This window comes from Caulobacter sp. RHG1, from assembly GCF_013181195.1.
Taxonomy (GTDB): Bacteria; Pseudomonadota; Alphaproteobacteria; order Caulobacterales; family Caulobacteraceae; genus Caulobacter.
Window position 1 is genome coordinate 514,185 of the sequence record NZ_SMZP01000002.1, and the last position, 54,540, is coordinate 568,724.

At 67.1% G+C, this 54,540-nt stretch carries 59 protein-coding genes and 1 tRNA gene (1 of these 60 cut by a window edge); 18 read left to right on the top strand and 42 right to left on the bottom strand.

What is annotated here, in order from left to right; all coding sequences use genetic code 11:
* Nucleotides 1-248, top strand: the 3' end of a protein-coding gene (locus E1H18_RS06150; RefSeq protein WP_172264767.1) for a DUF1287 domain-containing protein. The gene continues 382 nt to the left of window position 1, outside the view; the window shows 248 of its 630 coding nt (coding positions 383-630); its start codon lies off the left edge, out of view; the stop codon is at nt 246-248.
* 7 nt (nt 249-255) lie between these two features.
* On the opposite strand, the gene argC is transcribed toward E1H18_RS06150, so the two are convergent.
* The 3 genes from argC to rplM all read right to left on the bottom strand — a co-directional run bounded on the left by argC (nt 256) and on the right by rplM (nt 2,267).
* On the bottom strand, nt 256-1,209 hold the full coding sequence (gene argC, locus E1H18_RS06155; RefSeq protein ID WP_172264770.1) for an N-acetyl-gamma-glutamyl-phosphate reductase: 954 nt from the start codon (nt 1,207-1,209) through the stop codon (nt 256-258).
* Nucleotides 1,210-1,316: 107 nt separating this feature from the next.
* Nucleotides 1,317-1,790, bottom strand: a complete 474-nt coding sequence (gene rpsI, locus E1H18_RS06160; RefSeq protein ID WP_172264773.1) for a 30S ribosomal protein S9 — start codon at nt 1,788-1,790, stop codon at nt 1,317-1,319.
* A gap of 3 nt (nt 1,791-1,793) precedes the next feature.
* Nucleotides 1,794-2,267: a 50S ribosomal protein L13 gene (gene rplM, locus E1H18_RS06165; RefSeq protein WP_172264776.1), complete on the bottom strand. Its 474-nt coding sequence runs from the start codon at nt 2,265-2,267 to the stop codon at nt 1,794-1,796.
* A gap of 237 nt (nt 2,268-2,504) precedes the next feature.
* Here rplM and E1H18_RS06170 point away from each other — a divergent pair, with 237 nt between their 5' ends.
* Nucleotides 2,505-3,884 (top strand): alkaline phosphatase PhoX, encoded by a 1,380-nt coding sequence (locus tag E1H18_RS06170; RefSeq protein WP_172264779.1) that lies wholly within the window; start codon nt 2,505-2,507, stop codon nt 3,882-3,884.
* 3 nt (nt 3,885-3,887) lie between these two features.
* On the opposite strand, the gene E1H18_RS06175 is transcribed toward E1H18_RS06170, so the two are convergent.
* Nucleotides 3,888-4,919, bottom strand: a complete 1,032-nt coding sequence (locus tag E1H18_RS06175) for a COX15/CtaA family protein (RefSeq protein ID WP_172264812.1) — start codon at nt 4,917-4,919, stop codon at nt 3,888-3,890.
* Between the two features lie 141 nt (nt 4,920-5,060).
* On the opposite strand from E1H18_RS06175, the gene E1H18_RS06180 reads away from it, so the two are divergent.
* Entirely contained in the window at nt 5,061-5,312 is a 252-nt protein-coding gene (locus E1H18_RS06180; RefSeq protein ID WP_172264815.1) for a GlsB/YeaQ/YmgE family stress response membrane protein, read from the top strand.
* Nucleotides 5,309-5,545 carry a DUF2842 domain-containing protein gene (locus E1H18_RS06185; protein ID WP_172264818.1) on the top strand — a complete coding sequence of 79 codons (237 nt, stop codon included), beginning with the start codon at nt 5,309-5,311 and terminating at the stop codon, nt 5,543-5,545. Before E1H18_RS06180 ends, E1H18_RS06185 begins: the two co-directional genes overlap by 4 nt.
* A 65-nt stretch (nt 5,546-5,610) precedes the next feature.
* Here E1H18_RS06185 and E1H18_RS06190 read toward each other — a convergent pair.
* The 7 genes from E1H18_RS06190 to E1H18_RS06220 all read right to left on the bottom strand — a co-directional run bounded on the left by E1H18_RS06190 (nt 5,611) and on the right by E1H18_RS06220 (nt 9,886).
* Nucleotides 5,611-5,687, bottom strand: a tRNA-Pro gene (locus E1H18_RS06190).
* 63 nt (nt 5,688-5,750) lie between these two features.
* Nucleotides 5,751-6,179, bottom strand: a complete 429-nt coding sequence (locus tag E1H18_RS06195) for a MerR family transcriptional regulator (RefSeq protein WP_172264821.1) — start codon at nt 6,177-6,179, stop codon at nt 5,751-5,753.
* Nucleotides 6,180-6,192: 13 nt separating this feature from the next.
* Nucleotides 6,193-6,513, bottom strand: a complete 321-nt coding sequence (locus E1H18_RS06200) for an integration host factor subunit alpha (protein ID WP_370526453.1) — start codon at nt 6,511-6,513, stop codon at nt 6,193-6,195.
* A 180-nt stretch (nt 6,514-6,693) separates the two neighbouring features.
* A complete protein-coding gene (locus E1H18_RS06205) occupies nt 6,694-7,671 on the bottom strand; it encodes a beta-ketoacyl-ACP synthase 3 (protein WP_172264824.1) in 978 nt (325 codons plus the stop codon).
* Entirely contained in the window at nt 7,668-8,732 is a 1,065-nt protein-coding gene (gene plsX / locus E1H18_RS06210) for a phosphate acyltransferase PlsX (protein ID WP_172264827.1), read from the bottom strand. The genes E1H18_RS06205 and plsX overlap by 4 nt, the downstream gene beginning before the upstream one ends.
* A gap of 96 nt (nt 8,733-8,828) precedes the next feature.
* The gene (locus E1H18_RS06215) at nt 8,829-9,371 is read right to left on the bottom strand and encodes a YceD family protein (protein WP_172264830.1); all 543 of its coding nucleotides are present in this window, start codon (nt 9,369-9,371) and stop codon (nt 8,829-8,831) included.
* Entirely contained in the window at nt 9,356-9,886 is a 531-nt protein-coding gene (locus tag E1H18_RS06220; RefSeq protein ID WP_172264833.1) for a ubiquinol-cytochrome C chaperone family protein, read from the bottom strand. Before E1H18_RS06220 ends, E1H18_RS06215 begins: the two co-directional genes overlap by 16 nt.
* Nucleotides 9,887-10,005: 119 nt before the next feature.
* Here E1H18_RS06220 and E1H18_RS06225 point away from each other — a divergent pair, with 119 nt between their 5' ends.
* Both E1H18_RS06225 and E1H18_RS06230 read left to right on the top strand, forming a co-directional pair.
* Nucleotides 10,006-10,488: an outer membrane protein assembly factor BamE gene (locus E1H18_RS06225; RefSeq protein ID WP_172264836.1), complete on the top strand. Its 483-nt coding sequence runs from the start codon at nt 10,006-10,008 to the stop codon at nt 10,486-10,488.
* Between the two features lie 268 nt (nt 10,489-10,756).
* A complete protein-coding gene (locus E1H18_RS06230; RefSeq protein ID WP_172264839.1) occupies nt 10,757-11,296 on the top strand; it encodes a response regulator in 540 nt (179 codons plus the stop codon).
* 92 nt (nt 11,297-11,388) lie between these two features.
* Here the strand turns inward: E1H18_RS06230 and E1H18_RS06235 are convergent, their stop codons facing one another.
* From E1H18_RS06235 to glyA, 7 genes are all read right to left on the bottom strand, one after another.
* Nucleotides 11,389-13,527 (bottom strand): sodium-translocating pyrophosphatase, encoded by a 2,139-nt coding sequence (locus E1H18_RS06235; protein ID WP_172264842.1) that lies wholly within the window; start codon nt 13,525-13,527, stop codon nt 11,389-11,391.
* A gap of 257 nt (nt 13,528-13,784) precedes the next feature.
* Nucleotides 13,785-14,288: a hypothetical protein gene (locus tag E1H18_RS06240; RefSeq protein WP_172264845.1), complete on the bottom strand. Its 504-nt coding sequence runs from the start codon at nt 14,286-14,288 to the stop codon at nt 13,785-13,787.
* 44 nt (nt 14,289-14,332) lie between these two features.
* The gene (gene thiL / locus E1H18_RS06245; protein ID WP_172264848.1) at nt 14,333-15,391 is read right to left on the bottom strand and encodes a thiamine-phosphate kinase; all 1,059 of its coding nucleotides are present in this window, start codon (nt 15,389-15,391) and stop codon (nt 14,333-14,335) included.
* Nucleotides 15,351-15,800, bottom strand: coding sequence for a transcription antitermination factor NusB (nusB, locus tag E1H18_RS06250; RefSeq protein ID WP_172264851.1), 450 nt, complete (start codon nt 15,798-15,800; stop codon nt 15,351-15,353). Before nusB ends, thiL begins: the two co-directional genes overlap by 41 nt.
* Nucleotides 15,797-16,261 (bottom strand): 6,7-dimethyl-8-ribityllumazine synthase, encoded by a 465-nt coding sequence (ribH, locus tag E1H18_RS06255; RefSeq protein ID WP_172264854.1) that lies wholly within the window; start codon nt 16,259-16,261, stop codon nt 15,797-15,799. The genes nusB and ribH overlap by 4 nt, the downstream gene beginning before the upstream one ends.
* 64 nt (nt 16,262-16,325) lie before the next feature.
* Nucleotides 16,326-16,799 (bottom strand): transcriptional regulator NrdR, encoded by a 474-nt coding sequence (nrdR, locus tag E1H18_RS06260; protein WP_172264857.1) that lies wholly within the window; start codon nt 16,797-16,799, stop codon nt 16,326-16,328.
* A 32-nt stretch (nt 16,800-16,831) separates the two neighbouring features.
* On the bottom strand, nt 16,832-18,118 hold the full coding sequence (glyA, locus tag E1H18_RS06265; protein ID WP_172264860.1) for a serine hydroxymethyltransferase: 1,287 nt from the start codon (nt 18,116-18,118) through the stop codon (nt 16,832-16,834).
* Between the two features lie 164 nt (nt 18,119-18,282).
* Between glyA and E1H18_RS06270 the strand changes: the two genes are divergently transcribed.
* A complete protein-coding gene (locus E1H18_RS06270) occupies nt 18,283-18,726 on the top strand; it encodes a MucR family transcriptional regulator (RefSeq protein ID WP_172264863.1) in 444 nt (147 codons plus the stop codon).
* 101 nt (nt 18,727-18,827) lie between these two features.
* Here the strand turns inward: E1H18_RS06270 and hemA are convergent, their stop codons facing one another.
* From hemA to E1H18_RS06300, 6 genes are all read right to left on the bottom strand, one after another.
* The gene (hemA, locus tag E1H18_RS06275) at nt 18,828-20,054 is read right to left on the bottom strand and encodes a 5-aminolevulinate synthase (protein WP_172264866.1); all 1,227 of its coding nucleotides are present in this window, start codon (nt 20,052-20,054) and stop codon (nt 18,828-18,830) included.
* A 149-nt stretch (nt 20,055-20,203) separates the two neighbouring features.
* A complete protein-coding gene (gene mmsB / locus E1H18_RS06280; protein WP_172264870.1) occupies nt 20,204-21,100 on the bottom strand; it encodes a 3-hydroxyisobutyrate dehydrogenase in 897 nt (298 codons plus the stop codon).
* Nucleotides 21,101-21,174: 74 nt separating this feature from the next.
* Entirely contained in the window at nt 21,175-21,981 is an 807-nt protein-coding gene (locus tag E1H18_RS06285) for a class I SAM-dependent methyltransferase (protein WP_172264873.1), read from the bottom strand.
* Between the two features lie 60 nt (nt 21,982-22,041).
* Nucleotides 22,042-23,094, bottom strand: a complete 1,053-nt coding sequence (locus E1H18_RS06290; protein ID WP_172264876.1) for an enoyl-CoA hydratase/isomerase family protein — start codon at nt 23,092-23,094, stop codon at nt 22,042-22,044.
* 7 nt (nt 23,095-23,101) lie between these two features.
* Complete coding sequence (locus tag E1H18_RS06295; protein ID WP_172264879.1) at nt 23,102-23,695, bottom strand: histidine phosphatase family protein; 594 nt, start codon at nt 23,693-23,695, stop codon at nt 23,102-23,104.
* Between the two features lie 7 nt (nt 23,696-23,702).
* Entirely contained in the window at nt 23,703-24,848 is a 1,146-nt protein-coding gene (locus E1H18_RS06300; protein ID WP_172264882.1) for an acyl-CoA dehydrogenase family protein, read from the bottom strand.
* Nucleotides 24,849-25,111: 263 nt separating this feature from the next.
* Between E1H18_RS06300 and E1H18_RS06305 the strand changes: the two genes are divergently transcribed.
* The 6 genes from E1H18_RS06305 to E1H18_RS06330 all read left to right on the top strand — a co-directional run bounded on the left by E1H18_RS06305 (nt 25,112) and on the right by E1H18_RS06330 (nt 30,650).
* Nucleotides 25,112-25,570 (top strand): DUF2147 domain-containing protein, encoded by a 459-nt coding sequence (locus E1H18_RS06305; protein WP_172264885.1) that lies wholly within the window; start codon nt 25,112-25,114, stop codon nt 25,568-25,570.
* A 145-nt stretch (nt 25,571-25,715) separates the two neighbouring features.
* Complete coding sequence (locus E1H18_RS06310; protein ID WP_172264888.1) at nt 25,716-27,215, top strand: NAD(P)/FAD-dependent oxidoreductase; 1,500 nt, start codon at nt 25,716-25,718, stop codon at nt 27,213-27,215.
* 58 nt (nt 27,216-27,273) lie between these two features.
* On the top strand, nt 27,274-28,275 hold the full coding sequence (hemB, locus tag E1H18_RS06315) for a porphobilinogen synthase (RefSeq protein WP_172264891.1): 1,002 nt from the start codon (nt 27,274-27,276) through the stop codon (nt 28,273-28,275).
* A gap of 1 nt (nt 28,276) precedes the next feature.
* On the top strand, nt 28,277-29,137 hold the full coding sequence (locus E1H18_RS06320; protein WP_172264894.1) for an AraC family transcriptional regulator: 861 nt from the start codon (nt 28,277-28,279) through the stop codon (nt 29,135-29,137).
* 30 nt (nt 29,138-29,167) lie between these two features.
* Nucleotides 29,168-30,211, top strand: coding sequence for a serine hydrolase (locus tag E1H18_RS06325; RefSeq protein WP_241735907.1), 1,044 nt, complete (start codon nt 29,168-29,170; stop codon nt 30,209-30,211).
* A gap of 22 nt (nt 30,212-30,233) precedes the next feature.
* Nucleotides 30,234-30,650: an NUDIX domain-containing protein gene (locus E1H18_RS06330; RefSeq protein WP_172264897.1), complete on the top strand. Its 417-nt coding sequence runs from the start codon at nt 30,234-30,236 to the stop codon at nt 30,648-30,650.
* Here the strand turns inward: E1H18_RS06330 and E1H18_RS06335 are convergent.
* On the bottom strand, nt 30,603-31,211 hold the full coding sequence (locus E1H18_RS06335; RefSeq protein ID WP_172264900.1) for a TetR/AcrR family transcriptional regulator: 609 nt from the start codon (nt 31,209-31,211) through the stop codon (nt 30,603-30,605). The genes E1H18_RS06330 and E1H18_RS06335 overlap by 48 nt on opposite strands.
* Before the next feature lie 72 nt (nt 31,212-31,283).
* Between E1H18_RS06335 and E1H18_RS06340 the strand changes: the two genes are divergently transcribed.
* Nucleotides 31,284-32,120 (top strand): metal-dependent hydrolase, encoded by an 837-nt coding sequence (locus tag E1H18_RS06340; protein ID WP_172264903.1) that lies wholly within the window; start codon nt 31,284-31,286, stop codon nt 32,118-32,120.
* A 140-nt stretch (nt 32,121-32,260) separates the two neighbouring features.
* Here E1H18_RS06340 and glyS read toward each other — a convergent pair whose 3' ends face one another.
* The 4 genes from glyS to E1H18_RS06360 all read right to left on the bottom strand — a co-directional run bounded on the left by glyS (nt 32,261) and on the right by E1H18_RS06360 (nt 36,611).
* Entirely contained in the window at nt 32,261-34,255 is a 1,995-nt protein-coding gene (glyS, locus tag E1H18_RS06345; protein WP_172264906.1) for a glycine--tRNA ligase subunit beta, read from the bottom strand.
* Nucleotides 34,256-34,261: 6 nt separating this feature from the next.
* Entirely contained in the window at nt 34,262-35,161 is a 900-nt protein-coding gene (locus tag E1H18_RS06350) for a glycine--tRNA ligase subunit alpha (RefSeq protein WP_172264909.1), read from the bottom strand.
* An 85-nt stretch (nt 35,162-35,246) separates the two neighbouring features.
* Entirely contained in the window at nt 35,247-36,176 is a 930-nt protein-coding gene (locus tag E1H18_RS26475) for a fasciclin domain-containing protein (protein ID WP_206679030.1), read from the bottom strand.
* An 84-nt stretch (nt 36,177-36,260) separates the two neighbouring features.
* Nucleotides 36,261-36,611 carry a DMT family protein gene (locus tag E1H18_RS06360; protein ID WP_172264912.1) on the bottom strand — a complete coding sequence of 117 codons (351 nt, stop codon included), beginning with the start codon at nt 36,609-36,611 and terminating at the stop codon, nt 36,261-36,263.
* A 320-nt stretch (nt 36,612-36,931) separates the two neighbouring features.
* Between E1H18_RS06360 and E1H18_RS06365 the strand changes: the two genes are divergently transcribed.
* Entirely contained in the window at nt 36,932-37,270 is a 339-nt protein-coding gene (locus tag E1H18_RS06365; protein WP_172264915.1) for a P-II family nitrogen regulator, read from the top strand.
* A 25-nt stretch (nt 37,271-37,295) separates the two neighbouring features.
* Nucleotides 37,296-38,825, top strand: a complete 1,530-nt coding sequence (locus tag E1H18_RS06370) for an ammonium transporter (protein WP_172264918.1) — start codon at nt 37,296-37,298, stop codon at nt 38,823-38,825.
* A gap of 62 nt (nt 38,826-38,887) precedes the next feature.
* Here E1H18_RS06370 and E1H18_RS06375 read toward each other — a convergent pair whose 3' ends face one another.
* From E1H18_RS06375 to E1H18_RS06390, 4 genes are all read right to left on the bottom strand, one after another.
* Nucleotides 38,888-39,517, bottom strand: a complete 630-nt coding sequence (locus tag E1H18_RS06375) for a peptidylprolyl isomerase (protein WP_172264921.1) — start codon at nt 39,515-39,517, stop codon at nt 38,888-38,890.
* Nucleotides 39,518-39,526: 9 nt separating this feature from the next.
* Entirely contained in the window at nt 39,527-40,399 is an 873-nt protein-coding gene (locus E1H18_RS06380; RefSeq protein WP_172264924.1) for a 4-(cytidine 5'-diphospho)-2-C-methyl-D-erythritol kinase, read from the bottom strand.
* A 40-nt stretch (nt 40,400-40,439) separates the two neighbouring features.
* Entirely contained in the window at nt 40,440-42,173 is a 1,734-nt protein-coding gene (locus tag E1H18_RS06385) for a lipopolysaccharide assembly protein LapB (protein WP_172264927.1), read from the bottom strand.
* A 75-nt stretch (nt 42,174-42,248) separates the two neighbouring features.
* A complete protein-coding gene (locus tag E1H18_RS06390) occupies nt 42,249-43,922 on the bottom strand; it encodes an electron transfer flavoprotein-ubiquinone oxidoreductase (RefSeq protein WP_172264931.1) in 1,674 nt (557 codons plus the stop codon).
* Nucleotides 43,923-44,073: 151 nt separating this feature from the next.
* On the opposite strand from E1H18_RS06390, the gene E1H18_RS06395 reads away from it, so the two are divergent.
* Together E1H18_RS06395 and E1H18_RS06400 are read left to right on the top strand one after the other, a co-directional pair.
* Nucleotides 44,074-44,889 carry a uracil-DNA glycosylase gene (locus E1H18_RS06395; protein ID WP_172264934.1) on the top strand — a complete coding sequence of 272 codons (816 nt, stop codon included), beginning with the start codon at nt 44,074-44,076 and terminating at the stop codon, nt 44,887-44,889.
* Between the two features lie 60 nt (nt 44,890-44,949).
* Nucleotides 44,950-46,551: a lytic transglycosylase domain-containing protein gene (locus E1H18_RS06400; RefSeq protein WP_172264937.1), complete on the top strand. Its 1,602-nt coding sequence runs from the start codon at nt 44,950-44,952 to the stop codon at nt 46,549-46,551.
* Nucleotides 46,552-46,662: 111 nt separating this feature from the next.
* Here E1H18_RS06400 and E1H18_RS06405 read toward each other — a convergent pair whose 3' ends face one another.
* The 9 genes from E1H18_RS06405 to E1H18_RS06445 form a co-directional block, all read right to left on the bottom strand.
* Nucleotides 46,663-47,127, bottom strand: a complete 465-nt coding sequence (locus E1H18_RS06405; RefSeq protein WP_172264940.1) for a cell wall biosynthesis glycosyltransferase — start codon at nt 47,125-47,127, stop codon at nt 46,663-46,665.
* 197 nt (nt 47,128-47,324) lie between these two features.
* Nucleotides 47,325-48,407 carry a PA0069 family radical SAM protein gene (locus E1H18_RS06410; RefSeq protein WP_172264943.1) on the bottom strand — a complete coding sequence of 361 codons (1,083 nt, stop codon included), beginning with the start codon at nt 48,405-48,407 and terminating at the stop codon, nt 47,325-47,327.
* A 53-nt stretch (nt 48,408-48,460) separates the two neighbouring features.
* Entirely contained in the window at nt 48,461-48,991 is a 531-nt protein-coding gene (locus tag E1H18_RS06415) for an SRPBCC family protein (RefSeq protein WP_172264946.1), read from the bottom strand.
* A 29-nt stretch (nt 48,992-49,020) separates the two neighbouring features.
* Nucleotides 49,021-49,425, bottom strand: a complete 405-nt coding sequence (locus E1H18_RS06420; RefSeq protein ID WP_172264949.1) for a VOC family protein — start codon at nt 49,423-49,425, stop codon at nt 49,021-49,023.
* 57 nt (nt 49,426-49,482) lie between these two features.
* A complete protein-coding gene (locus E1H18_RS06425) occupies nt 49,483-50,742 on the bottom strand; it encodes an RNA polymerase sigma factor (protein ID WP_172264952.1) in 1,260 nt (419 codons plus the stop codon).
* Nucleotides 50,739-51,110, bottom strand: coding sequence for a YciI family protein (locus tag E1H18_RS06430; RefSeq protein ID WP_172264955.1), 372 nt, complete (start codon nt 51,108-51,110; stop codon nt 50,739-50,741). Before E1H18_RS06430 ends, E1H18_RS06425 begins: the two co-directional genes overlap by 4 nt.
* Nucleotides 51,111-51,175: 65 nt before the next feature.
* Nucleotides 51,176-52,171 (bottom strand): acyltransferase, encoded by a 996-nt coding sequence (locus E1H18_RS06435; protein WP_172264958.1) that lies wholly within the window; start codon nt 52,169-52,171, stop codon nt 51,176-51,178.
* A 22-nt stretch (nt 52,172-52,193) separates the two neighbouring features.
* Complete coding sequence (locus E1H18_RS06440; protein ID WP_172264961.1) at nt 52,194-53,252, bottom strand: class I SAM-dependent methyltransferase; 1,059 nt, start codon at nt 53,250-53,252, stop codon at nt 52,194-52,196.
* A gap of 8 nt (nt 53,253-53,260) precedes the next feature.
* Nucleotides 53,261-54,502, bottom strand: a complete 1,242-nt coding sequence (locus tag E1H18_RS06445; RefSeq protein ID WP_172264964.1) for a class I SAM-dependent RNA methyltransferase — start codon at nt 54,500-54,502, stop codon at nt 53,261-53,263.
* Nucleotides 54,503-54,540 lie beyond the last annotated feature (38 nt).

Below are 54,540 nucleotides of genomic sequence, written 5' to 3' on the forward strand. Positions count from 1 at the left end.
CGCGCCAGAACGCCAAGCTGCCCCTGCCCGGCTCAGGCCCGCTGGGCGGCGACGCATTCACCGCGCCGCAGCCGGGCGATATCCTGACCTGGCGGCTGGCCGGCGGCGGTCGTCCGCACCTGGGGGTCGTGGTCAGCGGCCCGCAGAACGTGCGCGTCGCCCACAACATCGGCGGCGGGGTCCACGAAGAACCGCTGTGGCGCTTCAAGCTGCACAAGCCCGCGGGCCACTACCGCTGGCGGGTGTGACGCAGGCCTAAAGGCCCGCGTCTTCCTTCAGGCCCAGGGCGATGTTCATGTTCTGCACGGCCGCGCCCGAGGCGCCCTTGCCCAGGTTGTCGAGCAGGGCCACCAGGCGCGCCTGACCGCTGGTGTCCGAGCCGAACACGAACAGCTTCAGCCGGTTGGTGCCGTTCAGGCCTTCCGGATCCAGCGTCGACAGGCTCTTGGCCTCGTCCAGCGAGGCGACCTCGACGAACCGCTCGCCCTTGTAGTGGTCGGCCAGCGCCGCGTGGATGTCGCGCAGCGAGGTCGCGTCGGCCAGGCAGGCGAAGTGCAGCGGCAGCTCGACGATCATGCCCTGGGCGTAGCGGCCCACGGCCGGCGAAAAGAGCGGACGGCTCAGCAGGCCGCCGTGCTTCTGCATCTCCGGCACGTGCTTGTGGTTCAGCGATAGGCCGTAGATGAAATAGGGCTCGCGCGTGAAGTTCGGGGCGCTCTCGTCCTCGAACTGGGCGATCATCGCCTTGCCGCCGCCGGTGTAGCCCGAGACGGCGTTGTACGAGAGCGGCAGTTCCGGCGGGATGATGCCGGCGCTGACCAGCGGCCGCGTCAAGGCGATGGCGCCGGTCGGATAGCAGCCCGGATTGGAGATTCGCTTGGACGCGGCGATCTTGCCGCGCTGCTCGCCGTCCAGCTCGGCAAAGCCGTAGGCCCAGCCCTCGGCGGTGCGATAGGCGGTCGAAGCGTCGATGATGACGGTGTCGGGATTGGTCACCAGCGACACGGCTTCCTTGGCCGCGTCGTCGGGCAGGCACAGGATCACCGCGTCGGCGTCGTTCAGCATCGCCGCGCGAGCGTCCGCGTCCTTGCGCTTGTCCGGATCGATCGAGATCAGCTGCAGATCGGTGCGGCCGATCAGGCGCTCGCGAATCTGCAGACCGGTGGTGCCGGCTTCGCCGTCGATGAAGACCTTGGGGGCGTTCGCCATGGCGCGCTCCAATCCAGACTAGAAAAGAACTTGGGGAGACAAATGACCAAGAAAAAGGGCGCTTCGGATGACCGAAGCGCCCTCTTCCAAACGCGTACGAACCGCGTTTAGCGCTTCGAGAACTGGAAGCTGCGGCGGGCCTTGGCCTTACCGTACTTCTTACGCTCGACCACGCGGCTGTCGCGGGTCAGGAAGCCGTGCGGCTTCAGGACCGGGCGCAGGCCGGGCTCATAATAGGTCAGAGCCTTCGACAGGCCGTGGCGGATCGCGCCGGCTTGGCCCGACAGGCCCGAGCCTTGCACGGTCACGACGACGTCGAATTGACCGAGGCGCTCGGTCACTTCCAGCGGCTGGGCGATCATCATGCGCAGCACCGGACGCGCGAAGTAAACTTCCTGATCGCGGCCGTTGATGGTGATCGAACCCTTGCCCGGCTTGATCCAGACGCGAGCGATCGCGTTCTTGCGCTTGCCGGTCGCGTAGGCGCGGCCTTGGGCGTCGATCTTGGGCTCGGCCGGAGCGGCGGCGACCGGGTTGCTGGACAGGCTGGCCAGCGCGTCAAAGCCTTGTGCGTCGGTCATGGCTTAGATGCTCCGGGTGTTCTTGGCGTTGCGGCCCGCGAAGTCGACGACTTCGGGGTTTTGCGCTTGGTGCGGGTGCTCGCCGTTGTTGTAGATGAGCAGGTGGGTCAGCTGCTTGCGAGCAAGCGGGCTTTCCTTCGGCAGCATGCGCTCGACGGCCTTTTCCAGGACGCGTTCCGGGAACTTGCCGCCCAGCACCTTGCGGGGGGTGGTTTCCTTGACGCCGCCCGGGTGACCGGTGTGACGGTAATAGACCTTGTCGTCGAGCTTCTTGCCCGTGAACTTCACCTTGTCGGCGTTGATGACGACGACGAAGTCGCCGCAATCGACGTGCGGGGTGTAGTCAGGACGGTGCTTGCCGCGAAGACGCATGGCGATGAACGTCGCCAGACGACCGACAACGGCGTCCTGGGCGTCGACCACGATCCACTTCTTTTCGACCTCGGCCGGCTTCAACGAAGCCGTGATCTTCTGCATGGGATTGATCCGTATTTCTTGGGCGTTCGAACCCGAAAAATCCGGCTTCGTCCGTGTGAGGCGCGGCATGTACGGGACGTGCAGCGCGCTGTCAACAACGACAGCGTCAAAAACATGCAAAGAGCAATAAATACAATTAGATAAAGAATAGGGTATTATAATACCGCATCCCTATCACCGAACCGTCATGAAAGCCGGGCATAGCCACAAAGCGTTACACAATAACAGGAACGTTTTATGGCCTTTTCCCGCAGGCGCTTCCTCGGCGCAGCCGCCACGAGCATGGCGTTCGCCGCCTTTTCCGCCCGCGCGCAAGGCGCCGAGACCTATTTAAACGAGGTCGAAGGCTATGGCCCGCTGGTCGCCGATCCCAAGCGGATGCTCGACCTGCCCAAGGGCTTCAGCTACCGCGTGATCGCCCAGGCGGGCCAGACCATGAGCGATGGCCTGCTGATCCCTGGCAAGTTCGACGGCATGGGCTGCTTTGCGGCGGGCGAGGACAAGGTCCTGCTGGTCCGCAACCACGAACTCTCCCCCGGCGACGACAGCGCCTTCGGCCCCGGCGCCCGCCTGCTGGACAAAATCGACCGCAGCAAGGTCTGGGACTTCGGCCAGGGCGCGCCCCTGCCCGGCGGCACGACCACCCAGCTCTACAATCTCAAGACCGGCCAGACCGAGCGCCAGCACCTGAGCCTGGCCGGCACGCTGGTGAACTGCGCTGGCGGCATCACGCCGTGGGGTTCGTGGCTGACCTGCGAGGAGACGACGATCGCGGCAGGCGACAAGGCCGGCAAGAGCCACGGATATGTGTTCGAAGTCCCCAGCGCGCATGTCGGTCTGGTCCAGCCGGTCGCCCTGACGGGCCTGGGCCGCTTCAAGCATGAGGCGGCCTGCATCGATCCTCGCACCGGCGTGGTCTATTTGACCGAAGACGTCGGCGACGGGCTCTTCTATCGCTTCCTGCCCAACGACCGGCGCGACCTGGCCAAGGGCGGTCGCCTGCAGGCCCTGGGCCTGGCCGACGCCCCCGAGGGCGGCGACACCCGCAACCAGGCGGAAAAGTCGTTCCCGGCCAGCGGCTGGAAAGCCGCGCGCTGGATCGACCTGGACGGCGTCGACAACCCGCACGACGACCTGCGCCGGCGCGGCCACAAGGCCGGCGCAGCGGTCTTCATGCGCGGCGAAGGCGTGTTCTTTGGCAAGGGCGACCTTTATTTCACCTGCACGTCCGGCGGCGCGGCAGGTGCGGGCCAAATCTTCCGCTACGTCCCCAGCGAACACGAAGGCCAGGCGGGCGAAACGGACCAGCCGGGCCGCCTGCAGCTGTTCGTCGAGAGCGGGAACAAGACCGTCCTGGACTATGCCGACAACCTGGTGGTCGCGCCGTGGGGCCACATCGTGGTCTGCGAGGACCGCTATTCCGACATGCTGCGCAACCACCTGCGGGGGATCACCCCCGACGGCAAGGTCTACACGCTGGGCCGCAACGTCCACACCGACAACGCCGAGTTCTGCGGCGCGTGCTTCTCGCCGGACGGCGGCACGCTGTTTGTGAACCTGCAGAGCCCGGGCTTCACCCTGGCCATCACCGGCCCTTGGGCCAGCGTGAAGGCCTGACGACTAGGGGCGTCGCACCCGCCACGCGAAGACGGTGGCGACGCCCAGCAGCACAGCTGCACCGGCCTGGTGCAGAATGCCCAGGCTGATCGGCACGGCGGCCATCAGCGTCCAGATTCCCAGGCCCGCCTGCAGGGCCACGACGATGGCCACGGCCAAGGCGGCCTGCTTGCTGCCGCCGGCCAGCGGCCGGTCACGAGAAGCAAGAAAAGCCATCACGATCCCGCCCACGAAGAGGGCGTAGGCCATCAGCCGGTGGTGCAGCTGCACCGCGCCCTGACTGTGCGCCAAGGTGCCCCACAGGCCCTTGCCCGCGTATTCGGCCGGGAAGAAGCCGCCGTTCATCAGCGGCCAGTCGTTATAGACCATGCCCGCATCGTTGCCGGCCACCAGCGCGCCCAGCAGGCTCTGGAAGAACACCGCGCCCAGGAAGGCCAGAGACCAGTTGCGCCAGGCCGAGCGCTCCTCGACCCGCGGCGAGCCGCTCCAGGCGTCCAGGGCGGTCCAGATCAGGACGACGAACAGAGCGAGCGCCAGGCCCAGGTGGATCATCAGTCGCTCGGGCGCGACCGAAACGCGCTCGGACAGGCCGCTGGACACCATCCACCAGCCGACCAGGCCCTGCAGGCCGCCCAGGCCCAACATGATGGCGCAGCGGGCGATCAGGCGGCGCGGAATGTCGCGGCGGATCAGGAAGACCACGAACGGGATGGCGAACACCACGCCCACGGTGCGGCCCAGCAGGCGGTGCGCCCACTCCCACCAGAAGATGCCCTTGTAGCCCTCGACGGTCATGTCGGGGTTCACCAGCTGGAACTGGGGGATCTTCTTGTAGAGCTCGAAACTCTCGCGCCAGGCCTGCTCGGACATCGGCGGCAGGGCGCCCATGATCGGCTTCCACTGGGTGATCGAGAGGCCGGAGTCGGTCAGGCGGGTCGCCCCGCCGACGATCACCATGGCGAAGACCATGGCGGCGACGATGAAGAGCCAGATCGCGACGGGACGCGAACGGTCGGAACGCAGGAAAGACGTCATGGGGTCGGAAAAGCGTCACTTCTGGGCCGAAATGCGGCGCCCCCTCCCTACGCCCGCCGCTTGCGCGCATCAATGTTTCTATGGCTCAGCATGACGGCGCTTCTGCTTCGGGCTAGAACGCCTGCCTCGGGGGAGAGAACGATGAGCGGCATGGGGGTTTTCGCGGCGGCGGTCATCGGCATCCTGGCCGGCTGGATCGCCGACCTGGTGCTGGGTCGCCGGCACTCACTGTTCATCAAGCTCTTGATCGGCGTCATCGGCTCGTTCATCGGAGCGTTCATCGCCTCGCGCATCGACCTGAACCTGCCGGGCTTCCTCGGCGAGCTCGTGGTGTCCAGCGTCGGCGCGATTCTGTTCCTGGCCGTGCTCGGCCTCTTCCGGAGAACCGCGTGAGCGCTCCCCTCATCCCGGCCCGCCTTCGCAAGCTGATCGGCTCGATCGGCGTGATGGTGATTCTGTTCGGCTGGATCTGGGCCTTCACCAGCCTCTACGACCACCTGCCGCAGAACCGCTTCATCCACCTCGTCTACTTCGTGGCGCTGGGCATGGGCTGGGTCGCGCCGGTGATCCCGCTGATCACCTGGATGGGCAAGGCCGACAAGCCGCTCGACGTCGGCCAGCGCTAGAACCGGAAATGAAAAAGGCCGCCCCGAAGGGCGGCCTTTCGTCTTCCGCTATTTCCCGCAGGAAATGGTCGGAGCGACAGGATTCGAACCTGCGACCCCTTGACCCCCAGTCAAGTGCGCTACCAGGCTGCGCCACGCTCCGACACGGAAGAGGCGCTCTTATAGGCGCCGCTCCCTGGGAGGGCAACAGCGATTTCGGACGAATTTAGCCGCGCGTCAGAAGGCCGTCCAAACGGGACTTGATGGCCGTCAGATCGTCCAGCGCAAAGGCCAGGCGATCGCGCGCTTCGCCGTCCAGACGCTGCACGCGCGCGGCGGGCGCTTCGTAGTCGATGTCGAGATCCAGGCTGGCCGAACCGTTCGAGCCCAGCCCCGCGGCGATCACCTGGGCCAGGCCCTGATCGCGGTGCAGCTTCTGCACGCCCTTGATGGTCAGGCCTTCGCTGTGCAGCAGGGTGCGGACGCCGTTCAGCACGGCGACGTCCTGCGGACGATAGAAGCGTCGCCCGCCGGCTCGTTTCATCGGGCGGATGAAGGAGAACTTGGTTTCCCAGAAGCGCAGCACGTGCTGCGGCACGCCCAGCTCGTCGGCGGCCTCTGAAATCGTGCGGAAGGCGTTCGGCCCCTTCGCCACCGCATCGATTCCCTTAGTCGCCGAGGGCGCGGTCGATTCGCGCCTTCATGACCTGCGAGGCGCGGAAACCGATCACCCGACGGGGCTCGATCTCGGCTGGCTCGCCGGTCTTGGGATTACGGCCCATGCGGGCCCGCTTGGCGCGGACCTGGAAGACGCCAAAGCCGGAAAGCTTGACCGTCTCGCCCTCTTCCAGAGCCTCGGCGACGAGGTCGAGGGTGCGCTCGACAAGGCCTGCGCAGTCCTGACGAGTCAGGCCGACCTCCTCGTGAACCGCCTCGCACAGGTCGGCCCGGGTCAAAGTAGCGCCCTTCATGCAACCCCTCACGCGTATCTTGGCGGCCTCATCGACCACCTCTGATGGAGTACTCGCGGTGAACGCGGGCGTGTTGCGACCGCCCTCAACTGGCCGCACCCTCGTTCATCGAAGACCACATGCCGCGAATATCGCATGAAGTCAAAGACTCAAGGTCATCAGTTCATGCCCAGCGCGAAGGCCGGGCAATTACTGCACCTAAAGACGCACCACGCAGGCGCCCCAGGTCAGACCGCCGCCCATGGCTTCCAGAAGCAGCAGGTCGCCCTTCTTGATTCGACCGTCCTTGACCCCGTGCGCGAAGGCCAGCGGGATCGAGGCAGCCGAGGTGTTGGCGTGGATGGCGACCGTCGAGATCACCTTGTCCTCGTCGATACCGCAGCGATTGGCGACGCCGGCCAGGATGCGCTGGTTGGCCTGGTGCGGGATGAACCAGTCGACCTCGGCCACCGCCACGCCGGCCTTGTCGGCGGCGGCGTGGATGGCTTCGGAGATATTGATCACGGCGTGCTTGAAGACCTGGTTGCCCAGCATCCGCAGCTTGCCGACCGTGCCGGTGGTCGACGGGCCGCCATCGACATAGAGCAGGTCCTGCTTGGTCCCGTCGGCGCGCAGGGCGAAGCCCAGCAGGCCTTGGTCTTCGGTGGTCCCCTGCCCTTCGCCCGGCTCCAGCACGACCGCGCCGGCGCCGTCGCCGAACAGCACGCAGGTGCCGCGGTCGCTCCAGTCCATCAGGCGGGTCATGGTCTCGGCCCCGATGACCAGCGCGCACTTGGCGTGGCCGCGTGCCACGAAGCCGTCGGCCACGCTCATGGCGTAGACGAAGCCCGAGCAGACGGCCTGGACGTCGAAGGCGATGCCGACCGGAGCGCCCAGCTTGCGCTGAACCATGGTCGCCACCGCCGGGAAGGTCAGGTCGGCGGTCGTGGTGGCCACGATGATCAGGTCGACGTCGGCGGCGGTCTTGCCGGCCGCGGCCAGGGCGTCCTTGGCGGCCTCGACGGCGAGGTCCGAGACCGGCTGGTCGTCGGCGGCCTGGTGGCGCTGGCGGATGCCCGTGCGCTCGACGATCCATTCGTCGCTGGTGTCGACGAACTTGGCCAGATCGTCATTGGTCACGACCTTGGGCGGCAGATACGCGCCGACGCCGGTCACTACGCTGCGGATCACGCTCACTCGGCCGCTCCCTGCCCCTCCTCGGGGGCTGCGTCCTTGGCCGCGACGGCGGTCAGGCGCTTCAGATTCCTGTCGATCTCGGCGCGGAAATCACTGCGCGCGAGGTTGGTGGCCACCCGGATGGCCGAGGCGAAGCCGTTGGCGTCCGCGCCGCCGTGGCTCTTGACCACGATGCCGTTCAGGCCCAGCAGCGGGCCACCATTGACCCGGCCCGGATCCAGGCGCGCGCGCATCTTCTTCAGCGCGCCCGAGGCGATCACCGCGCCCAGCATGGCCAGAGGCCCCGAGGTCAGGGTCGTCTTGATCTCGTGCGAGAAGAACCTGGCCAGGCCCTCGGCGGTCTTCAGGGCGACATTGCCGGTGAAGCCGTCGGTGACCACCACGTCTACGGTGCCGTAGGCGATGTCGGTGCCCTCGACGAAGCCGTGATAGTCGAAGTCCAGCTTGGTCTCGCGCAGGATGGCGTGCGCTTCACGCACTTCCTCGTGGCCCTTCTGGTCTTCCGAGCCGACGTTCAGCAGGCCCACGGTCGGACGCTTGGAGCCGTGCACCGCGTGGTGGAAGGCCGCACCCATGATCGCGAATTCGACCAACTGCTCGGCGTCGCTCTCAACATTGGCGCCGACGTCCAGCACGGCGGTGACGCCCTTCAGGGTCGGCCAGTTGGCGACGATGGCCGGACGCTCCAGGTCCGCGCCCATGCGCAGGATCAGCTTGGAAATGGCCATCAGCGCGCCGGTGTTGCCGGCCGAGACGCAGGCCTGAGCCTCGCCGGTCTTCAGCGCCTCGACGGCGTTCCACATCGACGAGCCCTTGCCCCGGCGCATGGCCTGGGCAGGCTTTTCGTCCATGGCGATGGCCTTGTCGGAGTGCCGGACTTCGCTGACGGCCTTGGCGGCGGGGCAGCGAGCCAGCTCGGCCTCCAGCTTGGCGCCATCCCCGTGCAGCAGGAACCGCACGCCAGGCAGAGCTTCGGCGGCCTTGGCGACGCCAGGCACGACGATGGAGGGGCCATGGTCGCCGCCCATGGCGTCGACCGAGATGACTACGGATTGGGGCACGTGGCGCTTAGAGCTCCGGCAGGCGGACTCGCCGCCCTCAAGGCGGCGGACGATACATCCGCGTGAATATCACGCAAGCGGTGGAAGTTTAGCCGCTTAGCTGTCTTCGCCCTTCGCTTTCAAACCCTTCAAAGCCGCAAACGGGGAGATTTCCACCGGCTCCGGCGGCTGCACGAACACCGCACCCGGCTTGCGCGGGAACGGGTCCAGTTCCAGCGCCAGATGCTCGATGACATAGCCCGAGACGTCGATCGTCTGGCCCTCCAGTACGTCCGGCGGATCATCGCCTTCGGCGTCGGCCGCCAAATCACCGGACTCTTCCTGCTGCGGCGCGTTCTGGCTGTTGGCCGGCAGCACCTTCAGCGCGAAGCGTGCGTCGATGGGCGTCTCGAAGTCGTCAGCGGTCGCGCTGCAGGTCTGCACCACGCGGGCGCGAAGAACGCCCGACACCTCGGCCCCGTCCAGCCACGAAGACAGGAAGACTTCGGCGCTCAGAGCTTCCAGGCTGACGAGATCCAACTGCTTGGCGATGGCCTTGCGTTGCTCCTCCGACGGCTCCAGGCGCAGCTTCACCGCGCCGCGGTCGACCTGGGCCAGCGGAATTTCACACGGCCAAGCGGCGGTCACGGGTTCGGCCACGTCACGTCTCCTTGCAGCACGGCGTCCAGCGGCTGTTCCGCCAGCGCCGCGCGCGTCTTGATCACATAGGCGGTCAAGGCCGCCACGTCGCCCTCGCCGCGCTCCTCGAACGCGTTGCGGGCCAGGAATTCGCTCGTCGCCGCTGCATCCGGCAAGCTGGCGACGGCATCGTCATAGGCCTTGAGGCGGCCATAGAAGGCGCCGGCCAGCTTCTTCATCTTCTTGCCGACGGCGGTGTCGGACACGCCGATCTCGCGGAAAGCGTCGTCCAGGCCCTTCACATACGAATCGAACACCGCCTGCGAGGTCTCGGCGGCGGCTTCGCCCTGCCCCTTCAACCGTTCGATCAAAAGGATGACGTGCAGGCTGAACAGCTCGAAGCGGCCTTCCATCGAGTCGCGGACGCCCATGTCGCGATAAAAAGCCGCGGAACGGGCCTGCGCCACCGCAGACGCATACAGCTTTGCCCCCGCCGCCTTTGCGGGCCTGGGCTTCAGCCATCTGTCCAGAAACATCAAACGCCTCGATTTCGCCGCGACATCCCGCTAGACGCGGGGCCTGTTCTCACGCGGGCATTGAACTAAGCCCGCGCGGGCGATAGGTCAAAGTCTGCATTTTCCGGTTCGGAGCCTAGATGTCTCGCCCCGCCGTCCTCGCCGCCGCTGTTCTGGCCCTGGCGTTCGCTACCTCGGCCTGTACGCCGCTGACGAGCTATTCCGGCTTCCAGGCCATCGAGGCCAAGCCCGCCGACATGAAGGTCGGTGAAGACAGCAAGTCCACCCTCATGGAGAAGCTGGGTTCGCCGTCGACGGTTTCGACCTTCGACAACAACACCTGGTACTACATCTCGCAAACTACCGACCGCGTGGCCTTCTACATGCCGCGCGTGATCAAGCGCGACGTCGTGGCCATCAAGTTCAACCCGGCCGACGAAAAGGTCGCGTCGGTGAACACCTACACCCTCAAGGACGGCAAGGTGATCGCCTACAACGGCCGCGAGACGCCGACCCGCGGTCGCGAGATGACCATCCTGGAACAACTGCTGGGCAACGTCGGCCGCGGCGGCATGCTCCCGCGCGACGACGAGGCTCCAGGCCAGCGTCCGGGCGGCCGCTAGAACCAAATTCGTCGACAATCCGACACTTCGGAAGCCGCTCATCGCAAGATGGGCGGCTTTTTCGCGCGCTCGAGTTGTGGGGCAAGGAGCCCACCCATCGACGGTCGCAAGTATAGCGCTTCCGTTTACTGTGAATGCGAGATTGACCGCATTTAGGGCGACAGATTGCCGCACTTTAAACATTTCATAAACCCAAATCGGGTCACCTTAGAGCTGTGATCGTCCAAGCAATTGCATGACGAATTCACGGCGGCGGTGGAGGCGCACTGTGGAGGCGATGAATCTACGTGCCGTGTCGTTCCTGCTGGTGGACGACAACGCCAACATGCGCAAGGTCATCGCCGCGATCCTCAAGGCAGGCGGCGCGCGCAGGATCTTCGAGGCCGACGACGGCCTGCAGGCGCTGAAGATATTTCAGTCGCAGGAGATCGACATCATCTTCACAGATCTGGTCATGCATCCGGTCGATGGCCTGGCGTTCGTGCGCTGGGTGCGCACATCCAGCGCCAGCCCCAATCCCTACGCGCCGATCATCATGATGACGGGGCACGCCACCCAGCGCACCCTGACCGACGCCCGGATGGCCGGGGTCACCGAGTTCCTGGCCAAGCCGCTGACGGCGCGCGGGGTCATGCACCGTATCAACGAGATCATCAACAACCCCCGCCCCTTCGTGCGCGTGAACGGCTATTTCGGCCCGTGCCGCCGCCGGCGGATCGACCATGACTTCCAGGGGACAGACCGTCGGGCCGCGGAGACTGAAGTCCAGGACGCGCTGGCCGAGATGGCCATGGAAGACGTCTACTAGTTTCGCGCCATCCCCCGAAAACAGGATGACCGCAGAAAGAACGCCCCGGAGTCTCCTCCGGGGCGTTCCAGTTTCAGGCCTGCTGCGAAGACCTAACCGCCGTGGGCCAGGACCGCCAGCAGCAGCAGGGCCACGATGTTGGTGATCTTGATCATCGGGTTCACGGCCGGACCCGAAGTGTCCTTGTAGGGGTCGCCGACGGTGTCGCCGGTGACGGCCGCCTTATGGGTGTCGCCGCCCTTGGTGTGCAGGACGCCGTTCTTGTCGGTGAAGCCTTCCTCGATCACCTTCTTGGCGTTGTCCCAGGCGCCGCCGCCACTGGTCATCGAGATGGCGACGAACAGGCCGGTGACGATCACGCCCATCAGCATGGCGCCCAGCGCGGCGAACGCATCGACCTTGCCGGCGATGGCGTTGATCACGAAGAACAGCACGATCGGGGAGACGACCGGCAGCAGGCTGGGCACGATCATCTCGCGGATGGCGGCCTTGGTCAGGATGTCCACGGCCTTGCCGTACTCGGGCTTGACCTCGCCAGTCATGATGCCCGGGTTCTCGCGGAACTGACGACGCACCTCGGCGACCACCGACTCGGCTGCGCGGCCTACGGCGGTCATCGACATGCCGCTGAACAGGAACGGCAGCAGGCCGCCGAACAGCAGACCGACCACGACATACGGATTGGACAGGTCGAAGGTCACCGGGCCCATGCCGTCGAAGAAGCTGCCCGGGGCCGCATTGGCCGAGAAGAACTTCAGGTCTTCGGTATAGGCGGCGAACAGGACCAGCGCGCCCAGGCCCGCCGAGCCGATGGCGTAGCCCTTGGTGACGGCCTTGGTGGTGTTGCCCACGGCGTCCAGGGCGTCGGTGGTGACGCGGACTTCCGGCGGCAGGCCCGCCATCTCGGCGATGCCGCCAGCGTTGTCGGTGACCGGACCGAAGGCGTCCAGGGCGACGATGAAGCCGGCCAGAGACAGCATGGTCGTGGTGGCGATGGCGATGCCGAAGAGGCCCGCCAGATTATAGGTCACCACGATGCCGACGATGATGGTCAGGGCCGGCAGGGCCGTGGCTTCCAGCGACATGGCCAGCCCCTGGATCACATTGGTGCCGTGACCCGAGACGGACGCCTGGGCCACCGATTTCACCGGGCGGAAGTTGGTGCCGGTGTAGTACTCGGTGATCATCACGATCGCCGCGGTGACCACCAGACCGGCCAGGCCACAATAGAACAGGTTGTCGGCGGTGTAGGTGCGCGAGCCGATCTCGATGGCGGTCGGCACCAGTTCGTGGATCACATACCAGACGGCCGGGATCGACAGCACGCCAGTCACGATCAGGCCCTTGTAGAGGGCCCCCATGATGTTGTTGCTCTTGCCCAGGCGAACGAAGAACGCGCCGATGATCGAGGTGACGATGCAGACCGCGCAGATGGCCAGCGGCAGCAGCATCATCGCGCTGACGGCCTCGGTGCCACGGAAGAAGATCGCCGCCAGGACCATGGTGGCGACCGTGGTCACTGCATAGGTCTCGAACAGGTCGGCGGCCATGCCGGCGCAGTCGCCGACATTGTCACCCACGTTGTCGGCGATGGTCGCAGCATTGCGCGGGTCATCTTCCGGGATGCCGGCTTCCACCTTGCCCACCAGGTCGCCGCCCACGTCGGCGCCCTTGGTGAAGATGCCACCGCCCAGGCGGGCGAAGATCGAGATCAAGCTGGCGCCGAAGCCCAGAGCCACCAAGGCGTCGACGACGCCGCGGCTGGTCGGCTCCATGCCCAGCACCTCGGTCAGCACCCAGTAGTAGCCCGCTACGCCCAGCAGGGCGAAGCCAGCCACCAGCATGCCGGTGACGGCGCCGGAGGTGAAGGCCAGCGACAGGCCCTTGGCCAGCCCCTCTGACGCGGCCTGGGCCGTGCGGACATTGGCGCGGACCGAGATCAGCATGCCTGCGAAACCGGCCGCGCCCGAAAGCACCGCGCCGACCAGGAAACCGCCGGCGGCCCATTGTCCGATCAGCAGATAGACCACGACGAGGATGACCACGCCGACGATGGAAATGGTGAGGTATTGCCGACGCAGATAGGCCTGGGCCCCTTCCTGGATCGCCGCGGCGATCTCCTGCATCCGCGCATTGCCGGCCGAAGCCCGCATCAGACTAGCCGTCTGCACAGCGCCGTACAGCACTGCCAGCAGCCCGGCCCCGATGGCCAGATAAAGCCAAAGACTCATAAGATTGATCGCCCCTTCGCGCTTCCTTGTCACGAGGGGACGCCGATCCTTCGGCGGCGACCTTGAGCCAGCGCAAAACGCAGGCTCTCGACGCCGTAGAGGTCGACTGGCGGGCCTTTGGCCTCGTGCCCCCTCGATGCTCCCTGAACAGACGCTCGAACGGCGTCATGCGAAAGAGACTGTCAGAGGACCGAGAGGCGCGCAACCCGCGTCACGGCAAGCGATTCCGCAGCGTCAAGGACGCCGCGGGCTCGGAATCAGGGGTTCATCTCGGCCGGGCGCGACGACGCCGTCGTCCGGGGCTTGGGCGGCATCAACTGCTGGCGGGGGATCTGCTTGACGATCTCGACCGAGGAAACCTTGCCCTTGCCGAACAGCACGCCGCACTGGGTCTTCACGAAGCCGGTCAGCTTCGGACCGTCGACTTCCTTCCAGGTGTCAGGGCGTACGAACGGGGTCTTGTAGGCGGCCTTGACGATGGCGTCGCGCAGCTCCGGCTCCTTCTCCTTGAAGGCGCCGGCGTCGGTTCCAGAGGCCAGCTTCAAGGTCATGGCCACGAAGACGTAGTTGACGATCCGACCGTTCACGATGATCGGGATGGTCATCGAGCCCAACTTGTAGGTCGGGTCGAGCGCCTGCCCCTCGCCTTCCTTGGCTTCCTTCTTGTCGCTGGCCCAGGCAGATGCGCCCCCGGAAGAGAGCGTGGCGGCGAGCGCGGCAGTGAGCAGGAAACGGCGCGAAGGCGTGCGAAGAGCGGTCATGGGCTCACCCCATAGCCGACAGCCCTTGAGATTGGCCTAATCGATCAGCCGTGCAGCCAGCCCAGACGAGACGGCGTAACGTCGCGGCCCTTGTAGTAGGCGCTGACCCCCTCGCCTTCCACGAACTCGCCGATCTCGCTGACCTTGACCCCCGCCGCCGCCGCGGCGACGCGGAAGGCCCAGGCCTCGTTGGGATCGACGGCGCAGACGATCTCGTAATCGTCTCCGCCGGACGCCAGAGAGATTCGGCCTTCGACCTGCTCGGGCTGCTGGTCCAGCCAGGCCTGGCCGCTGGGCGACAACGGCAGGCGCTCCAGGTCGACCCGCACGCGGCAGCCGCTGGCCTTGGCGATGTGACTGCTGTCGGCCAGCAGACCGTCGGAAACGTCGGCGGCCGCCTTGGCGTGAACGCGCATGGCGTCGCGTAGGCTGATGCGCGGCTCGGGCTGGCGATAGCGGCGCAGCAGCGAGCCATCCGGATCCATCACCTCGCCCCACTGGGCCAGCAGGCCCAGCCAGCCGTCGCCGATCGTGCCGGAGACCATCAGGCGGTCGCCGGGTTTGGCGCCCTTGCGCAATATGGTCCCGCCTTGCGGAACCCAGCCCAGCAAGGTCGCCGAGACGACCAGCGGACCGGAGGTGGTGACCGTGTCACCGCCCAGCAGCGAAATGTCGAAGGCTGCGCCGTCCTCGGCCAGGCCGCGGGCGAAGGTCTCGCGCGAAGCGACATCCGAGCCTGAGGGCCAACCCACCGCAAGGAAATAGCCATAAGGCTCGGCGGCCTTGGCCGCGAGATCCGAGAGATTGGTGCGCAGCAGCTTGCGGGCGACGACGTCCAGGGCTTCGTCGGCCAGGAAGTGCACGCCCGCGACCATGGCGTCCTTGGTGATCACCAGGTCGTAGCCGGGACGCGAGGGCAGCACTGCCGCGTCATCCAGCAGGTCCAGCGCGACCGGATCGCCGCGGGTCAGCGGCCGCAGAAGACGTTCGATATGGTCGAATTCCGTCGCCGGCGCCGCCGCCGTGGGCGGGGCGTCGTCTTCGGCGAACCAATCTTCTTCGTCAGTCTCGTGCATCACGGGCGATCGCGTCGAGGGCGCCATTGATGAAGCCTGACTCGGGTCCTTCGAAAAAGGATTTCGCGATCTCGACGTATTCGTTGATGACGACCTCGGTCGGGACGTCCGGCCGGTACATCAATTCGTAGGCGCCGGCGCGCAGAACGGCGCGCGCCGTGGCGTCCAGACGCTCCAGGCGCCAGCCCGAAGCCAGGCGCTTGACGACGCCCTGGTCGATCTTGGCCTGGTTGGCGACCACGCCCTTGGCCAGCTCGGCGAAGAAGCTCTCGTCGGCGGCGGCCAGTTGCTCGCCCTCGACGTCGCGGTCGAAGCGGTGCTCGCTGAATTCGCGGATCACCGAATCGACGCCCGCGCCCGAGACTTCCATCTGGTAGAGCGCCTGGACGGCGGCGAGACGCGCCACCGAGCGCGGTTGAATGCGGTTGCCGCTCATCGGGACTGTCCCAGCAATTGACGCTTGAGGGCGATGGTTTCCAGGCAGGCCTTGGCGGCCGCGCCGCCCCGATCGCCTTCGCTGACCTTGGCGCGCGCCCAGGCTTGCGCCTCGTCGTCCACCGCCAGAACGCCGAAGCCGATCGGCAGGCGTTTGCCGATGCCCAGGTCCTGCAGACCGCGGGCGGTTTCGTGAGCGACCAGCTCGAAATGATAGGTCTCGCCGCGGATCACGCAGCCGAGCGCCACATAGCCATCATAGCGCACGCCAACCGGGCGCGTGCCGGCCTCTTCGGCGATCGCCACGACCGTCGGGATCTGCAGAGCGCTGGAAACCGTCACCACGTCGTATTCCGCGCCGTAGGCTTCGATCGCCTGGGCGGCTCCGCGCAGCAGTTCGTCGGAGACGCCCGAATGGCTTCGGCCCTCCACGATCAACAGGCGGATGTTGTCTTCTACCATCTCGGTTCGAATCTCCACGGCCACGCTCGCGGCGCGACCAGAACACACATCAAGGCTTAACGGACTATAGCTCGTCCTCGACGCCGTCGCTCAGACCTTCTTCGGTCAGGAACTTGGCGAAGTCGCGCGTTTCCTTGAAGTCCCTATAAACGGACGCGTAGCGGACATAGGCCACGTCATCGAGCGATTTCAACGCCTTCATGACCATTTCGCCGACCGACGAGGACGGAAGTTCAGTTTCGCCCATGCTTTCCAGCTGTCGGACGATGCCGTTGATCATCCGCTCGACGCGCTCGGCTTCCACCGGGCGCTTCTGGGTGGCCAAAGCGATCGAGCGGACCAGCTTGTCGCGATCGAATGGCGAACGCCGCCCAGACCGCTTCAGGATGATCAGTTCGCGCAGCTGAACCCGCTCGAAGGTGGTGAAGCGGCCGCCACACTCCGGGCACATCCGGCGACGACGGATGGCCGCGCCGTCTTCCGACGGACGGCTGTCCTTGACCTGACTTTCGGCGTGTCCGCAGAAGGGGCAACGCATGATGTGGCCCCTCCCGCGGCGCCTAGACCCAATTAGTTGTAGATCGGGAAGCGGGCCGTCAAGGCCAGCACTTCCTTACGCACCGTGGCTTCGACCTCGGCGTTGCCGTCCGGACCGTTGGCGGCCAGGCCGTTGATCACTTCGCCGATCAGCTCGCCCACGCGGGTGAACTCGGCTTCCTTGAAGCCGCGGGTCGTACCGGCCGGCGTGCCCAGGCGGATGCCCGAGGTGATCGTGAACGGCGCGGTGTCGAACGGCACGCCGTTCTTGTTGCAGGTCATGTGGGCGCGCTCGAGGCTGTGCTCGGCGTCGCGACCCGTCACGCCCTTGGGGCGCAGGTCGACCAGCATCAGGTGGCTGTCGGTGCCGCCCGAGACGATGTTGACGCCCGACTTGCCCAGCGCTTCGGCCAGGGCCTTGGCGTTGGCGATGATCTGGGCGGCGTAGTCCTTGAACGCCGGCTGCAGCGCTTCGCCGAAGGCCACGGCCTTGGCGGCGATGACGTGCTCCAGCGGACCGCCCTGCAGGCCCGGGAAGACGGCCGAGTTGACCTTCTTGATGATGGCTTCGTCGTTGGTCAGCACCATGCCGCCGCGCGGACCGCGCAGGGTCTTGTGGGTGGTGGTGGTGACGACGTGGGCGTGCGGGACGGGGTTGGGGAACACGCCGCCGGCCACCAGGCCCGCGAAGTGGGCCATGTCGACCATCAGATAGGCGCCGACGCTGTCGGCGATCTGGCGGAAGCGGGCAAAGTCGATCTCGCGGCTGTAGGCGCTGCCGCCGGCGATGATCAGCTTGGGCTTCTCGCGCTCGGCCACCTCGGCGACGTTGTCATAGTCGATCAGCTGGTCCTGCTGGCGCACGGTGTAAGACACCGGCTTGAACCACTTGCCCGACTGGTTGGCGGGCGAGCCGTGGGTCAGGTGACCGCCGGCGGCCAGGTCCATGCCCATGAAGGTGTCGCCCGGCTGCAGCAGGGACATGAACACCGACTGGTTGGCCTGCGAGCCCGAGTGCGGTTGGACGTTGGCGAAGGCCGCGCCGAACAGCTGCTTGGCGCGCTCGATGGCGATCGTCTCGATCTCGTCGACGAACTCGCAGCCGCCGTAATAGCGCTTGCCGGGATAACCCTCGGCGTACTTGTTGGTCAGGATCGAGCCCTGGGCCTGCAGCACCGCCTTCGAGACGATGTTTTCCGAGGCGATCAGTTCGATCTGGTTCTGCTGCCGATCCAGCTCACGACCGATGCGATCAAAGATATCGCGATCGGCGTCAGCGAGGTCCGCACCGAAGAAAGCGTTGAGGTTAGCTTGGGTCATCACGCGCTCCAGGCGTTTCGGGGAGTCGGCAGAGGCGCCCTCTTTAACGGGATGGGCGCGGCGATCAATCTCGGAACAACATGTCCCTTTGAGCGTTGCCGTCCTGCAAGGCGGCGTCGATCGCCTGCGGAGTAGCAATTGCAGCAACGGGAATGGGGTATCTCATGGCGTCTCAAGGTGGCGGCACGGACACGGCGAATGACACCAGCGTCGATATCCTGGGTCTCAGCGCCGAGATCGTGGCTGCCTACGTCGGCCAGAACACCATCTCTCACACCGCCATTCCGGAACTGATCCGCACGGTTCACGAGGCCCTGTCCTCGCTGGGCAACGGCAGCGAGCCGCCGCGTCCGGTCGAGAAGGCCAAGCCAGCGGTGCCGGTCGGCCGTTCGGTGCAGCACGACTACATCGTGTGCCTGGAAGACGGGAAGAAGTTGAAGATGCTGAAGCGCTACCTGCGCTCGCACTACGACATGAGCCCCGAGGAATACCGTCGCAAGTGGGGCCTGCCGCCCGACTATCCGATGGTGGCGCCGGCCTATGCGGCCCGCCGCTCGGACTTCGCCAAGAAGATCGGCCTGGGCAAGGGCGTGCGGCGCGGCAGCTAGTCGGCCCTGCCCGATCAGGCACGCGAACGCCGCCGGATCCCGGCGGCGTTTTTCGTCTCGACGATGTGCGGTTTGATCGAAGTTGAAGGTGCTTCTGATCCTTAAGCCGCGTGGCCGCCCATGCGCGCCACGTTGCAGTGGGCCCACAGGGTTTCCATCGATGCGACCAGTTTCCGCATCATCTCGTCGGTATGATACGGCGTCGGCGTGAAGCGCAGGCGCTCGGTGCCGCGCGGCACGGTCGGATAGTTGATCGGCTGCACATAGACGCCGTGGTCGGCCAGCAGCATGTCGCTGATCATCTTGCAGTGGACGGGATCACCGACCAGCACCGGGACAATGTGGCTTTCGCTGTCCATGACCGGCAGGCCGGCCTTGCGGAACATGGCCTTCAGGGTCGCGGCGCGCTCCTGATGGATCTCGCGCACTTCCGGATGCTGCTTCAGCCAGCGGACGCTGGCCAAAGCCCCCGCGACCAGCGCGGGAGGAAGCGAGGTGGTGAAGATGAAGCCGGCGGCCATCAGGCGGATGGCGTCGACCACTTCGGCGTCGCCGGTGATGTAGCCGCCCATCACGCCATAGGCCTTGCCCAGCGTGCCTTCGATGATGTCGATGTCGGCCATCAGGCCTTCGCGCTCGGCGACGCCGCCGCCGCGCGGGCCGTACATGCCAACCGCGTGGACCTCGTCGAGATAGGTCATCGCGCCGTACTTCTTGGCCAGGGCGATGGTGCCGGCGATGTCGGCGATGTCGCCGTCCATCGAATAGACGCTCTCGAAGGCGATCATCTTGGGGGCGTCGGCAGGGGCCGCGGCCAGCAGTTCCTCGAGGTGCGCCAGGTCGTTGTGGCGGAAGATCTTGCGCGGACCACCGCCATTGCGGATGCCGGCGATCATCGAGGCGTGGTTCAGCTCGTCCGAGAAGATGATCAGACCCGGCAGGATCTTCTGCACGACCGACAGCGAGGCTTCGTTCGAGACATAACCCGAGGTGAACAGCAGCGCGGCTTCCTTGCCGTGCAGATCGGCCAGTTCCTGCTCCAGCAGGACGTGGTCGTGGTTAGTACCCGAGATGTTGCGGGTGCCGCCCGAGCCCGAACCGTGCTCGTCGACGGCGGCCTTCATGGCGTCCAGCACGACAGGGTTCTGGCCCTGGCCGAGATAGTCGTTGCTGCACCAGACCACGACTTCGCTCTCGCCGCCGTCCTGGCGGGTCCAGGTGGCGCGCGGGAAAGCGCCACGTTGACGCTTCAGATCTGCGAAGACGCGATAACGGCCTTCGTCACGGATCTGGTCGACGGCGCTGCGGAACGCGGCTTTGTAGTCCATGGTCTTCTCTCAAACCGCTACGGATTGCTCCGGCGGTCCCTTAATTTCTGGCTCGGCTTTTCGCACCAAGCGCCTGCACTGTCCATCTAGGGGCATTTACCTAGCAAATTGAATTGCGCGATTGGACGCATCGATTGCGTCTATGGCGGTTACGACAGCGCGCCCAACCGCCCTCGCATCAGCTCGATTACGGCCGAGAAATCCTTGCCTGCGAAGCCGTTGGCGGCGAACAGCGCATAAAGCGCCTCGGCTTGCGCGCCCATCGGCGTGGCCGCGCCGGACTTGGCGGCGGCGTCCTGGGCCAGTTTCAGGTCCTTCAGCATCATCGCCGTGGCGAATCCCCCCTCGTAGCCGCGGTCGGCCGGAGTCTGCGGCCCCACGCCCGGAACCGGGCAATAGGAGGTCACCGACCAGCACTGGCCGGACGACTTGCTGGCGATCTCGAAGAATCGGTCGGCGGCCAGGCCCAGCTTCTCGGCCAGAGCGAAGGCCTCGCAGGTTCCCAGCATCGAGACGCCCAGCAGCATGTTGTTGCAGATCTTGGCCGCCTGCCCCGTCCCGTGCTCGCCGGCGTGGATCGTGGCGCGTGACATCGGGGCCAGCGCGGTCTCGACGGCGGGGAAGTCGGCGGCCTCGCAGCCGACCATGAAGGCCAGGGTCCCGGCTTCGGCGGCCATCACCCCGCCTGACACCGGCGCGTCGGCGAAGCGGAAGCCGGCTGCAGCCGCCTCTCCCGCCACAGAGCGGGCGCTCTCGACGTCGATGGTGGAACAGTCGATCAGCAGGGCCGACTTGGGCGCGCTCTGCAGGATCTGGTCGCTGTAGACGGCGCGCACGTGCGGGCCGGCCGGCAGCATGGTGATCACCACCTCCGCATCGGTCACCGCCTCTGCAGCCGACCCCGCAGCGCTGCATCCGGCCGCCACGGCTCGCTCCAACGCTGTCGCCGACAGGTCGAAAGCCAGAACGTCGTGGCCCGCCTTGGCTTGGTTGGCGGCCATGCCGCCGCCCATGTTGCCCAGGCCGATGAACGCGATGCGCGCCATTGTAGAGCTCCCTGCAAAGACGAACCGCGCCTCATGGGCGCGGTCCTTATCGTTGTTTAATCTAGGCTTTTCACTTACCGCGCCGAGGCGGGCTTGCGGAACTTGTAGACGAACTGGTCGGTCTTGCCGCGGATCGAAGGATCAAAGACGTTGGTCTTGCGGTTGTCCGCGGTCGAGCGCAGCACGCGGCTTTCGCCCTCGAACACGAAGCCGGCGGCAGTGACCTCGGCCCGAACCGTGGCTGCGTCGATGCGGTGCAGGTCCTCGGTGTGGCGAAGGCCCGTGCCCGGCTCGGCCGCGTGGTCGATGATCAGGTAGACGCCGCCCGGCTTCAGGGCCTTGAACACCTGCCGGTTCACGACCGACAAATCGGCCGGGCCCATGAACTTGTCGTGCATGTCGTGATAGTTCTGGGCCGTGAACACCAGATCCAACTTCTCGGGGGCCGAGAAGTTCGGAAGCGTGTTCAGGATCACCTTCACATTGGAATATTCGGGGTCACGGGCGATGGCGTTCACCGCCGGCTCGCGCTTGGCCAGCTTGGTCAGCTCGTCCGGCACATAGGCGTAGACGGTCCCGCGCGGGCCGACGGCCTTGGCGAAGATGCGGGTGAAATAGCCCGCGCCCGGGATCAGGTCGGCGACCTTGCCGCCGGGACGCACCCCGGCAAAGGCCAGCAGCTGGCCCGGATGGCGATCGGCGTCGCGCACCATGTCGGCGGCCGGACGCGACGGATCGCTGAGCGCGGCGGCGACGTTCGGGGGAATCGCCGCAGCGACCGGGCCCGACGGCGGCGGCGGGGGCGGCGGACCCAGCATCGGCTGCGTGGCGCAGGCGGCTAGGCCTAGCACGGCGACGAGACTGAGAAGCGGCTTACGCATGGCAATCCTTCCGAACCGACAAGTGTTCTTGGTTGTGGCCACGTTAGCCTAGACCACTCGCTACGTCAGCGGTCTCCATTCCTCGCCGCGGGGAAGCGGGGCGAAAATCTCGTCCAGCATGGCGTCGGTGACCTCCTCCAGGGTCGCCGGCTCCCAACGGGGCGCATGGTCCTTATCGACGATCACGGCGCGGACGCCCTCGATGAAGTCGTGCTTGCGCACCACCCGCGAGCCGATCCGGTACTCCATGACCATGTTGTCGGCGAAGTCGGTCATGGCCGCGCCACGCTTCAACTGCTCGAAGGCGACCTTCAGCGTCTGCGGCGACTTGGTCTTCATGACCTCCAGCTGGGCCTTGCCCCAATCGCTGGAGTCCAGCGTCAGGAACTCGAAGATCTCCTCGACGCTCTCGCCGACGAACAGGCGATTGAGATCCTGCTCGAAGCCCAGCAGCGCGGCCTTGCCGGCGTCGGCGCGATACTTCTTCAGGGTGTCTTCGATGCGACGCGGATCGGCGATGATCGCCTTCTTCAAGCCCTCGACGGCGCCGAATTCCACGAAGTGGGTTGCGATCCCCAGGCGCATGCAGTCTGCGCCCTTGATGCGCGCGCCGGTCAGGGCCAGCCACAGCCCCGCCTTGCCCGGCAAGCGCGGCAGGTACCAGCCGCCGCCCACATCGGGAAACAGGCCGATACCGGTCTCGGGCATGGCGTAGGTCGTGCGCTCGGTGGCGATGCGGATGTGCGCGGGCATGGAAATGCCGACGCCACCGCCCATCACCACGCCATCCATCACCGCCACCACAGGGGTGTCGTAGGTGAACAGCAGGTGGTTCAGCTGGTACTCGGTATGGAAGAAGCGGCGCGCCTCGACGCCGTCCTTGGCCCCGCTTTCGGCCAGCATGCGGATGTCGCCGCCGGCGCAAAAGCCCCGCTCGCCCGCATGGTCGATCAGGACCATGTAGATCTCGGGGTCCTCCTGCCAGTCCAGCAGCGCGCCGATCATGGTCTCGCACATCCCCAGCGTCAGAGCGTGCAGGGCCTTGGGGCGGTTCAACGTGATGCGGCCGACGTTCTTCTCGACGCGGATCAGGACTTCGGGTTCGTCGGTCATGTCGATCCTAGACGGGTTCGGTGACGGGCGCGCAGGCCAGGCGCTGCATCTGGCCGGCGTGCAGGCGGAAGATAGCGTCCTGCGGCACGTCCTGGGCCATGACCTCGGCTCGCGTCAGGCCGCCATAGGCGCCGCGCAGCAGGCGGCCGGCGATACCGTGGCTGACGACGATCAGCTTGCGCTCGGGCTCGGGCGCCTGTTCGGCCAGCCAGGCCGACACGCGGACCATGATGTCGTCATAGGTCTCGCCGCCGGGCGCGCGGAACGCCCAGTCCGGATCGTCCAGCAGCGCGGGCGTCTCGGCCCGAACCTCATCGCGCAAACGGCCCGACCAGTCGCCGACATTGATCTCCAGCAGGCGGTCGTCGAACGCCACCGGCAGCGATAGGGCCGCCCCGATCGCCTCGGCCGTGTTGCGAGCCCGACGCAGCGGGCTGGCGACGATGCGCCATTCGGCTGGATCCTCGATCAGCGAAGCCAGAAGCTCGCCCATCGCTGCCGCCTGGGCGCGGCCCAGCGGGGTCAGGTCGGACTCGGTCTGGCCCTGCAGGCGGCCTTCGCGATTGTGGAAGGTCTGGCCGTGGCGGCAGAGATAGATCATCCGACGCTCATTGGCGGAACAGCTCGCGGGCGATGATGACTCGCATGATCTCGTTGGTCCCTTCCAGGATCTGGTGCACCCGCAGGTCGCGTACAATGCGCTCGAGCGGATAGTCCTGGAGGTAGCCGTAGCCGCCGTGCAGCTGCAAGGCGTCATTGGCCACCTGGAAGCCGGCGTCGGTCGCGAACCGTTTGGCCATGGCGCACAGCTTGGTGGCCTCGGGGTGCTTGTTGTCCAGCGCGTGGGCTGCGCGACGCACCATCAGGCGGGCGGCTTCCAGCTCGGTGGCCATATCGGCCAGCTTGAACTGCAAGGCCTGGAAGTCCTTCAGCGGCCGACCAAACTGATTGCGGGTTTCCAGATAGGTTTTGGCGGTGTCGAGCGCGAACTGCGCGCCGCCCAGCGAGCACGAGGCGATGTTCAGCCGCCCACCGTCCAGGCCCATCATGGCGAAGCGGAAACCTTCGCCCTCCTCACCGATGCGATTGGCGACAGGAACGCGGCAGTTGTCGAAATTGACCTGGGCGGTGGGCTGAGCGTTCCAGCCCATCTTGCGCTCATTGGCGCCGAAGCTGAGCCCTTCGGACCCCTTCTCGATCACGAACGCCGAGACGCCCTTTGCGCCCTCGCCGCCCGTGCGCGCCATGACGACATAGAGATCCGAAACCCCGCCGCCCGAGATGAAGGCCTTGCCGCCATTCAGCACATAGTGGTCGCCATCGAGCTTGGCGGTCGTGCGCATGTTGGCCGCATCCGAGCCCGAGCCCGGTTCGGTCAGGCAGTAGCTGGCGATCAGCTCCATGGTCGTCAGACGCGGCAGGTAGCGCTGGCGCAGGTCGTCCGAGCCGAAGCGATCGATCATCCACGAGGCCATGTTGTGGATGGTCAGATAAGCAGCCGTCGGCACGTCGCCGTAGCTCAACGCCTCGAAGATGATCGAGGCGTCCAGGCGCGTGAGGCCGCTGCCGCCGACCTCCTCATTGACGTAAATGCCGGCGAAACCCAGCGCCGCGGCTTGACGTAGAACGTCGACGGGGAAGTGCTTGCGCTCGTCCCAGTCGGCAGAATGCGGGGCAAGCTGTCCCTCGGCGAACGCGCGAGCAGCGTCCTGGATCGCGACCTGGTCTTCGTTCAGCGCGAAATCCATGCGCACTTCCTCCCGTTCGGGGCAGAACCGCCCTCACCTTCTTGCCGCTGACGTGCCGCGCTGGCGGGCGGGTGTCAATCAGGCCGCGGGCTGATTTCAGGGCGCGCCACAGGTTTCCCTCCGCGTTCGGAAGGTGTGACCTGAAATCCTCCGTTACACGGTGTGTATCGTCTGTGACGCCACACCCCCTTGATAACCAGCGCTCTTCGCTCCAAATGGCGATCTTCGAGTCTGAGCGTTCTCAACAACAATAAACTGCATCAACGACTATGCGTTTCGCAAAACTTGCTCTGGCGGCTCTCGTGGCGGCCTTCGGAATGATCGCGGTCTCCGCTCCGGCCTATGCCGGCGGCGACATCTCGCGCAGCTATGGCGTCTGGCGCAATCCGAAGAACAGCGTCCACCTGGAGATCAAGGACTGCGGTCCTTCGACCTGTGGCGTCGTCGTGTGGGCCAGCGCCAAGGCCGAGGCCGATGCGCGCAAGTCCGGCACGGACACCCTGATCGGCAAGCAGCTGCTGCGTGACTTTGAAGCCCAGAACAATGGCACCCTCAAGGGCCGCGTCTGGGTTCCGACCCTGAAGGTCACGCTGATCGGCTCGGCCGACATCGTCGACACCAAGACCATGCGCGCCAAGGGCTGCGTCCTGGGTAACTTCCTGTGCAAGAGCCAGCTGTGGACCCGCATCGACGGCCCGTCGGTGCTGGCTTCGCGCGCCGCGCCCTAAACCCTCCTTCCCCTACGACATCGAAATCGCCGCTTGATCCCGATCAAGCGGCGCGCCACCCTCTAAGTGTACGTTGATAACCTAGGCGTCCCACAGAGACGCCGGGAACTCAATGCGGCCGCAAGGCCAGCACGGGAGGAACGGCATGAGCGAGGCGGCGACGCTTCCCAAGACCGCGCGCGACGCGGCGATCCAGCATTTCGACGTCATCGTCGTGGGCGCGGGCATTTCCGGCGTCGGCGCGGCCTATCACCTGGCCACACAGAGACCGCAGACAAGCTTCACCGTCCTGGAGGCGCTGGAGGGCTTCGGCGGCACCTGGCTGACCCACACCTATCCGGGCGTGCGCTCCGACAGCGACCTCTACACCTTCGGCTATCGCTTCAAGCCCTGGGTCGGCCCGCCGATCGCCACGGCCGCTGAGATCCTGGCCTATATGGGCGAGGTGATCGCCGAGAACGATCTAGCCGAACGCATCCGCTATCGCCGCCGCATCAGCGCCGCCAATTGGTCATCGCAGGACAAGTTGTGGACTCTGGAGGTCACCGGCCCCGACGGCGTCGAGCGCTACACGACCAATTTCCTCTGGATGTGCCAGGGCTATTATCGCCACGCGGTGGGCTACACGCCGGAGTGGCCGGGCATGGAGACCTACAAGGGCAAGGTCGTCCATCCGCAAACCTGGCCCGCCGACCTCGACTACAAGGGCAAGAGAGTCGTGGTCATCGGCTCGGGCGCAACGGCCGCCACCCTGGCGCCCGCCATCGCGGGCGACAGCGCCCAGGTCACCCTGCTGCAGCGTTCGCCGACCTATTTCGTCCCCGGCCGCAACGAGAACGAGCTGGCCGACACTCTGCGCCAGCTGCAAATCGACGAGACCTGGATCCACGAGATCGTCCGCCGCAAGGCCCTGTTCGACCAGCACGAGTTTACCCGCCGCTCGGTCGAGGAGCCCGAGGTCGTCACGGCCGAACTGCTGGAGGGCGTGAAGGCGTTCCTGGGTCCTGACTACGACATCGCCAAGCACTTCACGCCACGCTATCGGCCCTGGCGCCAGCGGATCGCCTTCGTGCCGGATGGCGACCTCTTCCAGGGCGTGGCTTCGGGCAAGGTCCACGTCGTCACCGACGAGATCGAGCGCTTCACCGAGACCGGCTTGCTTTTGAAGTCGGGCGAGATTCTGGAGGCCGATATCATCGTCACGGCCACGGGCTTTGACCTGTCAGTGCTGGGCGACATCGCCTTCGCGGTCGATGGCCAGCCGCTCGACTTCTCCAAGACCGTCACCTATCGCGGCATGATGTTCACCGGCCTGCCCAACCTCATCTGGGTGTTCGGCTATTTCCGGGCCAGCTGGACGCTGCGGGCCGACATGATCGGCGACTTCGTCTGCCGCCTCCTGAAGCACATGGATGACAAGGGCGCCCGCCAGGTCGAGGTCGCCCTGCGCCCCGAGGATACGGACATGCCGATCGGCGACTGGATCGACGCCGAGGACTTCAATCCCAACTACCTGCTGCGCAACATGCACCTGCTGCCGCGGGCCGGGACCAAACCGGAATGGCGTCACACCCAGGACTATTGGACCGAGAAGGAAGTCTTCCCCGCCATCGACCTGGACGACCCGGCCTTCCGCTATTCCTGAGCCCTCTTAAGGGTCTCGCGGACTTGCCTCGTGCAGCGGCGCGGTTCAAATCAACGCCATGACCACGCCGCCTCTCGCCCCCTATCCCGCCAGCCGCCTGCGTCGCGTGCGCCAGGCCGACTGGACCCGCCGCCTCGTCCGCGAGACCGAGGTCCGACCGTCCGACCTTATCTGGTCGATGGTGGTGCATGAGGGCGAAGGCGTGATCCCCGTGACCTCGATGCCGGGCGTCGAGCGCCTGAGCGTCAAGGAAGCCGCAAAGGCCGCCGTTCGCGCCCGCGACCTGGGCATCCCCGCCATCGCCATCTTCCCGCACATCGACGGTTCGCGGAAAGACGCGACCGGCTCGATCGCCGCCGATCCGGACGGCGTCATCCCCCGCGCCGTCAAGGCTATGAAGGACGCCGCCCCCGAGGTCGGCATCATGTGCGACGTGGCGCTGGACCCCTTCACTGACCACGGCCACGACGGCGTGGTCGAGGGCGGCAAGATCCTCAACGACCCGACCATCGAGCGCCTGATCGAACAGGGCATCATGCAAGCGGAAGCCGGCGCCGACATCCTGGCACCGTCCGACATGATGGACGGCCGCATCGGCAAGCTGCGCGCCGCGCTGGAAGGTGCAAACTTCCAAGACGTGATGATCATGTCCTACGCCGCCAAGTACGCCTCGGCCTTCTACGGCCCGTACCGCGACGCCATCGGCTCAGCGAAGCTCTCGGCCGGCCAGGGCGACAAGAAGACCTACCAGATGGACCCGGCCAACACCGAGGAGGCCATCCGCGAGGTCGCGCTCGACATCGCCGAAGGCGCCGACATGGTCATGGTCAAGCCGGGCATGCCCTATCTCGACATCCTGCGCCGCCTGGTCGACGAGTTCCGCATGCCGACCTACGCCTTCCAGGTGTCGGGCGAGTACGCGATGATCAAGGCCGCCGCCCAGAACGGCTGGATCGACCACGACCGCGCCGTGCTGGAAAGCCTGACCGCGTTCAAGCGCGCCGGCGCGGCGGGCATCATCACCTATTTTGCCCCCTGGGCCGCCGAGCAGCTGGGCTGATATGGCCGCGCCGAGGACCGCCTTCAGCCAAGGCCGGTTCTACGGCGCGCCCACCGTCGAGCGCCGCCTGACCGGCGTACGCCTGGCCCACCTGGAAGCCACCAAGCGCGCCGAACACGTCGACGAGCACAGTCACGACGACGCCCACTTCGTGCTGGCCACCCACGGCCGTTACATCACCACCGCCGCCGGCCCTGAAACCGAGGGCCCGGTGCTGGTCTACAACCCGCCTGGCGTCGTCCATCGCGACCGCTTCGTCGACGTCGGCGGCTATTTCCTGGCCGTCAGCTTCGAGGCCGCCGACTGGCGGGCCCTGGCCAACGCCGGACAAGGCGCGGCGATCGACGCCCTGCGGCTGACGGGTCCCGCCGCCCGACGGGCCGCCTTGCGCTTGACCCGGTCGCTGCTGGCCCGTGACAACGAGGCGCTGTCGCTGGAGGGCCTGAGCCTGGAACTGGCCGCCCAGGCCCTGACGCCGGCGCCCGACAGCGACAAGCGCCCCTCCTGGCTGGACGAGGCCGAGACCTATCTGGCCGACGCCTTCGACCAGCCGATCGGCGTGGCGGACCTGGCTCGCGTCGCCGGGGTGCATCCGGTCCACCTGGCGCGCGGCTATCGCCGCTGGCTGGGCGCCGCGCCCGGCGATCGCCTGCGCACCCGCCGGCTGGAACGCGCCGCCGATCTGCTGATGCGCGGCCGCGACCCGATCGGCGAGATCGCCCTGGTCTCGGGCTTCTGCGACCAGAGCCACCTCAATCGCCAATTCCTGAAGGCCTATGGCGTCACGCCCGGCGAGTTCGCGCGGCTTTGCGGACGACGTCATGTTTCAACCGTCCAAGACGAGGCGTTCGAAGCGGCCTAGACGGCGAACATCGTTTTCGGAGCCGCACCGTTGAAAGTTCTCGCGTTCGCCGCCGCCCTGGCCCTCGCCCCGATGACCACCCATGCTGCGGATGGCGTCTCGACCGCCAAGCTCGAGGCCATGTCCGCCGCCATCAAGGCCGGCCAGTTCCAGCAGATCACCAGCGTCATGGTCTCGCGCCACGGCAAGCTGGTGTTCGAGGCCTATTACGACGGCGACGCGGAAACCCGCCGCAACACCCGCTCCACGACCAAGACCGTCACCGCCATGCTGGCCGGGGCCGCCATCGGGCGCGGCGCCATTCCCAACGTCCAGGCGCAGATCAAGCCCTATCTGAAGGGCCTTCCGCCGGCCGCCAATCCCGATCCGCGCAAGGACAAGGTCACGGTCGAGGACCTGCTGACCATGAGCTCGATCGCCGAGTGCGACGACGACAACCAGTACTCGCGCGGCAACGAGGAGCGGATGTACCTGATCGAGGACTGGGTCGGCTTCTATCTCGACCTGCCGGTGCGCGGTTTCCCCGACTGGAGCCCACGTCCCGAGGCCTCGCCCTACGGCCGTAGCTTCAGCTACTGCACCGCCGGGGTCGTGACCCTGGGTCAGGCGGTCCAGAACGCAGTCAAGCAGCCCCTGCCCGCGTTCGCCGACGCGGTGCTGTTCAAGCCGCTCGGCATCGAGAACCCCAAGTGGCAGACGTCGCCGACGGGCCTGGCTATGGGCGGCGGCGGTCTGGGCCTGCGCAGCCGCGACCTGCTGAAGCTCGGCCAGCTCTACCTCAACAACGGTCAGTGGGAGGGCCAGCAGGTCCTGCCCGCCGACTTCGTGAAGGCCTCAGTCACGCCGCACGCCAACGCCAAGCCAGAGACAGACTATGGCTACCTGATCTGGCTGCAGACCTTCGCGGGTCACAAGGCCTGGGTGATGAGCGGGTCGGGCGGCCAGAAGGTCGCCATCGTCCCCGACCTCGACCTGGTGGCTGTGATCACCACCACCAATTTCGGCGTCCGCCAGCCGCACGCGATCTCCGAGAAGCTGCTGGCTGAGCACATCCTGGCTGCGGTCGAGAACTAGAGACTCGGACTATCTTGGCCGCATGAACCGCGTCCTCGACATCGTCACCGCCGTGATCCTTGATGCGGACGGCCGCATGCTGCTGGTCCGCAAGCGCGGCACGACCACCTTCATGAAGCCTGGCGGCAAGCGCGACGGCGGCGAGAGCGATCTGGCCACCCTCGCCCGCGAACTGGAGGAAGAGCTGGGCTGCAGGCTGATCAGCGCGCAGCTGCTGGACCACTTCTCGGCCCCGGCCGCCAACGAGGCCGGCTTTTCGGTGCAGTCGGCGACCTATCTCGCCACGGTCGAGGGCGACATCGCCGCCCAGGCCGAGATCGAGGAGTTGGCCTGGATCGACCCCGCCGCGCCAGGCGACCTGCGCCTGGCTCCGCTGCTGACCGACAAGGTTCTACCCGCCTTGCTGGCTCGCGCTCAGCCGGCCTTCAATCAGCTCTAGCGCCAGCTCGCGCGGCCGCTCGGAGGGACGGCCCAGCAGCGCGCTGAGCGTCGGACCGAACAGGCCCACGCCGACGGCCAGGATGATGTTCAGCATCACGAAGTCGACCGCCGCCTCGCGATCGACGCCGGTGTCGCGGGCCACGCGCGTGTCGATGATCGCCTCGACCACCTCGCGCACCAGGGTCATGCGCGCCCCCTCGCCCGTGAGTTCCAGCCAGGCGGCCAGCCGCGCCGCGCCCTTGGCCTCGAAGGCGTCGAACAGGGCCTGAGCGCCGACGCCCAGCACCGCGTCGTCGCGGTCCAGGGCTGTCAGCACCTTCTCGGCCAGTTGGCGGATCATCCGCTCCATCAGCGCCGTCTCAACCCCGGCGATCGAGCCGAAGTGGTGGATGACGTTGGCATGGACCACGCCTGCAGCCTTGGCCACGTCGGCCAGCTTGATCGCCTGCGGCCCCTGGCTGACCAGCAGCGCCTCGGCGGCGGCCAGGATGTTCTCGCGCGCGGCCTCGGGCGTGCGGCGAACACGGGTGGTCTTAGGTGCGGGCGCCTCTATTGACATTTTTGTCAGTACAACTCACCTTGGCCCAAGGACGGGCTCCCAGAGCCCTAAACCGGCGGAGCCCAGAACGCCATGACACAGACCACGCCCACCGATCTCCACGTCGCCCCGCGCGACATCCGCTTCGACTTCGCCGACGCCCAGAAGGGCCACTGGCTGGGCGGCGATCCCGTCGGCACGGCGGTGTTCAACGCCCTGTCCCTGACCTTCCCCGATGGCGAGCGATTGTTCATGGACGCGGTCAAGAACTACCGCCACCTGCTGAGCGGCAAGCTGCTGGAGGACGCCAAGGGCTTCATCGCCCAGGAGGCCATCCACTCGCGCGAGCACCATCAGCTGAACAGCCTGATCGATCGCGATCGCTACCCCGTCGCCGAGATCGAGGAGATGGTTCGCGGCCGGGTGAAGATGGCCCGCGAACGCGGCAAGATGGCGATGCTGATCTCGACCATCGCCCTGGAGCACTTCACGGCGATGATGGCCGAGATGCATGCCCGCCACCGCGACCTGTTCGACCAGACCCCGGCCGGCGTCGAGCAGCTGTGGCGCTGGCACGCCATGGAGGAGACCGAGCACAAGGCCGTGGCCTATGACGTCTTCCTGGAGGTGACCAAGGACTGGTCGCCAGCCAAGCGCTACTTCATCCGCTGTCGGGCGATGGCGCTAGTGACGATCATGTTCACCCGCAATATCAGCCGCTACGCCGCGAAGCTGCTGGAAGCCGACGGCTACACGCCGGAAGCGGCGCTGAAGGCGGTGAATCGGTTCGTCTGGGGCGACCCGGGCCTCTTCCGCCGCGGCTGGAAGACCTATCTGGCCTGGTACCGCCCCGGCTTCCACCCGTGGGACCAGGACGACCGCGAACGCTTCGCCGACTGGAAGGCCGAGTTCGACGCGGCAGTGGCTTAACCTGATCCGTTTCCCCGGCGAAAGCCGGGGCCCAGATCAAATCAAGAGCGCCGTGCGGCTTCGCGCGGCGCTCTTTGCATTCACGGCTGACGTTTCGGATGGATCTGGGCCCCGGCCTTCGCCGGGGAAACGGAAAAGGCTTACCCGCCGATCAACCCGAAATCCGCCACCTGCCCCATGGCGTCGCGGACGGCGGCCAGGGTCTTGAGGCGATTGTCGCGGTGCTCGGGCTCGTTGACGAAGACGCCGTCCAGATAGGCGTCGACCGGGCCGCGCAGCTCGGCCAGCTGGGTCATGGCGCCGGTGAAGTCTTCCTTGGCCAGGGCGTCCTTCAGCGGCTTATCCAGCAGGCGCAGGGCGTTGTAGAGGCCCACCTCCGCATCGCTGTCGGCCGCCGGTTCTTCAGGCGCGCCAACCGGCAGAGCCCCCTTCTTCTCCTCGGCCTTGAGGATGTTGGAGGCGCGCTTGTAGCCGGCCATCAGGGTCTTGCCGTCGTCGGTCTTCAGGAAGCCGTCCAGGGCCTCGACCCGCGCGACGATGCGCGCCAGATCGTCATCGCCCAGGGCGAACACGGCGTCGACGAGGTCGTGACGCTTGCCCTGGTCGCGCAGGGTGACCTTCAGGCGGTCAGCGAAGAAGGCGATCAGGTCGTCCTTGCCGAACTTGGACAGCGACAGACGCAGGTTGTTCTCGAGGATGATCCGGATCACGCCCAGCGCCGCGCGGCGCAGCGCATAGGGGTCCTTCGAGCCCGTCGGCTTCTCGTCGATGGCGAAGAAGCCGACCAGGGTGTCGAGCTTGTCCGCTAAGGCCACAGCGATGCTGACCGGCGCGGTCGGTACAGCGTCCGAGGGCCCCTGCGGCTTGTAGTGGTCGCGCACGGCGTCGGCGATCTCGCCGTTCAGGCCGAAAGCGCGGGCGTAGTAGCCGCCCATGACGCCTTGCAGCTCGGGGAACTCGCCGACCATCTGCGAGGTCAGGTCGGCCTTGGCCAGGCGCGCGGCTTCTTTCGTCTTGGCGACATCCGCGCCGACCAGCGGGGCGATTTCGCCGGCCAGGGCGACGATGCGCTCGACGCGCTGGGCCATGGTGCCGAGCTTGGCGTGGAAGGTCACGCCGTCCAGCTTCTTCAGCCAGGCCTCGAAGCCGACCTTGACGTCTTCGTCCCAGAAGAAGCGGGCGTCGGACAGGCGCGAGGACAGCACCTTGGCGTTGCCGGCCGCGATCACCGCGCCGCCGTCGGCCGCCTGGATGTTGGCGATGGTGATGAAGTGCGGGGCCAGGCCCTCCTCACCGGCCTTGCGGACGGCGAAGTACTTCTGGTGCGTGCGCATCGAGGTGCGGATGACCTCGGGCGGCAGGCTGAGGAACACCGGGTCCATGTCGCCCAGCACCGGGGTCGGCCATTCGGCGAGGCCGGCGACTTCCTGCAGCAGGCCCTCGTCCTCGACCAGCTCCAGGTGGCGGGCGAAGCACAGGGTCTTGCAGCCTTCGAGGATGCGTTCCTTGCGCTCCTCGACGTCGAGCACGACGAAGTGGGCTTCCAGGCCCGCCGCGTACTCGTCGAAGTCCTTGGCCACGAAGGGTTGGGCGTCGCCCATGAAGCGGTGGCCCTCGGTGATGTCGCCGCTCTCGATGCCCTCGATGGCGAACGGCACGACCTCGCGGTCCAGCACGCACAGGATCCGCTTCAGCGGCCGCACCCAGCGCAGCCTCTTGGTTCCCCAGATCATCGACTTGGGCCAGGGGAAGCCGCGGACGATGGCCTCGACCATCTCGGCGACGATCTCCGGCGTCGGGCGACCCTTCTTCTCGATGAAGGCCATGTAGACGCCGTCGCGCTCGACCAGCTGGTCCTGGGTCAGGCCCGCCTTGCGCAGGAAGCCTTCCATGGCTTGCGGCGGGGCGCCGACGCGCGGGCCTTTGAGTTCTTCCTTGCGGTCGGCCTGGGCCAGCGGCAGGCCTTCGGCCACCAGGGTTAGGCGGCGGGGGCCGGCGAAGGTCTTCAGGGCCTCGGGCAGGAAGCCGGCGGCGGCCAGGTGCTCGCGCGCCATACGCTCCAGGTCCTTGGCGGCCTGGGCCTGCATGCGGGCCGGAATCTCTTCGGAGAACAGTTCGAGAAGAAGTTGGGGCATCGTAACTTACGCGGCTTCCTGCTGATCGACCCACGCTTGCGCGCACAGTTTGCAAAGGTCGCGGATGCGGCCGATGTAGCTGGCGCGCTCGGCGACGGCGATCGCGCCCCGGGCGTTCATCAGGTTGAAGAGGTGGCTGGCCTTGAGGACCAGGTCGTAGGCGGGCAGCACCAGGGCCTTGCCCTGGTAGCTCTCGGCCAGAATGCGCGGGACCTGGATCTCCATGTCTTCGAACTGGCGCTTCAGGGTCGCCACGTCATAGACGTTGAAATTGGCTTCCGACTGCTGGCGCTCGTTCTCCAGGAACACGTCGCCATAGGTCTTGGCGCCCAGCGGCGAGTCCGGGTCGTTGAACGGCAGGTCGTAGACGTTGTCGACGCCGAACACGTACATGGCCAGGCGTTCCAGGCCGTAGGTCAGCTCACCGGCTACCGGCGAGACGTCCAGGCCGCCCACCTGCTGGAAGTAGGTGTACTGCGACACCTCCATGCCGTCGCACCAGACTTCCCAGCCCAGGCCCCAGGCCCCGACGGTCGGGTTTTCCCAGTCGTCCTCGACGAAGCGGATGTCGTGGGTGCGCAAATCGAGGCCGATCGCGTCCAGCGAGCCCAGATACAGGTCCTGCATGTTCTCGGGGTTCGGCTTCAGGATCACCTGATACTGGTAATAGTGCTGCAGCCGGTTAGGGTTCTCGCCATAGCGGCCGTCGCCCGGACGGCGCGAGGGCTGCACATAGGCCGCGTTCCAGGCCTTGGGGCCGAGCGCGCGCAGCACCGTGGCCGGGTGCAGGGTCCCTGCCCCCACCTCCACGTCGTGCGGCTGCAGGATCACACAGCCCTGCCGGCTCCAATAGTCATGGAGCGTCAGGATCAGGCTCTGGAAGGACTTGGGTTTTTCGCGCGACATATACCGAAGCAGGCCTAGAAAAAAGTCGGCGGACCATAGGGCCCGCCGACTGCTGCTTCAAGCGATGTCCTAAGGCGATAAGGCCTTAGTTGCCCTTCGGCGTCGTGCGCTTGCCGGCGTTGGAGTCCGGCTTGCCGTACTTGGCGCGGTTGGCCGTGGTGTCGGCGACCGGCGGGTTGGACACGACGTTGGCGTCGCCGGCCTTGAGGCTGGCCTGGGCTTCGGGCGATTGCGACGAGACCGGCACGACGCCCGAGGTGTTCACGCCGGCGCTCGGGGCCGAGGTGGCGGTCGGCGAAGCGGCCGGATCGGCGGCCATGTCGCTGGCGGCGGCCGGAGCGGCCTGGTCAGCCGGCATAGCGTCCATCGTGCTCGGCGCGGCTTGAGTCGGCGCCGCAGGGGCGACCTGCTCGTTGGCGGCGACGTCCATGGTGGCGCCAGCGTCCGTCGCCGAAACCGCGGCCTGCTGGCCCGGCAGATCCTTAGGCATCAGGACCTTGTCGACGACGTGCAGCACGCCGTTGCTGGCCATGACGTCCGTCTGGGTGATGGTGGCGCCGTCGACCATCGGCGTGGTCCCGCTACCGTCCAGCAGCAGCGGCGAGCCCTCGACGCTCTTCACCTCGCCCTTGCTGCCCTTGATCTTGGTGGAGTCCACCTTGGCGTTGATCACGTGGTAGGTCAGGACCTTCTGCAGCAGCGGGCCGTTTTCCGGCAGCATCAGCTTGTCCAGCTCGCCGGCCGGCAGGGCCGCAAAGGCTGCGTCGGTCGGGGCGAAGACGGTCAAGTTCTGGTTGGTCTTCAGGACGCTGGTCAGGTTCACTGCCGAAACCGCCTTCAGGAAGGTCGTGAACTGGCCCGAGGCGGTGGCGGTGTCGATCAGGTCACCCTTGGCGACGACCGGCGAAGCCGCGGCCGGAGCCGGAGCGGCCGGTGCGGCGGCGGTCTGGGCTTGAGCGGCGCCGGCCAGCAGAGCGATGGCGGCGGCCGCGGTCAGGAGACGCGTGGTGTTCATGGTCGAGTTCCTTTCGGTTCGAGCCGTTTACGCTCGGACAGGGGACTCGGTTCCGTGATCACGGGCACGTGATCACTAAAAGCTTCACCGAAAATAGAAGACGACGGCCACGCCGGCAACGATCAGACCGAACCCCGCAATCGTCGACCACTTGATCGCTTCGCCCAGATAAAAATACGAAAACAGGATGAAGACCAGCAGGGTTATGACCTCCTGGCCTACTTTCAACTGAGCTGTGGAATACATACCGCTGCCGATGCGATTGGCCGGCACGGCCAGCATGTATTCCGGCAGGGCGATCAGCCAGCTGGACAAGATCGCGACCGGCAGCGCCAGGCTTTTGTTCTTCAGGTGGCCGTACCAGGCGAAGGTCATGAAGATGTTCGACGCCACCAGCAGCGCCCAAGGCGCGATCTTCAAGACGAGCGGCGGCATGTCAGGGCTCCAAGCGAGGCCGTGGGGATTCCGCCAACCTAGGACAAGACCCCCTACGCAAACCAGAGCGCTCCCGTTGAGTGAGATCGCCGTTTTTTGACGCACTCACGGGCCTCGCGGCTCAAATTTTAGGCGCCACGCCCAATTCGTTTCCGAAACCTTGTCCACACGCCCCGTCACGGAACCGTCGCCGATAGCGTGGCCCTGCCGGGGAAACGGCGCCGTGAAAGCGGCGTCGGCGGTGATCACACCGGGGGCGGTCTTTCGCTTCCACAACCAAGCCAACAAGCCCGCAGCGTACGCGGGGTGGAGCAAGGCGGATGAAACTGATCGTAGCGGTCGTCAAACCCTTCAAGCTGGATGAGGTGCGCGAAGCGCTCGTCGCCGCCGGCGTCGAAGGCCTGACGGTTTCGGAAGTGAAGGGCTACGGCCGCCAGAAGGGCCAGACCGAGATCTATCGCGGTGCGGAGTACCAGGTGAACTTCGTGCCGAAAGTGAAGCTTGAAGCGGTCGTGGACGATGCGTCCGCCGCCAAGGCGGTCGAGGCCATCAAGGCCGCCGCCGCCACCGGCAAGATCGGCGACGGCAAGATCTTCGTCCTGAACGTCGAAGAATCCGTCCGCATCCGTACCGGCGAAACCGGCTCGGCCGCACTGTAAGCATCGGGAAAAGGGGATACCGACGATGAAACTCACGTTTAAACCGCTGGCCGGGCTGATGCTCGCCGCGACCTTGGCGGGGGCCCCGATGGGCGCTGTCGCCTTCGCCCAGGAGGCCGCGCCCGCCCCGGCCGCCGCCACCGCCGCGCCCGCCGAGGCTGCGCCCGCTCCGGCCGCCGCGCCGGCCCCTGCCGAGGCCCCCGCGCCCGCCATCGTCGACAAGAACGACAAGGGCGACAACGCGTGGATGCTGACCTCCGCGATGCTGGTCCTGCTGATGATCCTGCCGGGCCTGGCGCTGTTCTACGGCGGCCTGGTCCGCTCCAAGAACATGCTGTCGGTCATGATGCAGGTCTCGACCGTCGCCCTGATCAGCTTCGTGACCTGGGTCCTGTGGGGCTACAGCTTCGCGTTCTCGGACGGCGGCAGCTGGGACACCTTCGTGGGCGGCCTGGGCCGTCTGTTCCTGAAGGACGTGACCCCGGCCAGCAACGTCGCGACGTTCTCCACCGGCGTCGTGATCCCCGAGTTCACCTTCATCGCCTTCCAGTCGACCTTCGCGGCCATCACCGCCGCTCTCGTGGTCGGTTCGCTGGTCGAGCGCATGAAGTTCTCGGCCATCGTCGCCTTCGCCTTCCTGTGGCCGCTGCTGTCGTACTACCCGATGGCCCACATGGTCTGGTGGTGGCCGGGTCCGGACGCGATCGCCCTGGCGCCTGACGCCCCGGTCAAGTCCGGCCTGATCTGGAGCTTCGGCGCCCTCGACTTCGCCGGCGGCACCGTGGTTCACATCAATGCCGGTATCGCCGCCCTGGTCGGCGCCCTGATCCTGGGCAAGCGCCAAGGCTACGGCAAGGAGCCGATGCCCCCGCACTCGCTGACCCTGACCCTGGTGGGCGCTGGCCTGCTGTGGGTGGGCTGGTTCGGCTTCAACGCCGGCTCGAACCTGGAATCGAACGGCTACGCCTCGCTGGCCATGATCAACACCTTCGTCGCCACCGCGGCCGCCGGCCTGTCGTGGATCGTCGTGGAGTGGATCACCCGCAAGAAGCCGTCGGCCCTTGGCCTGGCTTCGGGCATCGTCGCCGGCCTCGTGGCCATCACCCCGGCCGCCGGCTTCTCGGGCCCGATGGGCGCCGTGATCCTGGGCCTGGTCGTCTCGCCGATCTGCATCGTCTTCTGCTCGACGATCAAGAACGCCTTCAAGTACGACGACAGCCTGGACGCTTTCGGCATCCACGGCATCGGCGGCATCGTCGGCGCCATCGGCACCGGCCTGGTCGTCAACCCCGCCTGGGGCGGCGCTGGCATCGTCGACTACACCAGCTGCGGCAAGGACGGCGACTTCTCGACCTGCGACAACGCCACGTACGACATGGTCGCTCAGGTCATCGCCCAACTGAAGGGCGTGGGCGTCACCATCGTCTGGTCGCTGGTCGCCTCGGCCATCGTCTTCTTCGTCATCAAGCTGGTGATCGGCCTGCGCGCCGCGCCGGAAGCCGAAGAAGAAGGCCTGGACATCTCGGAACACGGCGAACGCGCCTACCACAGCTAAGGCTGGCGTGAGCCGAAAGGCGAAGGGCGCGGAGGGAAACCTCCGCGCCCTTTCTTTTTGGATCAGATCCGGCGGGCGCTGACGATCGGCACCGGCGGATCCAGGATCTGGCCCTTCATCACCGGGTTGATGGCCACGCCGGGCGTCGGCAGGTTCAGGATCTTGTGGACCAGATCCATGCCCGCGACGACCTGGCCGAAAGCGGCAAAGCCGGTGTTGTCGCCCTCCGCCGCGGGATTGGCGTCCAGATACGGCGCTTCGCCTATGCAGATGAAGAAGTCCGAGGTCGCACTGCCCGGCTCCATGCGGGCGATCGACACCGTGCCGTCGACATGGCGCAGGCCCGTTTGCGAGGTCGGCTCGTGAGCGATCGGCGGCAGCACCTTGGCCGGGTCGCCCTGCAACCCGCCCTGGATCAGGCCGTAGTCCACCGATCCCGGCGACTTGGACGCCCGGAAGAAGGTCGCGCCGTCGTAGCGCTTCTCGTCCACATAGCGCAGGAAGTTGGCCGTGGTGATCGGCGCCTGACGCACCTTGAGAGCGATGGTGATGACGCCCAGGCTGGTCTGCACATTGACCAGCACGTCGCCCGCCCCGGGCACGATCGGCGCAGGAGCCAGCTTCAGTGTCTGGGCGGCGGCCGGCGCGGCGGCGAGACTCCCCAAGGCGGCGAGAAGGTCACGGCGCTTCATCTCTAGCTCCTAGCTCAGGCGGCAGCGCCGCACCCACCATTCCGGCCGCATGGCCTCGATACGCTCAGCCAGGCTCTCGGCCTCGATATCGCCGGCGCACAGCGCAAAGCAGGTCGCGCCCGAGCCGGACATCCGCACCATCAGGCTTTCGGGCTCGCCGCGAAGAACGTCCAGAGCCTGACCGATCAGCGGCTCCAAGGCTACGGCCGGCGCTTCGAGATCGTTGCGGGTGGCGATGGCCAGCCAGGCCGCGGCCTCCTCGGCGGTCTCCAGTTCGTCCGGGATCGCCGGGCGCTCAGCCCCCTCCGGATGTACAGCCGCGTCATAGGCGCGATAGACCGCGCCGGTCGGCGACGGCGCGCCCGGGTTGACCAGCACGGCGTGCAGCACCGGCAGGCGCGGCGCAGGCGAGAGCACCTCCCCTCGCCCCTCGGCCATCAGGGCCGTGGCGCGCAGACAGGCCGCGCCATCGGCGCCCAGGCTGGCGGCCAGCGGTTCAAGATCATCGTCAGTGAGATTGGGCGCGAGAGCGTCACGCAACAGCTTCAGGGCCGCGCCCGCGTCGCTGGAGCCGCCCCCCAGGCCCGCCGCGATTGGCAAACGCTTGTCGAGGATCAGCCGGTACGGCGGGATCGGCCCGCCGAGCTTGGCGTGGAAGGCGCGCGCGGCGCGAACCACGAGGTTGTCGCCACCCGTCGGAATCTCGCCGCCGAAAGGCCCCACGGTCTCGAAGTCCGGCGCATCGGCAGGTTGGATCACGACCTCGTCGCCGACATCGGCGAACACCATCAGGCTGGAGATCGGGTGATAGCCTTCGGCGTCCGGCCCGCCCACGTGCAGGAACAGATTGACCTTGGCGGGGGCGAAGGCGGACAACCGCATGCGGGACTACTCGAGATAAGACGCTTGCCGAGCCGATAGCTCAGTTGCGCGCCGCGGTCGACTTCGAGGCCGCCGGGCCGGTCGGACCCAGGCCATTCTTCAGCTTGGCCTCGGAGTCGGCCTTCTGCTTGTCGTCCGGCTCCAGGGTCAGCACCCGTCGCCACTGGAACTCGGCCTCGATCTTGCGACCGGCCTTCCAGTAGGCGTCGCCCAGGTGACCGTTCACGTCCGGATCGCCCGGCTCCATCTCGACGGCGGCTTCCAGCTTTTCCACGGCGGTCTTGTAGTCGCCCAGGCGGTAATAGGCCCACCCCAGGGAGTCGAGCATGGCCCCCGATGTCGGACGGGCGGCCACGGCCTTCTGGACCATGCCCAGGGCCTGGGCCAGGTTCTCGCCGCGGTCGATCCAGCTGTAGCCCAGGAAGTTCAACAGCTCGGGCTCGGTCGGATTGATCTTCAGCGCCGCTTGCAGGTCGCGTTCGGCTTCGGGCCAGCGATCAGCCTGTTCCAGAGCCGCCGCGCGCAGGTACAGCAGACGCCAGTCGGCATTCTCGCCGTCACGAGCGATCACCGGGTCCAGAACGGCGACGGACTCGCTCCACTGGCTGCCGGCCCGCAGCAAGTCGGCCAGCGCCACCTGAGCTTCGCGGTCGTTGGGCGCGGCCGTCGCGGCGGCGCGCGCCACCTCCAGCGCCTTGGCCTTGTCGCCCGCGTCGTTCCACGCCCAGGCCGACTTGCTCTGGGCCGAGACATACTGCGGCGAGCTCTGCGGGACATGGGCATAGGCCTCGATGGCGCCGCGCGGATCCTGGCTCTGGTTCAGAAGGTCGCCGATCAGCACCCAGGCCTCGTCGCGAGCCGGGTCCAGGCGCAGGGCCAGGCGCAGATAGGCCAGGGCGAACTGCACCTGGCGCTCGCCGGCGAAGGCGGCGGCGCAAGCCACCAGCCCTTCGGCCGCGCCCTGACGGAGTGTCGGCATCGGCGGCGGCGCACCCTTGGACGCGGCGCGCGCCCGCGCGCGAACCAGACCGGCGTCGCCGGGCGCAGCCCGCAGGGCCGTGTCGTACAGCGCGACGGCGTCGTCATGGCGCTTGCGGCGCTCCAGGAACGCACCGTAGTCCAGGGTGAAGATGCTGGCCGTGGCGACGTTGGAAGTCAGGGCCTTGTAGTCGGTCTCGGCCTCGTCATAGCGTTTGGCGCGCTCGAACAGCCGCGCCTGACCCTGTTGGCCGAAATACTGCACCAGCTTGTCGTTGCGCAGGGTCGGCAGGACGATCGCGCCCTCCTTGTCCCCGGCGGCGGCCGCCGTCCAGGGACCGAGCAGCGCCGCGACCTGCTGGTGCGGGAAGCCCAGCGGCTGGGTCGTCAGGAGAAGTTGCGCATCCTTGCCCTTGCCGACGGCCAGCGACTCCACGACCCGGGTCAGAACGCCCAGGCGCTTGACGCCCTCGGTAGAGTCCTCGCCGACCGGCGCAGCCGCCGCGGCGCGGGTGATGTCGCCGGCCAGCAGCAGCGCCGTGAACGAGCGCTCGCCGATGATGCCCGGGTCCTCGCCCAGCACGGCCGCCGTGCCGAAATAGCCCGCCGCCTCGGACGAGCGGCCATCGCGCAGCGCCGCCTGGCCCGCCAGGAACTGACCGTACGAGCTGCGCGCGCCGAACAGCGGCGAGTTGATGCTCATCGGCCCCCGCACCGTCACGTGGCTGGGCGGCGTCGACGCGCAGGCGGCCAGAGCGGTAAGCGAAACGCAGGCGAGGAGGACTTTGATACGCATCCGGCCACCCTCCGAGGTTTCGCCGCCGTCCGCAAGAAAAAGCCTCCCGGTTCGGACCGGGAGGCTCTGTCGTTTCTACATGTTCGGGTAGTTCGGCCCGCCGCCGCCTTCCGGCGTGGTCCAGACGATATTCTGCGACGGATCCTTGATGTCGCAGGTTTTGCAGTGGACGCAGTTCTGGGCGTTGATCTGGAAGCGCGGGTCCTGGCCCTGCTCGTTGTAGAGCACCTCGTAGACGCCGGCCGGGCAGTAGAGACGCGCCGGCTCGCCGTACTTGGGCAGGTTGACCGCGATCGGGATCGACGGGTCCTTCAGCTTCAGGTGGGCCGGCTGGTCTTCCTCGTGGTTGGTGGCCGACAGGAACACCGAGCTCAGCTTGTCGAAGCTGATCACGCCATCCGGCTTGGGGTAGACGATCGGCTTGAAGTCCTTGGCCAGCCCCGTCGAGGCCGCGTCGGTCTTCTCGTGCTTCATCGTGCCGAAGAACGAGAAGCCGCCGAACAGGTGCGTACACCACATGTCGAACATGCTGACCGCGCCGCCCAGGGCCGTGCCGAACTTGCCCAGCATCGGCTTGGCGTTACGGACGACCTTCAGCTCCTTGGCCACCCACGAGTTGTCGTAGACCGTCTGGTAGGCGGTCAGCTCGTCGCTGGTCCGGCCGGCCTGGACAGCGGCATAGGCGGCCTCGGCGGCCATCATGCCGGTCTTGACGGCGTTATGGCTGCCCTTGATGCGCGGGACGTTGACGAAGCCGGCCGAGCAGCCGATCAGCACGCCGCCCGGGAAGGTCAGCTTCGGCACCGACTGATAGCCGCCCTCGGTGATAGCCCGCGCGCCGTAGGCGATGCGCTTGCCGCCTTCCAGATAAGGCTTCACGCCCGGATGCTGCTTGAAGCGCTGGAACTCGTCGAACGGCGAGATCCACGGGTTCTTGTAGTTCAGGTGTACGACGTAGCCGATGGCCACGTAGTTATCCCCGAAGTGATACATGAAGCTGCCGCCGCCGGTCTGGTTGTCCAGCGGCCAGCCGGTGGTGTGCTCGGCCAGGCCCGGCTGGTGCTGCTCGGGCGGAACCTGCCACAGCTCCTTGATGCCGATGCCGTACTTCTGGGGCGACTTGCCGTCGTCCAGCTTGAACTTGGCGATCAGTTGCTTGGCCAGCGAGCCCCGCACGCCCTCGGCGATGAACACGTACTTGCCGTGCAGCTCCATGCCCGGCTGGAAGTCGGGCTTGTGATGGCCGTCCTTGCCGATGCCGACGACGCCGACCACGACGCCCTTCACCGAGCCGTCGTCGTTCCAGACGAGGTCGGAGGCTGCGAAGCCCGGATAGATCTCGACGCCCAGCTCTTCGGCCTTGCCAGCCAGCCAGCGGGTCAGGTTGGCCAGCGAGGCGATGTAGCAGCCGTGATTGTGCATGAACGGCGGCATGGCGAACATCGGCAGGGACAGTTCGCCCTGCGGACCCAGCAGCTTGAAGCGGTCCTTGGTGACCGGCGTCTCCAGCGGCGCGCCCAGCTCTTTCCAGTTCGGGAACAGCTCGGCCAGGCCCTTGGGATCGATAACCGCGCCCGACAGGATGTGCGCCCCGACTTCAGAGCCCTTTTCCAGCAGGGCCACCGAGATCTCGGTCCCGTTCTTCTCCGCCATCTGTTTGAGCCGGATCGCGGCCGAGAGTCCCGCGGGACCGCCGCCGACGATGACGACGTCGTACTCCATCGACTCGCGTTCGAGGTCTTCGCTCATAAGGTCTCCCGGTGGGGCTCGGCCGCCCCTCTTATGACTGTTTGAATCACAGCTTATCGGAACGTGACGTGTGGGCGGTCAAGCATTTGATCTCGCTTTTTTGCTGCGTCGCAGCGTGGAGGCCCGCGGCATTACAGGCTAAGACGGTCTCATGAGCCTCGCCGTCGATCAACGCGCCGTCGAAAGCCTGCTGGCCTTCTGGGCCGATGCGGGCGTCGAGGCCCTGTACGCCGACGCGCCGATCGACCGCCTGGCCGAGGGCGCAGCCATGCTGCGCGCCAGGAGCCAGCCGGCCCCGCCGCCGATCCCGATCGCCCGCCCCACGGCCGTGCGGGGCCCCGACGTCGGTTCGGCCGTCGCCACGGCCCGGGCCGCCGCGGCGGCCTGCAACGACCTCGAAAGCCTGGCCGCCGCCATCGCCGCCTTCGACGGTTGCCCGCTGAAGACGCAAGGGGCCAAGCAGGCGGTGTTCTCGCGCGGCGCTCCAAACGCTCCGCTGATGATCATCGGCGAAGGCCCCGGCGCCGACGAGGACGCTCAAGGCGCGCCGTTCGTCGGCCGGGCCGGCAAGCTGCTGGACCGCATGATCAAGGCCGCCGGCCTGGAAGACCGCGTCTTCATCACCAACACCGTCTTCTGGCGTCCGCCCGGCAATCGCACGCCGACGCCGCAGGAGCAGGCCGTCTGCGCCCCCTTCGTCGAGCGCGCCATCGCCCTGGTGAAGCCCAAGATGCTGCTGCTGGCCGGCGGCGCTTCTGCGAAGGCGATGCTGAAGCGCGAGGAAGGCATTCTCTCGATGCGCGGCCGCTGGTTCGAATGGACCTCCGAGGACAAGGCGACCGAGTTGCCGGCCATGCCGACCCTGCACCCGGCCTTCCTGCTGCGCACCCCCGCCCAGAAGAAGAAGGCCTGGCAGGATCTGCTGACTCTGACCGAGCGACTTGATCGCCCGGACCGCCCGCATTAAAACTTCCTCCACCAGTCGGAACGGGGGACGTGCGCCTGCGGGGGAGCGCGGATCACTTCTTTGAAGCTTTGGGCTCGATCTCTGGCCGGTCTTTCGGCCGCCTTGCTGTGCGCGACGACGTCGCTCGCCTCTGCTGGCGTGCTCGACCCGCTGTCGCAGGACGACATCCGCTATTACCGCGCCGCCTTCGCCGCCACCGATCGCGGTGACTTCGACGCCGCCGAGGCGGCCCTGGCCAACGCTCGCGACCGCAGCCTGGCCGGCCGACTGTCCTTCGCCAAGCTGATGCACCCGTCGCTGTACTCGGCCAGCTATGACGACCTGACCAGCTGGCTGAAGCGCTACGGCGACGAGGCCGGCGCAGACCGCATCTACGGCCTGGCCGTCAAGCGCAAACCCGGTGGCAAGCGCGCCCTCGCCCCGCCGGTCCCGGCCCTGTTCATCACGGCCGACAAGGGCCCGCCTCCCGCCGACAAGGGCCGCGCCGCCCGCGAAGCCTATTATTCTGGCGACGTCGCCAAGGCCTTGCCGCTGGCCGTCGCCGGCGGCGATCGCTGGATCGCCGGCCTATCGGCCTTCCGCCTGGGCGATACGGCCAAGGCCCAGCGCTTCTTCGAACAGGTCGCCGGCGATCAGCACGAGGATGAGTGGTTGCGCGCCGCCGGCGCCTTCTGGGCCGCCCGCACCGCCAGCCAGGCGGGCCAGGAAGGCCAGGCCCGTTCGCTGCTGGTCCAAGCCGCGCACGCCCCGCACACCTTCTACGGCATGATCGCCTCGCGGCAGCTGGCGCTGACCGGCGTCTCCCCCGCCGACGACCTGGAAGATCCGATCGCCGCCCTGCTGACCAAGGCGTCCTACAGCGGTCCTGACACCAGCAGCCTGACGGCGTTGATGAAGGTCGACCCGCGCGCCCGCCGCGCCGCCGCCCTGGCCCAGGTGGGCCGCTGGCGCGAGGCCGGCCTTGAGCTGCGCGCCGGCCTGTCGCTTGCCGGCAATGAAACCCTGCGCGCCGACTGGACGACCCTGGCCCTGGCCCTGAACGCCAACGCCCCGCTGAACGGCGGCCGGCCGATCCGCCGCGTCGGCGGTGAGGACTATCCCCTGCCCCCGCTGGAGCCGATCGGCGGCTTCACCATCGACAAGGCCCTGGTCTACGCCCTGGTGCGCCAGGAAAGCCGCTTCGACCCCTCGGCCATGTCCAACGCCGGCGCCGTGGGCCTGATGCAGGTCATGCCGACAGCCGCGGCCCGCGCGGCCGGCGACGACAAGCTGCTGACCGACCAGACCCCGCTGCTGGACCCCGCCTTCAACCTCCGCGTCGGCCAGGACTACTTCACCTGGCTGATGGACCGTGGCTTGCAGAGCAACGACATGCTGCGCGCCGTGGCGGCCTACAATGGCGGTCCGGGCACGCTGAAAAAGCTGGAAGCCCAGCTGGGCGCCGACTGCGACAGCCTGCTGCTGATCGAGAGCCTGCCCGCTCAGGAAACCCGCAACTACGTCGAGAAGGTGATGGCCAGCTACTGGACCTATCGCCGTCTGATGGGCGCGGAAACCAAGACCCTGGACGCGGTGGCCAGCGGCGCGCGGACGGTGGACTTCCGCCTGGACCCGCAGGTTCAGACCCCGCTGTCGATCGAACAGCTGCTGGCGACGCGGTAAAGGCGGCGCTGTCCCCCCTTCGCCCAAAGGGGGACGAGACTTGTCCGCCCTGCTTGGGGGCGGACAGACTTCGCTGACAGCGAAGTCAGGTGGGAGCCAGTGCTGAGCCGCCTAATAGCCCAGCCGCTTCGCCCTCAGCGCCCGAGCTACCGCCTTCTCGTCGCCGCCGGACGCCGGCCAATCCAAGCGCCTCGCCAGCACCCCATGAAGGCGCGGGAACAGTTTGTCGAAGAATGGGCCAGGCGCTGTCAGGACCGCAGCCGCGCCCGCCCCACCGGCCAGATGTTTTTCGACAGGCTCGCGCCAGCCTTCGCGCAGGACGGGGTCGGCGCGCAAAGTGAGGATCCAGTCGCCGCGTGCGACCGCAACGCCCGCGGTCAGCCGCGTCGCGACTTCGCCAGAGGCCGTGACCAGCCGCGCGCCACTATCCTCCGCAAGGGCCTCGACGCCGGGGTGACCGTCTCCGACCAACACCACCTCCTTGACCAAACCGTCCACGGCGGCGGGCACCAGCATGGCCAGCTGGGCGGCCAGGCCGGCAAGGTCTTCGGAGGCGATCAGGACGACGGAGATCATGGAACTTGCTTCGGCCAGGGAGAGGCGATGGGTCAAGCCCATCCTTGCTTCACACCCCATCCGTATCCCCGGCGAAAGCCGGGGCCCAGGTCCCGCAATGCTGGGAATGATTGGATCAACTCAGAGCGACTGCCCCCCCCAGAGAGCTTCCATCTGGGCCCCGGCTTTCGCCAGGTATACGGGCTCGGCGTTCTGCCCTACCCGAACAGATCCATCTGCTGGCTGGGCGTCCTCGGCGGCACGAACTGGCTCGCGTCCAACGCCGTCCAGGGCTGGTCCAAACCGAACTTCTTCACCGCCAGCTGGAAGCGTTGGCGCAGCACCTCGGCCACGGGACCGTCGCCGGTCATCCGCTCGCCAAAGCTGGCGTTGTAGTTTTCGCCATGACGGATCTGCCTGACCAGCGACATCACCCGCCGCGCCCGGTCGGGATGGTCGGTCTGCAGCCACTCCTCGAACAGCTGGGCGATCTCGCGCGGCAACCGCAGAGCGACATAGCCGGCCCCGCGCGCCCCGGCCTTGGCGGCGGCCTCCAGTACGCCCTCGACCTCATGATCGTTGAGGCCGGGGATCGCGGGCGCGAACATCACCGTCACCGGCACGCCGGCCTCGGTCAGCCGCCGCACGGCCTCGATCCGCTTGCCGGGCGTGGCCGCGCGCGGCTCCATGCTGCGCGCCAGGTGGCGATCCAGCGTCGTGATCGAGATCGCCACCCGCGTCAGTCCCCGCGCCGCCAGCCGAGCGTAGATGTCGAGATCGCGCAGGATCAGCGCCGACTTGGTGATGATCGTGAAGGGGTGACCACAGCGCTCCAGGACCTCGATCACCTGGCGGGTCACGCGCAGCTGCTTCTCGTCGGGCTGGTAGGGATCGGTGTCGCCGCCGATATGGATCGTCGCCGGCTTGTAAGCAGGCTTGGACAGCTCCCGCGTCAGCAACTCGCCCGCGTGCGGTTTGAAGAAGATCTTGCTCTCGAAATCCAGGCCCGGCGACAGGCCCAGATAGGCGTGGGCCGGCCGGGCGTAGCAGTAGATGCAGCCGTGGCTGCACCCACGATAGGGGTTGATCGAGCGGTCGAAGCCGATGTCCGGGCTTTGGTTGCGGGCGATGATCGTCCGCGATTTCATCGGCTGCAGCTCGGTCTTCAGCTGTTTGGGCTCTTCGTCCTCACCCCAGCCGTCGTCGAAAGCCTCGTTGACCTGCGACTCGAAGCGTCCAGTCCGGTTGGACTTCGCCCCACGGCCGCGAGGGACCGGTCCTAGTTTTGCTGCCTCGGCCATGGCTCGCACCATGGCCGAGAAATTAGAACATAACAAGAACTAACGAAAGGCCGTCAACCCTGCTTCTCGGCCTGGGCTTTCAAGTTGGCCAGGCCCGCGTCGAAGTCCTTGCCGATCATCTTGTCCATGTCGAACACCAGGCCCATCAGCTTGGAGATGTAGGGCACGCCGCCCTCCATGCTCCAGGTGACCCGCGTGGCCGCACCTTCCGGCTCGAACGTGAAGCGAGCGGTGTTGGTCGCCTTGAACGGCTTGAGGAAATCGAGGCGGATCTCGACCTCACGCGACGGAGCGACCTTGAGGATTTCCATCCGGCCAGCCCCGACCTTCTTGCCGGTCCAGGCGTAGGCCGCGCCAACGCCGCGCGCGGGACCTTCGTAGGTCCGCGCCATGTCGGGCTCCATCTTTTCCCACGGCGACCAGGCCCGCCATTGGTGGAAGTCCTCGACCATGGCGATCAGCTTTTCCGGCGGCGCGTTGATCACCGCGGAGCGCCTGACCACGAAGGTGTTTGGCCTGGTCGCCGCAAAAACCAGCACGGCGACGACGACCAGCGCGATCCCGGCGATGACGATCTTGAACATGAGCTCTCTCCCCTAGCGTCTTGTTATATTCAAGCTTTCGGCGTGGTTGCGAGCGACCAGCTGACGCCAAAGCGGTCCTTCAGGATCCCGTAGCGATCGCCCCAGAACATCAGCTCCACCGGCTTGATCACCTCTAGCCCAGCCTCGACGGCGCGGGCCCAGGCGGCGTCGACGTCCGAGACCTGCAAGTGCAGCGTATAGCCCTGCGGCTTGACCGGATCGAAGCCGTGCTCGGGGAAGAAATCGCTGACCATCACGTGACCGCCGTTGATCTCCAGGTGACAGTGGATCAGGCGGTCATCGCCTTCCTTGTAGGGCATGCGCACGCGCTCGGTCGCGCCGAAGGCCTTCTGGTAGAGAGCAGAAGCCTCCGCCGCGCCCTCCAGGTTGATGTAGGCGATGACGCCGCCCAGGTCCGAAGTGTCGACAGCCACGAAACTCTCCCTTGCATGGTTCGAGACAAGGACGCGCCGGCCCGTCGCGATCCGACATCAGCTCGCCGATTTTTCCGCCTCGGCGGTGACGCGATCCAGGTACTGGCGGATATTGGCGGCTTCGGCGGCGGTGTTGGCCAGGGCGATGGCGCGGTCGAAGGCCTCGCGCGCCTCGCCCTTGCGGCCAGCCTGCAGCAGGAACGCGCCCCGCGCGCCGTGGAAGTGGAAGTATCCGTCCAGCCGCGCGCCCAGCGGCTCGATCATGGCCAGCGCCGCTTCGGGGCCGCGCACCTTCGACACCGCCACCGCCCGGTTCAGGGTGATCACCGGCGAAGGCTGCATGATCTCCAGCGTGGCGTAGAGCGCGTCGATGCCGGGCCAGTCGGTCTCGGCGGCCTGGGCCGCGCGAGCGTGCAGGGCGGCGATGGCGGCCTGGATCAGATACGGCCCCGGATTGCGCTTGAGCATCGCCTTGTCGATCAGGGCCAGCCCCTCCCCGATCATCTTGCGATTCCAGAGGCTTCGGTCCTGATCCTCCAGCAGGACTGCAGCCCCTTCGGCGGTGAAACGAGCGTCCGAGCGCGCGTGCTGGAGCAGCAGCAGCGCCGTCAGCCCCATCATCTCCGGCTCGGCCGGAAACAGTCGCAGCAGCAGCCGCGCCAGACGGATGGCCTCGTCGCACAGACCGCCCTTGGCCTCGTGCGCGTGGCCACTGGCGGAATAGCCCTCGTTGAAGACCAGATAGATCATCGCCGCCACGGCCGCGAAGCGCTGCGAGCGCTCGATCGGCCCCGGGGCTTCGAACGCCGCGTCGCCGGCCCCGATGCGGGCCTTGGCGCGGGTGATCCGCTGCTCCATCGCCGCCTCGGTGACCAGGAAGGCGCGGGCGATCTCGCGCACCGACAACCCCGAGACGATCCGCAGGGCCAGGGCCACCTGCTGGGTAGCCGGCAGGTCCGGGTGGCAGCAGATGAACAGCAGCCGCAGGACGTCGTCGCGATAATGCGAATTGTCCAGCCGCTCGGCGGCGCCAGCCTCGGCGTCTTCGAGATCGGACAGCAGTTCCTCAGGCGGCAGCGCCGTGGTGCGGCTGGACTTGCGGACGGCGTCGATGGCGGCGTTGCGGCCGACCATGATCAGCCAGGCGGTCGGATCGCGGGGCGGACCGTTCCTCGGCCAGGCTTTCAGGGCGCGCAGGCAGGCGTCCTGGAAGGCTTCCTCGGCGGTGTCCAGGTCGCGGAAATAGCGCAGCAGCGCCGCCATGGCCTGTGGTCGCGAGGCGGTGATCGCCCCTTCGATCCAACCCAGGTCGGTCATGACCCCGCGGGCCCCGGGTTGAACAGCGCGATCGGCCGGATTTCGTAGGAACCGCCGGGATTGGCCTTGCCCAGGTCCTTGGCGACGGTCAGGGCGTCGTCCAGCGACTCGCAATCGACGATGTAGAAGCCCAGCAGCTGTTCTTTGGTCTCGGCGAACGGACCGTCCAGCACCAGCGGCGGGTCGCGGTCCTTGCGCAGGGTCGTGGCGGCCGTGGTCGGCATCAGGCGGACGACAGGCCCCAGCCGGCCGTCCTGGGCCAGCTTCTCGTGGACAACGGCCAGCTTTTCCATGACCGCATCGTCCTCGTCCTTGGACCAGGCGCAGACGACGTCCTCGTAGTTGTAGCAAAGAATGGCGTAGTGCATCGGCTTCCTCGTTCGGTCAAAGGACGGCCGACTATGCAGGCTTCCGACAACGCGCCGAGGATTTTTTAGAGCGCCCACAGGCGGCGGCGAACCGGCTCGTCGTAGAGCTTCAGCACCGCCCAGGCACCGGCCAGGATCAGCGGCACGGCGACCAGGGCGAAGCCGATCGGATAGCCTGTCCCACCCAGAGCCCGGAAGGCGCGCAGCAACAGCTCCCAGCCCAGCCAGTGCAGGACGTAGAGCGGATACGAGATCGCACCCGAGACCCGGCAGGCAGCTCCGCCCAGCCCTTCCGGATCGCGCCGTCCCGCCAGCACGATCAACGGGAAAACCACGCTGACGCAGACAAAGTCGTAGAGCCAGTTCATCGGCGTCCACGGGACGCAGAACACCGCCGCCGACACCGCCGCCAGCAGCCAGACCGGCAGGGTCCACGTCACGAAGCCCTGCATCCGATAGACGCCCCAGCCCAGCAGGAAGGCGAAGATCGTTCGCAGGAAGCTGATGACAAAGGTGCCCCGGTCCCAGCCGGTCAGCACCCCGCCCATGCCGTGGCAGACGTACAGCATCACCGGCGTCAGCAGCACCAGGATCAGCACGTGGCCCAGCACGCCCAGGCGGCGGATCGGGAACCAGGCCGCGCCGACCGCCAGCTCGAAGAACAGCGACCAGGCCGGCGGATTCAAAGGGAAAAGCGGCGCAAAGCCGTCCTCGCTGACCGACAGGCGCGGGATCATCAACAGGCCCAGGCCCAGCCAGCCCGGCACGCGCTCGCGGTGCTCGATGATCACGGTCGCGCCCAGCAGCATGGTCAGAGCGATCAGCGGCCAAAGCCGGATCAGCCGCGCCTTCATGAAGGCCAGCCAGCCGATCGGCTTGCGGCCATAGGCGTGGGCTAGCACGAAACCGGAGAGGCAGAAGAAGAAGTCGACGGCCAGGTATCCGTGGGCGACCAGGCCATGACGGCCGGTCCAGCTGCCGACGTGGTACAGCAGCACCGCGAACGCCGCGACGCCGCGCAGCCCGTCCAGCGCCTCGAACCGTCTTGCGTCTTGCTGCAAAAGCCCCTCCCAAGACCCTTGCTTAGCCGACGGGTTTCTCCAGCAGCAAGGCCTTGGTCAGGAAGGCGCGATCTTCGGCGACCAGGCGCAGGCCGGCCTCGGCGAACAGGGCGACGAGATCGGTCTGGGCGTAGGTCCCGTAATAGGGCTCGTGGAAATAGACCGGAAAGGCCTCGATCAACCGGGCCAGGTCCGGGGTATCGGCCGGCTGGACGGAGTCGACGAAGACCAGCACGCCGCCGGGCTTCAGCACCCGCGCCAGGCTGGCCGCCACGACGGGCCGCACGCGCGGCGGCAGTTCGTGGAAGAGGTAGACGCAAGCTGCCGCGTCCAAAGACGAATCCGCGAAAGGCAGAGCTTCGGCATTGGCCTTGATCCGGCCTGCGCCGGTGCGTTTGCGGGCCTCGGCGAGATAGGCTTCGGATAGGTCCAGGCCAGCGATCGCGGCACGCGGGAACGCCGTCTTCAGGTCCTTGAGGAACGCGCCCGAACCGCAGGCGACATCAAGGATTTTCGCGTTCCGCTGGTCTCGCCCGCGCCAATGCTTCGCCAGCAGCGACAGGCCGCGACGGCGCATCGCACCGGCCGTCCCCGAGAACAGAGCCTCGACTTGGGCGTCATAGCGGCGGGCGCTTTCGTCGGTGAACCAGCCCCCCGACTGATAGTGGAAGTTTTGCCGGTAATAGCTTGGGTAAGCTTGACTATTGACCGTGTCGCGCACCTCGACGCCGTCACCCCGGCGGCGACGTTGGTCGACCGCGAAGGCGTCGGCGATGAAATCGGCGGCCTCGCGCAGGGCGGCCGAGGGACGGATCGGTCCGTCCTCGACGGCGGGATAAAGACCGGCGGCGACGTCGCGAGCATCCTTCTCGAACGCCTCCAGATAGGCGCGGCGCAGCGCGGTCTTGGATGGGGGCGATGCGCTGGGCTTGAAGCGCTGAGCCTGCTTGCCTTCGGTCGGCCTCGTCATCGAACGCGCCAGACCGCCGGCAGCGGTCCACCAGGCGGCCTTGACCATCGCCTTGGCGCGCTGCCCCGCGGCGTCGATCGCGAAAGCGCCTCTCGACCGTCGCTCGTCCATTCAGGCCCTCAGCGCGTGAACACTCCGACGACTTCAATATGGGGCGACCAGACGAACTGGTCCACGGGCAGCACCTTCTCCAGCCGGAAACCCGCCTCGACCAGGGCGCGGGCGTCCTTGGCGAAGGTCGCCGGATTGCACGAGACGCTGACGACCTTGGCGACCTTGGACTTGGCGATCTCGACTGTCTGCTCGGCGGCCCCGGCGCGCGGCGGATCGATGACCACCACGTCGGTCTTGGCCAACTCGGTGCTCAGCACCGGACGTTTGACCAGGTCGCGAGCCTCCGCGTGGATCGGCTTGAGGCCCGGTGTTGCGCCCATGGCGGCCTTGAGCGCGGCGATCGAGGGCGCGTTCATCTCGGCGGCGTGAACGGCGCCGACTTCGGCCAGGGGGAAGGTGAAGGTGCCGACGCCGCAATAGAGGTCGGCGATCCGGGCCGCGCCCTGGGCTTCGGCGACGGCAAAGGCGACCATGGCCCGCTCTGCGGCCGGCACGGCCTGCAGGAAGCTGCCCGGCGGCAGGGCGACGACGGCCTGACCCAGCTTCACCAGCGGTTGGCGCGCGCCATAGACGGTCTCGCCCGCCATGGTGACGCGGGCGAAGTCGCCCTCGCTGGCCGCCATGGCCGCGCGCATGCGGGCGTCGGCCGACAGGCCTCCACTTTTACGCTCAACGCCAGTGACGTCGATGTCCAGGCCGGTGGCGGTCAGGGTGACGTGCAGCGTCGGGGCCGACTTGGGATGCTCCAGGAACGGCTCGGCCAGGCGCGCCAGGGCCGGCAGGGCCGCCACGATGCGCGGGTCGGTGACCGGGCACTCGGCGATCGGCACGAGATTCCAGGAGCGGCGCTCCTTGAAGCCAAGCTGCGCGCCCCCTTTGATCTTGCGGGCGTGCAGCGCGACGCGGCGACGCGAAGCCGGCGGGGCGGCGAACGGGGCCAGGATCTCGGTCTCCAGGCCTTCCATGGAGAGCTGCACGCGGACCTGATCGGCCTTCCAGGCGCGATAGGGCTCGGCGGCCCAGTGCTGGAAGGCGCAGCCGCCGCAGACGCCGAAGTGGCGACAGGCCGGATCGATGCGATCGGCGCTGCCTTGAAGGATCTCGGCTAGCTCGCCGCGCGCGCCGTCCATGCGGGCCAGCACGGTTTCGCCCGGCAGGGTCAGGGGCACGAAGGCCGGCTTGCCGTCGGAAAGGCGCGCCAGACCGTCGCCCTGGGCGCCGATGGCGTTGATCGTCAGTTCTTGCATCTGCGGTCCATACCCCAAAATCGGGGCTTGAGCGCGTG

Bases quoted from the DNA above. Each gene is read 5' to 3' on its own strand.
- argC (WP_172264770.1), bottom strand. From the start codon at position 1,209: ATGGCGAACGCCCCCAAGGTCTTCATCGACGGCGAAGCCGGCACCACC.
- rpsI (WP_172264773.1), bottom strand. From the start codon at position 1,790: ATGACCGACGCACAAGGCTTTGACGCGCTGGCCAGCCTGTCCAGCAAC.
- rplM (WP_172264776.1), bottom strand. From the start codon at position 2,267: ATGCAGAAGATCACGGCTTCGTTGAAGCCGGCCGAGGTCGAAAAGAAG.
- E1H18_RS06170 (WP_172264779.1), top strand. From the start codon at position 2,505: ATGGCCTTTTCCCGCAGGCGCTTCCTCGGCGCAGCCGCCACGAGCATG.
- E1H18_RS06175 (WP_172264812.1), bottom strand. From the start codon at position 4,919: ATGACGTCTTTCCTGCGTTCCGACCGTTCGCGTCCCGTCGCGATCTGG.
- E1H18_RS06180 (WP_172264815.1), top strand. From the start codon at position 5,061: ATGAGCGGCATGGGGGTTTTCGCGGCGGCGGTCATCGGCATCCTGGCC.
- E1H18_RS06220 (WP_172264833.1), bottom strand. From the start codon at position 9,886: ATGTTTCTGGACAGATGGCTGAAGCCCAGGCCCGCAAAGGCGGCGGGG.
- E1H18_RS06225 (WP_172264836.1), top strand. From the start codon at position 10,006: ATGTCTCGCCCCGCCGTCCTCGCCGCCGCTGTTCTGGCCCTGGCGTTC.
- E1H18_RS06235 (WP_172264842.1), bottom strand. From the start codon at position 13,527: ATGAGTCTTTGGCTTTATCTGGCCATCGGGGCCGGGCTGCTGGCAGTG.
- E1H18_RS06240 (WP_172264845.1), bottom strand. From the start codon at position 14,288: ATGACCGCTCTTCGCACGCCTTCGCGCCGTTTCCTGCTCACTGCCGCG.
- thiL (WP_172264848.1), bottom strand. From the start codon at position 15,391: ATGGCGCCCTCGACGCGATCGCCCGTGATGCACGAGACTGACGAAGAA.
- nusB (WP_172264851.1), bottom strand. From the start codon at position 15,800: ATGAGCGGCAACCGCATTCAACCGCGCTCGGTGGCGCGTCTCGCCGCC.
- ribH (WP_172264854.1), bottom strand. From the start codon at position 16,261: ATGGTAGAAGACAACATCCGCCTGTTGATCGTGGAGGGCCGAAGCCAT.
- nrdR (WP_172264857.1), bottom strand. From the start codon at position 16,799: ATGCGTTGCCCCTTCTGCGGACACGCCGAAAGTCAGGTCAAGGACAGC.
- glyA (WP_172264860.1), bottom strand. From the start codon at position 18,118: ATGACCCAAGCTAACCTCAACGCTTTCTTCGGTGCGGACCTCGCTGAC.
- E1H18_RS06270 (WP_172264863.1), top strand. From the start codon at position 18,283: ATGGCGTCTCAAGGTGGCGGCACGGACACGGCGAATGACACCAGCGTC.
- hemA (WP_172264866.1), bottom strand. From the start codon at position 20,054: ATGGACTACAAAGCCGCGTTCCGCAGCGCCGTCGACCAGATCCGTGAC.
- mmsB (WP_172264870.1), bottom strand. From the start codon at position 21,100: ATGGCGCGCATCGCGTTCATCGGCCTGGGCAACATGGGCGGCGGCATG.
- E1H18_RS06285 (WP_172264873.1), bottom strand. From the start codon at position 21,981: ATGCGTAAGCCGCTTCTCAGTCTCGTCGCCGTGCTAGGCCTAGCCGCC.
- E1H18_RS06290 (WP_172264876.1), bottom strand. From the start codon at position 23,094: ATGACCGACGAACCCGAAGTCCTGATCCGCGTCGAGAAGAACGTCGGC.
- E1H18_RS06295 (WP_172264879.1), bottom strand. From the start codon at position 23,695: ATGATCTATCTCTGCCGCCACGGCCAGACCTTCCACAATCGCGAAGGC.
- E1H18_RS06305 (WP_172264885.1), top strand. From the start codon at position 25,112: ATGCGTTTCGCAAAACTTGCTCTGGCGGCTCTCGTGGCGGCCTTCGGA.
- E1H18_RS06310 (WP_172264888.1), top strand. From the start codon at position 25,716: ATGAGCGAGGCGGCGACGCTTCCCAAGACCGCGCGCGACGCGGCGATC.
- hemB (WP_172264891.1), top strand. From the start codon at position 27,274: ATGACCACGCCGCCTCTCGCCCCCTATCCCGCCAGCCGCCTGCGTCGC.
- E1H18_RS06320 (WP_172264894.1), top strand. From the start codon at position 28,277: ATGGCCGCGCCGAGGACCGCCTTCAGCCAAGGCCGGTTCTACGGCGCG.
- E1H18_RS06330 (WP_172264897.1), top strand. From the start codon at position 30,234: ATGAACCGCGTCCTCGACATCGTCACCGCCGTGATCCTTGATGCGGAC.
- E1H18_RS06335 (WP_172264900.1), bottom strand. From the start codon at position 31,211: ATGTCAATAGAGGCGCCCGCACCTAAGACCACCCGTGTTCGCCGCACG.
- E1H18_RS06340 (WP_172264903.1), top strand. From the start codon at position 31,284: ATGACACAGACCACGCCCACCGATCTCCACGTCGCCCCGCGCGACATC.
- glyS (WP_172264906.1), bottom strand. From the start codon at position 34,255: ATGCCCCAACTTCTTCTCGAACTGTTCTCCGAAGAGATTCCGGCCCGC.
- E1H18_RS06350 (WP_172264909.1), bottom strand. From the start codon at position 35,161: ATGTCGCGCGAAAAACCCAAGTCCTTCCAGAGCCTGATCCTGACGCTC.
- E1H18_RS26475 (WP_206679030.1), bottom strand. From the start codon at position 36,176: ATGAACACCACGCGTCTCCTGACCGCGGCCGCCGCCATCGCTCTGCTG.
- E1H18_RS06360 (WP_172264912.1), bottom strand. From the start codon at position 36,611: ATGCCGCCGCTCGTCTTGAAGATCGCGCCTTGGGCGCTGCTGGTGGCG.
- E1H18_RS06365 (WP_172264915.1), top strand. From the start codon at position 36,932: ATGAAACTGATCGTAGCGGTCGTCAAACCCTTCAAGCTGGATGAGGTG.
- E1H18_RS06370 (WP_172264918.1), top strand. From the start codon at position 37,296: ATGAAACTCACGTTTAAACCGCTGGCCGGGCTGATGCTCGCCGCGACC.
- E1H18_RS06375 (WP_172264921.1), bottom strand. From the start codon at position 39,517: ATGAAGCGCCGTGACCTTCTCGCCGCCTTGGGGAGTCTCGCCGCCGCG.
- E1H18_RS06380 (WP_172264924.1), bottom strand. From the start codon at position 40,399: ATGCGGTTGTCCGCCTTCGCCCCCGCCAAGGTCAATCTGTTCCTGCAC.
- E1H18_RS06385 (WP_172264927.1), bottom strand. From the start codon at position 42,173: ATGCGTATCAAAGTCCTCCTCGCCTGCGTTTCGCTTACCGCTCTGGCC.
- E1H18_RS06390 (WP_172264931.1), bottom strand. From the start codon at position 43,922: ATGAGCGAAGACCTCGAACGCGAGTCGATGGAGTACGACGTCGTCATC.
- E1H18_RS06395 (WP_172264934.1), top strand. From the start codon at position 44,074: ATGAGCCTCGCCGTCGATCAACGCGCCGTCGAAAGCCTGCTGGCCTTC.
- E1H18_RS06405 (WP_172264940.1), bottom strand. From the start codon at position 47,127: ATGATCTCCGTCGTCCTGATCGCCTCCGAAGACCTTGCCGGCCTGGCC.
- E1H18_RS06410 (WP_172264943.1), bottom strand. From the start codon at position 48,407: ATGGCCGAGGCAGCAAAACTAGGACCGGTCCCTCGCGGCCGTGGGGCG.
- E1H18_RS06415 (WP_172264946.1), bottom strand. From the start codon at position 48,991: ATGTTCAAGATCGTCATCGCCGGGATCGCGCTGGTCGTCGTCGCCGTG.
- E1H18_RS06425 (WP_172264952.1), bottom strand. From the start codon at position 50,742: ATGACCGACCTGGGTTGGATCGAAGGGGCGATCACCGCCTCGCGACCA.
- E1H18_RS06430 (WP_172264955.1), bottom strand. From the start codon at position 51,110: ATGCACTACGCCATTCTTTGCTACAACTACGAGGACGTCGTCTGCGCC.
- E1H18_RS06440 (WP_172264961.1), bottom strand. From the start codon at position 53,252: ATGGACGAGCGACGGTCGAGAGGCGCTTTCGCGATCGACGCCGCGGGG.
- E1H18_RS06445 (WP_172264964.1), bottom strand. From the start codon at position 54,502: ATGCAAGAACTGACGATCAACGCCATCGGCGCCCAGGGCGACGGTCTG.